The sequence below is a fragment of the Amycolatopsis vancoresmycina genome (genome assembly GCF_000716785.1).
Lineage (GTDB): Bacteria > Actinomycetota > Actinomycetes > Mycobacteriales > Pseudonocardiaceae > Amycolatopsis > Amycolatopsis vancoresmycina.
The window spans coordinates 112777-165629 of sequence record NZ_JNYY01000019.1; the positions used below are offsets into that span (position 1 = coordinate 112777).

Below are 52853 nucleotides of genomic sequence, written 5' to 3' on the forward strand. Positions count from 1 at the left end.
AGCGCCCGCTCGGCGCGGTCGAGTTCAGCTGCCGCCACCGCGCCTTCGGTGACGGCAGCCCACGCGGAGGCGCGCGCTTTCGGATCGGTCAACCGGGCGGCTTGGTGTTCCGCCCGGTCGAAATCCCCGTGGTCGGCCATGGCCATGATCCACAGCACGGAGATCCCCTGGTCCCGCACACCGACGAGCCCGCGGGCCCGGCGGCTGCACCGGGAGCAGGGCCGCGATGCTGTGGCCGTCCGGGCTGCCGTCGCGGCCCAGGTCTTCGTCGAGGCCGTCCACGACCAGGGCGAACTGTTCCCCGCGACGGCGGCAGTCCTGCGCCACCTCGGCGAGCAGACCCCGCAGCTGGGCCTCGCGGGTCGCATCCGTCGACGGCGGGAGCGGGGTGCCGCGGACCGCGCAGAGCTGCTCGAGCACGTTGTCGACGAACGCGCGGCGATCGCTCTGGCCGGGCTGGCTCCCGGTGATGAAGAACGCGACCAGCCGGACCCCGGGCGGCGGGTTCAGCACGAACGTGGTCAGCAACGCGGACTTCCCCGACCAGGCATCGGCCTGCCACCAGGCATACGCGCCCTCGGTGTCCGGCGAAGTGCAGAACCGGGCGAGCTCCGCGAGTTCGTCCTCGCGATCGACCAGGCTCGGCGGCGCGAGGGACTCGACGCGGGTCAGGTAGTGGCTCCGCACGGGACCGGACCCGCCGGCGTGCACGTCGCCCCGTACCGTCCCGACCTGGACCACCGGCCCCGTGAAGTGGCCCGAAGCGGAGTTCGTCACCTCGCCATCATCCCGGGCCGGGGACCGCCGGGCCGCGTTGTCCGGGAACTGTCACGTCCGCCGCCGACGAGTGGTTTCGGCCGCCGTGCCGGTGGTAGCCGGGGGGGCATGGTGAGTGTCGGCTACTTCCTATCCTCCGAAGAGTTCTCCCCGCGTGAGCTGGTCCGGCAGGCCCGGCTCGCCGAGGCCGCCGGGTTCCGGCGGCTGTGGATCTCCGACCACTTCCACCCCTGGCTCGGCGAACAGGGGAACAGCCCGTTCGTGTGGTCGGTGATCGGGGCGCTCAGCGAAGTCACCTCGCTGCCGATCTCCACCGCCGTGACCTGCCCGATCATCCGGATGCACCCCGTGCTGGTCGCGCAGGCGGCCGCCACCGCCGCCGTGCAGTGCGAGGGGCGGTTCGGGCTCGGGGTCGGGACCGGGGAAGCGCTCAACGAGCACGTCACCGGGCAGCCGTGGCCGCCGCCGCAGGTGCGGCTGGAGATGCTCGAAGAGGCCGTCGACGTCATCCGCGCCCTGCACAGCGGCGAGGAGGTCAACCACCGCGGGCAGTACTACACCGTGGACCACGCCCGGCTCTACACCCTGCCGGACGAGCCCGTCCCGATCTACGTCTCCGCGTTCGGCCCCGAAGCCACCGAGCTCGCCGCCCGCACCGGCGACGGCTTCTGCACCGTGACGCCGGACGCCGGGCTGGTGCGGAAGTACCGCGAGGCGGGCGGCGGTGACCGGCCGGTGCAGGGCGGGCTGAAGGTGTGCTGGGCGAACTCCGAAGCCGAGGGCGTCCGGACCGCGCACCAGCGGTGGCGCAACGAACTCCTGCCCGGGAAGCTGCCCTCGACGCTGCCGACCCCGGCCGACTACGAGGCCGCGGCGAGCCTGGTGACCGAGGACATGGTGCGCGAGCAGTTCGCGTGCGGCCCGGACGCCGACCGGCACGTCGAAGCCGTCCGCGAGTTCGCCGACGCCGGGTTCGACGAGGTGTACGTCCAGCAGATCGGGCCGGACCAGGACGCGTTCTTCGAAGCCTGGCGCACGCAGGTGCTGCCGCGGCTGGCCTGAGGCGGATCACCCCGGCGTGGCGCGCGTCCCGGGCCGCCGCCCAGTAGCGTTTTCGATCATGGCCGAGACGCCCGAACCCCCGCCCACCTTGGCCGATTCGCGCGCCTTGCTGCTGGGCTACCTCGACCACAACGCCACCGCCGTGTTGCGCAAGCTCGACGGCCTCTCCGACCGCGACGCCCGCCGCAGCGTGGTGCCGTCGGGGTGGACGCCGCTGGGCATGGTCAAGCACCTCGCCTGCACCGAACGCTTCTGGGTGCGGTACCTGTTCACCGGCGAGGACGTCGACTTCACCTGGCCCGGGACCGCCGACCGGGAGGGGTTCGGCGCCCCGGCGGAATCCGCCGCGGACCTCACGGCCTTCTTCCGCGCCGAGCGCGAGAACTGCGCCCGGCTCGCCGCGGTGACCCCACTGGAGGGCCGGGCCGCCCGCACGGTCCGCCGCGGCGGCGCCGAAGAGCACCCCACGTTCGCGTGGATCCTGTTCCACCTGGTCCAGAACTTCGCCCGGCACGCCGGCCACATGGACGTCGGCCGCGAACTGATCGACGGCGTGACCGGCCGGTGACGTCAGGCCGGGGGCGCGACCGTCGTGTCCGGCCGGCCCGCGCGGCGCAGCGCGTCGGCGACGAACCCGCTCGCCTTCAGCTCCTCCACGAGCTCGCGCAGGAACGCGATCGTCTCCGGACGGCGATCCGGGGTGGTGCCGACCGCCTGCCGGATTTCCATGAAGCGCTCGGGGAGCACCCGGGTCGCCGGGTGGGCGGCGGTGTAGGCGGTCATCGGCTGCCGGATCCCGGCCGCGACCTCGAGCCCCTGCGCCTCGAACGCCGTGACGCCGTCCTCGCCGCGCACGATCGTCGCGTGCCGCAGGGTCCGCGTCAGGTACAGGTCGTAGGCGGACCCCTGCTTCACGCCGACCCGGACGTCCGGGCGGTCGACGTCGGCGGGTGAACCGAACGGCGAGTCCTGCGCCACGACGTACACGCCTTCGATGACGACGTACGGCGCCGTGAACGCCACCTCGGCCGCGCGGGCCGGCTCGATCGCCAGGAAGCCGAGGTCGGCCGCCCCCGAGGTCAGCGCCTCGAACGACTTGCGGGCCGCGTCGAAGCAGACCAGCTCCACCGGCACGGCCAGCCGCGCGGCCACCTCGCGCGCGAGGTCGACGGTGACCCCGCCCGGCTCCTCCGGCGTGCCGTGGGCGAGCACCGGATTGCCGAGGTTGATGGCGGCGCGCAGGGTGCCCGCGGGCGCGAGGTCGGTGGCGACGGCGGAAAGGTCTCCCATGATCGGCGAGCGTAGCGCGGGCCGCTCAGGCCGGCGGCGGCTCGTCCGCCGTGGTCAGCGCGAACACCGTCTCCTGGTGGTAGACCTCGCCCGGCCGCAGGACCGTGCCCGGGAAGTCCGGGCGGTTCGGGGCGTCCGGGAAGTGCTGCGCCTCCAGCGCGAAGCCCGCGCCGCGGTGGTAGGGACGGCCGCTGGTGCCGGTCAGGCCGGCGGTGAGGTAATTGCCCGAGTAGAACTGCAGGCCCGGTTCGGTCGTCCGGACCGTGAGCAGGCGGCCGGAGGCCGGGTCCCACGCGCGGGCGGCGAACGGCGCGCCGCCGTCGAGCACCCAGTTGTGGTCGTAGCCGTGCCCGATCGCCAGCTGCGGGTCGGGCTCGCCGAGCCGGGCGCCGATGGGCACCGGCCGGCGGAAGTCGAACGGCGTGCCCTCGACCGGGGCCGGCGCGCCGGCCGGGATGAGGTCCTCGCCGGTGGGGCAGTACCGGCTCGCGGCGAGCTGCAGCCACTGCTCGTGGACGTCGCCGGAGCCTTCGCCGGCCAGGTTCCAGTAGGTGTGGTTGGTCAGGTTGACCACCGTCGGCGCGTCCGTGGTCGCGCGGTAGGTGATGCGCAGCCGGTCGCCGGCGTCGACGCGGTAGGTGACCTCGGTCTCGAGCCGGCCGGGGTAGCCCTGGTCGCCGTCCGGGCTGACCAGGGTGAGCCGCAGCGCCACGCCGTCGTCGTCGCGGACCTCCGTGGCCGACCAGACCCGCGTGTCGAACCCGGCGGGGCCGCCGTGCAGGCTGTTCTTGCCGTTGTTGAGCGGCACCCGGTACTGGACGCCGTCGAGGGTGAAGGTGCCGCCGGCGATCCGGTTGGCGAACCGGCCGATCAGCGCGCCGAGGAAGACCCGGTCGGCGCCGGGCCGGTTGTTGGCGACGTACCCGGCGAGGTCCGGGAAGCCGAGGACGACGTTGCCCGGCCGGCCGTCGCGGTCCGGCGCGTCCAGTGACTGGATGACGCCGCCGTAGTCGAGCACGCGCACGGTCAGCCCGCCGGGGCGGCCGAGCGTGTACCGGTGGACGTCCGTGCCGCCGGCGCGGCCGAAGAACTCCCGGGTCGGTGCGGGTGCGGGCATCGGCACGTCCTCCAACCGGCTGTTAGCGCTAACAGCCTCGGGAAACCCTAGGCTCGGGTGTCCCGCGCGGTCAAGCGTGGTCGGCCGGGGTACCCAGCAGCCGGTGGGCGGTCAGCGCCAGCTGGATCTCCAGCCGTTTCGCCGGATCCGCGAGGTGGTCGCCGAACAACTCGCCCAGCTGGCTCACCCGGTAGCGGACCGTCTGCGGGTGGATCTTCAGCGCCTGGGCGATCTCCGGGGTGCTTCCGTTGTGCTCCAGCCAGCACAGCAACGTCTCGGCCAGCCGGGTCCGCTGCTTCACCGTCAGGCCCGCGAGCGGGGCGAGGACCTTCGCCGACAGCTCGTCGAGCAGGAACCGGTCGGCGAGCAGCCAGTGCGTCGCCAGGTGGTCGGCCGTGTGGGTGACCGGGTGGTCGCCGGCCAGGCCGCGGCGGACCAGGTCGAGCGTGCGGCGGGCCCACTGCAGCGACGTCGCCGCGTCGGCCGGGCGGACCCGGGGGCCGACGGCCGCGCGCCAGCCCGGCAGGCGGCCTTCGAGGCCGCGCAGGTCCCGCTCCGGGTTCGGGGTGAGCAGGCACGGCTCGGGACCTTCGAGGTCGAGCAGCACGTCGGCGGCGACCTGCGGGGTCGGCGGCGGCTGCTGCTCGGTCCGCGGATCGAGCGCGACGACCGCGACCCGGTCCGGGATGGGCCACTGCGCCGCCTTGGCCATCGTCGCCAGCGCGGCCGGGGACGACGGCGGGGTCGCGAGCAGCAGTTCGAACAACCGCCGGCGACGGCGCTCCAGCGTGCCCGTCGCCATCGCCTGCGCCAAGGTGTACCCCTCGACCGAGTACGAGGAAATCTCTTCCACGTAAGCGAATATGGCTTCGGCGCCGACGCACAGCACCGCCGCCGGGAACCGGTGGGCCTGGCCCAGTTCGGCCACGTACCGCCACGCCGCGCGGCCGCCCGCGCGGTAGGCGGCCTGCAGGGAGTTGAGGCTGCCGCCGTCGTGGTGGACGCGTTTCCCGATCTCCACGAACAACTTCGGCCAGGTGTCCGGTGTGGACACCGGATCGCCGATGCTGTCGATGCAGCTGCCCACCGCCTGCTCGATCGCCAGCACGATCATCTTGCCGAACTCGCCTTCGAGCGGCTTGGCGTATTCCGGCACGGCGTGCTGGACCTCGTCGAGGATCCGCCGGGCGAGCGGATCGGCGTGCGGCCGGAACCGCCGCGCGAGTTCCGCCGGCAGCGAGCACCACAGCTGACGCGCCCGGCCGGTGCCCCGCGGGTGCGGGATCGCCGCCTGCGTGATCGTCCCGGTCATGGCACACCCCGCAGCTCATGGGAAGTCCGCGCCGGCGTTGGCGCGACGCCATGTACTCACACGGGAACGGGATTGGCAACCGCCACCCCTGCCGCCGGATCGGGTTCTGTCACCGCAGGACCAACGGCCGCCCCGGCAATTGTCACCCGCCCGACAAAGGCCGGAACACTCATCGCGGCAAAGGTTTCCGCGATCCGATTTGTGAACCGGGACGGTATCTTCGCGCCCCTGCTGGTTGTTAGCGTGATCAACCGGCACGCAAAGGAGAACACCGATGACGGCGCTCGTTTCCTGGTGCTTCCGCCGGGCCGGCGTCGTCGCCGTGCTCTGGCTGGTGGCACTCGGCGGGCTCGCGGCCGCCGCGGTGCACACCGGCGCGGCCTTCCGCGACACGGTGGAACTGCCCGCCGCGGACAGCACCGCGGCGGCGCACCTGCTGGGGAGCACCGGATCCGCGGAACGGGTCGTCGTCCGTGCACCGGACGGGCCGGTCGACCGCGGCCCGGGCCGCGCCCGGCTCGACGCGTTCGCCGCCCGGCTGGCCGAGCTGCCGCACGTCGTCTCCGTCGCCCCGCCGCCCGGCGAAGTGTCGGCCGACCGGCGGACCGCGGTGCTCACCGTGCGGTTCGACGCGCCGGCCGCGGACCTCGGGCAGGGCACCGCCGACGCGTTCGCCGCCGTCGTCCGGGGCGCCTCGGGCCTGACCGCCGGTGCGTCCGGCGAACTCGCCGCGATGACGGCCGCCGCGCCGGACCTGGGCAACGCCGGGATCGGCCTGCTCGCCGCGGCCCTGGTGCTGCTGGTGGCCTTCGGCTCGGTGACCGGCGTCCTGCTGCCGATCGTCACCGCGTCGGTCTCGGTCGGCTGCGCCCTGGCCGCCGTGACACTGTTGTCGCACGTCATGACCATCCCGAAGATCAGCACCGAAATCGCCGCGCTGCTCGGGCTCGGCGTCGGCGTCGACTACGCGCTGTTCGTGCTCACGCGGTTCCGGCAGAGCCGCCGGGACGGCGCCGAGCCGGCCGCGGCACTGGCCGTGGCGGCGGCGACCTCCGGCCGCAGCGTCGTCTTCGCCGGTGTCACGGTGGGTGTCTCGCTGGCCGGGATGGTCACCGTCGGCCTGCCGTTCCTGGACGGGATCGCGGTGGCGGCCGCGGTTTCGGTGCTGCTGACCGCGTTCGCCGCGCTCACCCTGCTGCCCGCGCTGCTGCGGCCCGCCGCCCGCCGGATGCGCCCGGGACCGGACGGCGCGGACGGCCACTGGGCCCGGACGGCGCGGGCGGTGACCGCGCGGCCCGGCCCGTACACCCTCGCCGCGCTGCTGGTCGTGGCCGTCCTCGCGCTGCCCGCGACCGGCCTGCGGCTCGGCGTCCCGGACGCCGCGCTCGACCCGCCCGGCAGCGTCACGCGGACCGCCGCCACCTTGCTGGCGGAGGGGTTCGGGCCGGGCGCGGACGCGCCCTTGCTGGTGACGGGAACCGACGGCGCCTCGGTGGGCATGCTGCGGGAAGCGCTGCTCGCGAGCGCCGACGCCGGCCCGCCCACCCCGCTGCCCGGCGGCGGCTGGCTGCTCACGGTCGTCCCGCGGACAGCACCGGACGACCCGGCCACCGGCGCGCTGCTGGCTTCGACGCGGGTGATGGCCGACGTCATCGCCGGGCCGGGCACGCACGTCGGCGGCGCCGTCGCGGCCCGCGCGGACTTTTCCGCGGCCATCACCGGGCGGCTGCCGCTGTTCCTCGCCTCGGTCGTCGGGATTTCGGTGCTCCTGCTGGCCTGGGTTTTCCGCAGCGTGCTGATCCCGCTGACGGCGGCGGTGATGAACCTGCTGACCGCGGCCGCGACGACCGGCGCGGTGGTGTTCGCCTTCGGCGCCCCGATCGAGCCGTACCTGCCGGTGTTCCTGTTCGCCGGGCTGTTCGGGCTGTCGATGGACTACGAGGTCTTCCTCATCGCCCGCATCCAGGAAGCGTGGCGCCGCCACGGCGACACGCGGGCGAGCTGTAACAGCCGGGGCTTCGCCCCGGGCCGGGGGCTTCGCCACCCGGACCCCCTGAAAGCGGCCATCGTCGACGGCATCGCCGCGACGGGCCGGACCATCACCGCGGCCGCGTTGATCATGGCGCTCGTGTTCGTGTCGTTCGCCTTCGTGGACGCCCGGGTGGTGCGCGAGGCCGGCGTCGGGCTGACCGTCGCCGTGCTGCTGGACGCCGTCGTGGTCCGGTGCGTGCTCGTCCCGGCGGTGATGAGCCGGCTGGGCGCGGCGAACTGGTGGTTCCCGGGACGGCGGGCCGTGGCCGTCCGCGAGCCGATGGGGAGCGTGCGGTGACGCGGCGGACGTTGACCGTGCTCGCCCTGGGCGCGTTCGTGACCACGCTGGACAACACGATCGTCGCGGCGGGCGCGCCGTCGATCGCCCGCGACCTGGGCCTCGATGTCGGTGCCCTGCAATGGGTCGCGCTCGGCTACATGCTGCCGTTCGCCGGGCTGCTGCTGGTGGCGGGTGCGCTGGTGGACCGCTGGGGCCGCCGCCGCACGCTGACGGCCGCGTTGCTCGCGTTCGGCGCCGGGGCCGCCGCCGGCGGGCTCGGCGGGACGCTGTGGCTGCTGGTCGCCGCCCGCGTGCTGCAGGGTGCCGCGGCCGCCTTCCTCGTGCCGGGCCTGCTGAGCCTGCTGCGGACGAACCTCGACGCGCGCGGCCGGACGCTCGGCGCGGCGGTCTGGACCGCGTGCCTCGCGGCGGCGCTGGCCCTCGGCCCGCCGCTCGGCGGGGTGCTGAGCGAATACCTCGGCTGGAGCTGGATCTTCTTCGTCAACCTCCCGTTCGTGGCGGCGATGCTCGTGCTGCTGCCGTCGACCGCGCCGCCCGGCCGGGCCGCCGGCACCCGCGCGCCGCCGCTCGGGGCGATGGCCGCGGTGACGGCGAGCCTGGTGCTGCTCACCACCGCGCTGGCCGAACCGCGGATCGCGCAGCCCCTGGTCGCCGCGGGCGTGCTGCTCGCCGCCGGGTTCGCCGTCCGGGAACGGCGGGCGCGGGAACGGCTGATCCCGGCCGCCCTGACCGGGAACCGGGTGTTCGCGGGCTCGCTCGGGCTGCAGCTGCTGTGGGGCCTCGGCATCTCCGGGATCTTCTTCTTCACGCCGTTGCTGCACCAGGAGTTCCTGGGCCTCGGCCCGGTCGGCGCCGGGCTGCCGCTGGTGCTGGTCGCGGTCGCGGTGGCGGCCGCGACCCCGCTGGTTCCGGCGGTCACCGCCGGTGCCGGTCCACATCGGACGGTCGCGGCCGGGCTGGCGGTGGTCGGCGCCGGGCTGCTCGCCCTCGCCGCGGTGAACCACCTCCCGCAGCTGTGGCCGCGGGTGCCGGGCATGCTCCTGATCGGGGCGGGCTCGGCCTTCACCGTCCCGATGACGTCGCACGCGCTCGACGTGGTGGACCAGCGGTATTCCGGCACCGCTTCGGGACTGCTCACCGCGGCGCGGGAACTGTCGAGCGCCCTCGGTGTCGCCTTGATCGGCACGGTGCTGACGGCGGTGCGCGCGGCACGGCTGGAATCCGGCGTGCCCGCCGGGGCCGCGCTGGCCGGTGGCTACACCGCCGGGCTGCTCACCGCGGCCGGGCTGACGTTCGCCGGCGCCCTGCTCGCCGCCCGCGTGCTGCGGGACGGTTCGCCGATTATCTCGTCGCCGCATGACAAACGCGCTGTCCCGTAACCCGTTTCCCCATGAGTATCCCGGCTCGATCCGTTGACAACCGCACGGGCGCGGCTATTCACTGCGCCGGTAAACGCTCTCTGCGAGGACGCATGGAAACCTTTTCCCCGCCGGTTCCGGTCACCGGCGACGGGTCGTTCGCGACCCTGCTGGGCCACTGGGCGCACCGGCTCGGCGACCGGATCGCCGTGACCCACCTGGACCACCGCGGCGGCGGGGACGGCCGGGCGCACACGCTGACCTGGCGCGAGCTCGACGACCGGGTCGAGGCGGTCGCGGTGCGGCTGTCCGAAGTGGCCGGTCCGGGCGCGCGGGCGGCCGTGCTGGCCGGGCAGTCCGCCGACTACGTCGTCGCGTTCCTCGGTGCGCTGCGGGCCGGGCTGATCGCCGTGCCGCTGTTCGCGCCCGGCCTGCCCGGGCACGCGGGGCGGCTGGCCGCGGCGCTCGCCGACTGCGGCCCGCGCGTCGTGCTGACCACGGCCGGGGAGCGCGACGCGGTCACCCGGTTCCTCGCCGGTTCGCCGGTCGATCCGGTCGTGCTCGCCGTCGACTCCGTGCCGCCGGCCGCCGGGGCCCGCGACTGGCCGGAGCCCGATCCGGACGCCCCGGCGTACCTGCAGTACACGTCGGGGTCCACGCGCTCGCCGGCCGGGGTCGTGCTGACCCACCGCAACGTGCTCGCCAACGCACGCCAGGCGTGCGCGGCCTACGGTGCCGAGAGCGGGACGACGTCGACGGTCAGCTGGCTGCCGCTGTTCCACGACATGGGGCTGATCCTCGGCATCGGCGCGCCGATGGCCGGCGGGCTGGAGTCGGTCCTGATGGACCCCCTGGCGTTCCTCGAACGGCCGGCGCGCTGGCTGCGCGCCCTCTCCGCGAGCCCTGGCGCGATCAGCGCGGCACCCAATTTCGCCTACGCCTACTGCGCTTCCCGCGTCACCGAAGCCGAGAAGGTCTACCTGGAGCTCAGCCGGGTCGTCTCGCTGATCAACGGCAGCGAACCGGTGCTGCCGGCCACGATCGCGAAGTTCCACGACGCCTTCGGCGAATGCGGGCTGCGGCCGGAGGTGCACCGGTCGTCCTACGGCCTGGCCGAAGCGACCGTGCTGGTCTCCGTCACCGGCGCCGGGAAAGCACCGCGGCAGGTGACGTTCGACCGGGCCCGGCTGGCGGCCGGGTACGCCGTGCGGTCCGGACCCGGTGCGTCCGCGACGACGCTCGTCTCGTGCGGCAAGCCGGCCGGGCAGCGCGTGCGGATCGCCGACCCGGTGACCGGCGAGCCCGCCGGACCGGGCGAGGTCGGCGAAATCCGGGTCAGCGGCCCGAATGTCGGCCGCGGCTACTGGGGACGCGCCGAAGCGTCGGTGGCCACTTTCGGCCTGCCACCGCTCGATCCGGACACCGGGGAGGGCTGGCTGGCGACCGGCGACCTCGGCGTGCTCTTCGACGGCGAGCTGTTCGTCACCGGCCGGCTGAAGGACCTGGTCGTCGTCGACGGCCGCAACCACTACCCGCAGGACATCGAGCAGACCGTGGAAGCGCACCCGGCCGTGCGGCCGCACTCGGCGGCGGCCTTCGCCGTCGACGCCGGGGACGGCGAAGCCGCGGTCGTCGTCCTGGAACGCGCGAAGGACACCGACGCCGAGGTCGCCGAAGCGACGGCGGCGCTGCGGGCGGCAGTGTCGGCGGGGCACGGCCTGCGCCTGCACGACGTCGTCTTCCTGCCCCCGGGCGAGGTACCGCGGACCTCCAGCGGCAAGATCAGCAGGGCGCGCTGCCGGAAGTCCTACCTGGACGGTGCGCTCACCGCGCGGCGGCTCGGATGAGCGCGCCCGACGCGGCGGCGATCCGCGCCTGGCTGACCGCCCGGATCGGCGACGTCGACCCCGGACGGCCGCTGCACGAAACCGGACTGTCCTCACGGGACGCGACGACCCTGGCCGCCGACCTCGGCCGGTTCGTCGGCCGCACCCTGGCCCCGACGCTGGTGTGGCAGTACCCGACGATCACCGCGCTCGCGGACCACCTGTCCGATGTGGACCCTGCGGCGGAGTACGTGCCGCTGCCGGAGGACGGGGAACCGATCGCCGTCGTCGGCCTCGGCTGCCGCCTGCCGGGCGGGATCGACTCCCCGGAGGCGTTCTGGCGCTTCCTCGACGCGGGCGGTGACGGCATCGGCGACGTCCCCGAAGGCCGGTGGGAGACGTTCGCGCCGGCCGAAGACCTCGCCGGCGTGCCCGCGCGCGGCGGGTTCCTCGACGACGTCGCCGGGTTCGACGCGGCGTTCTTCGGCATCACCCCGGGCGAGGCCGTGGCGATGGACCCGCAGCAGCGGATCCTCCTGGAAGTCGCGTGGGCGGCGCTGGAGCACGCCGGGATCCCGCCGTCCGCCCTGCGCGGCAGCCGGACCGGGGTGTTCGTCGGGCTGTCGGCCACGGAGTACGGCTCGCTGACGATGACCGACGTCACCGGCGTCGACGTCTGGTCCGGGACGGGCGCGGCGGCGAGCATCGCCGCGAACCGGCTCTCGTACCTGCTCGACCTGCGCGGGCCCAGCCTCACCCTCGACACGGCGTGTTCGTCGTCGCTGGTCGCGGTGCACCAGGCGGTGCAGAGCCTGCGGCGCGGCGAGAGCGAGCTCGCGCTCGTGGCCGGGGTGAACGTGCTGCTGTCGCCCGGGATCACGGCCGGGTTCCAGCGCGCGGGCGTGCTCGCCGCCGACGGCCGGTGCAAGCCGTTCGACGCCGGCGCCGACGGCATCGCCCGCGGCGAAGGCTGCGGCGTGGTCGTGCTGAAGCCGCTGCGGGCGGCGCGCGGCGACCGGGTGCTGGCGGTGATCCGCGGCAGCGCGGTGAACTCCGACGGCCGCTCCAACGGCCTGACCGCCCCGAACCCGGACGCCCAGGTCGCTTTGCTGCGGGACGCCTACTCCGCGGCGGGCGTCGATCCGTCCTCTGTGGACTACGTCGAGGCGCACGGCACCGGCACGCCGCTGGGCGACCCGCTGGAGGCGGGGGCACTGGCCACGGTGCTCGGGGCCGGGCGCGAACCCGGCCGCCCGGTGCTGCTCGGGTCGGTGAAGAGCAACCTGGGCCACCTCGAAGGGGCGGCCGGGATCACCGGGCTGCTCAAGGTGGTGCTGGCGATGACCCACCGGCGGCTGCCGCCGAGCCTGCACTTCCGCGCGCCGAACCCGCACATCGACTTCACGGGTCTGCGGGTGGTCGCCGCGGGCACGGACTGGCCGCGGTATTCCGGGACGGCCCGGGCCGGGGTGTCGGCGTTCGGCTTCGGCGGCACCAACGCGCACGTCGTGCTGGAGGAGTGGCCGTCGTTCCCGCCGCGGGCCGGGGACGGCGGGCCGCAGGTGTTCGCGCTCTCGGCCCGGTCGGCGGAGGTGCTGCGGGCCCGGGCGGGCGAGCTGGCGGACTGGCTGGCGGAGGGCGACCTGCCTCTCGACGCGGTGGCGGCGACCCTGGCGCACCGGCGCGAGCACCTGCCGGTGCGCGGCGCGGTGGTCGCCGAACGCCGTGACGACGTGGTCGATGCCCTGCGGGACTTGGCGGACGGGCGGGGAATCACCGGGGACGACCCGGCCGGAGCGCCCGTCTTCGTGTTCTCCGGCTACGGCTCGCAGTGGTCCGGCATGGGCCGCGAACTGCTCGGCTCCGAGCCCGCCTTCCGCGCCGAAATCGACGCGCTCGACCCCATCTTCCGCGCTGAAGCCGGGTTCTCGTTGCGGGACGCGCTTCAGCGGGAACTCCCGGATCTCGCCGCGACCCAGCTCACCCTCTTCGGCATGCAACTCGCCCTCGCCGCCCTGTGGCGGGCGCACGGCGTCACCCCCGCCGCCGTGCTCGGGCACTCCCTGGGCGAGGTGGCTGCCGCCGTCGTGGCCGGGGCCCTCGATGTCGCCTCCGGGCTGAAGGTGATGGCCGCCCGGGCGCGGCTGCTCGCCGAAGTCGATGCCCGGGGCGGTGGGGCGATGGCCGTCGTCGAGCTGTCCGCCGCCGAACTGGCGGACTTCCCCGGCGTCACCATCGCCGTGTACGCCTCGCCGATCCAGTGCACCATCAGCGGGGCCGCCGACCGCGTCGACGCCGTCGTCGCGCACGCCGAACGCCTCGGGCGGCTCGCCCGGCGGCTGCCGGTCGGCGGGGCCGGGCACTCCGCCGCCGTCGAGCCCGTGCTCGGCCGCTTCCGGGCCGCGCTCACCGGGCTCACCGCCCGGCCGCCGGAAATCCTTTGCTACAGCAGCGTTCTGGAGGATCCGCGCGAGACGCCCGCCTTCGACGTCGAATACTGGGCGGCCAACCTGCGGCGTCCGGTGCGGTTCAGCCAGGCCGTCGCCGCCGCGGCCGGCGACGGGCACGCCGTCTTCCTCGAAATCTCACCGCACCCCGTCGCGCTCGCCGCGATCGAACAGGCCGGCGTGCTCGGCCTGCCCTCGGCGAGTCGCCGGACCGGCGAGCGGACCGCGTTCCTCACCAGCCTCGCCCGGCTGCACGTCCTCGGCCGGCCCGGCGTGCTCGCCGCCCGCCCGCAGACGCCGCCGATCGAGCTGCCCGGCCCGGTGTGGCGGCACGAACGCTTCTGGCCGCGCCGGACCGTCCGCGGCGGCGGCGCGCATCCGCTGCTCGGCGTGCACATCGAGGACCCGGGCGGCGGTCACCTGTGGCGCGGGGACGCCGGCACGGCCGGGTTGCCGTGGCTGGCCGACCACACCGTGGCCGGGAAGCCGGTGTTCCCGGCCACCGGCTTCCTCGAGCTGGCCCTCGCCGCCGGGCCGGGCCGGCACGTCCACGACCTCGAGCTGACGGAACTCCTGCCGCTCGGCGAGCACACCGAGGTCACGACGAGCCTGCGCGGGTCCGAGCTGGCCGTGCACACCAGGACCGCCGGAGGGCAGTGGGTCCGGCACGCCACCGCCCGGATCGGCACCGGCGGCACGCCGTCCGCGCCGTTCGGGGAGACCGGGGGCGAGCCGGTCGACGTCTACCGGGCGCTGGCCGACCTGGGCCAGTCCTACGGCCCGGCCTTCCGCCGCCTGCGCCGGGTCACCGCCGCGCCCGGCCGTGCGTCGGCGTCGATCGCGCAGCCGGACGCCGGCCACCCCGCCTACGTGCTGCACCCCGCGCTCGCCGACGCCTGCCTGCACGCCTTGGCCGCGGCCGTCGGCGAGGCGGACGCGCTCTACCTGCCGCTCAGTGTGGGCGAAGTCGTGGTCGCCGGTGATCCGCGCGGCGGCGTGCGGGTGGACGCCGTGCTCCGGGAGTCCGGCGAGGGCGTGCTGGGCAGCGTCCAGCTGGTCGGCGCCGACGGCGTCGTCCTGGTCGAGTTCCGCGACGTCTACTGCCGCCGGTACCGCGACGCGGCGTTGACGCGGTTGCTGTACGAGGCGGCCTGGCAGCCGGTGCCGCTGCCGGCCGCGACGCCGCGGGCGCACCGCTGGATCGTGCTGTCCGGCGACGAGCGGGCGTTCGCGGGCGACGACGTCCGGACCGCCCGGCTCGGCGACCGGGCCGAGCTGGCGAAGCTGCTGCGCGACGGCGAACCGACGGCGGTCCTCGCCCTGCTCGGCAGCGCGACCGGGCCGGATCCGGAGCGCGGCGCGCGGCTGGTCGAGACGGTGACCGGGATCGTCGCCGAACTGGCCGAACTGCCGGTGGCGCCCCGGTTGTGGCTGGCCGGTGACGGCGATCCCGGCCTGGCCGCACTCCGCGGGCTCGTGCGCGTGCTGGCGTTCGAGCACCCCGAACTGCGGGTGACCCTGGTCGAGGGCGGTGCGGACCGGCTGCCGGACGAGCTGCGCGCGGACGGGCCGGACGACGAGGTCGCCTGGCACGACGGCGTGCGGCACGCGCGGCGCCTGGTCCGCCCGGACGCGAGCGACCCGGTGCGGGCGCCGGTCCGCGACGGCGCCTACGTCATCACCGGCGGGCTCGGCGGCCTCGGCCGGGCCGCGGCGAGGTGGCTGGCCGGGCGAGGGGCGACGCGGCTGGTGCTCAACAGCAGGCACGCCGCCGATCCCGGCCTCGGCGACCTCGGCGCCGACATCCGGGTGGTGCCCGGCGACATCGCCGCGCCGGGCACGGCCGAAACCCTGGTCGCGGTGGCCGTCGAAGGGGGCGTGCCGCTGCGCGGGGTGCTGCACGCCGCCGGCGTCCTGGCCGACGGCGCCGCGATCAGCCTCGACGCCGAGGCACTCGACGCCGTCTGGCGGCCGAAGGCGCTGGGCGCCTGGCGGCTGCACGAAGCGACCGCCGGGCACGACCTCGACTGGTGGCTGGTGTATTCGTCGGCGGCCGCGCTGTTCGGGTCGCCGGGCCAGTCCGTCTACGCCACCGCGAACGCGTGGGCCGACGCACTGGTCGCGTGGCGCCGGGCCCAGGGCCTGCCCGCGGCGACGATCGGCTGGGGCGCCTGGGGCGAAACCGGCGCCGCGGCCGGCTCGGCCAACCCGGTGCTCGACCCGCTCGGCACCGGGGAAGCGTTGTCCGCCCTGGAGTTCGTGCTGGCGCGCGACCGCGCGGCGACCGGCGTCGCCCGCGTGGACTCCGCAACCGTGCTGGACCTGTTCCCGCGGCTGGGGGAGCGGCCGTTCTTCGGGCTCTTCTCGCCGGGGACCGCACAGTCCACTTGGGACGGCATGGACACGTTGCGCGGGAGCTCACCCGACGTCGCTCACGCCGCCATCGCCGACCACCTGGCCACGCTCGTCGGGGATCTCCTGGGGCTGGGCGAGGTGGACCGGACCGTGCCGCTCACCCGGCTCGGGCTCGACTCCCTGTCGGCGATGCGGGCCCGGGGCGCGGTGGAACGCGACTTCGGGCTGCCGCTGCCGATCCCGCTGCTCCTGCGCGGGGCCAGCCTGGTGGAGCTCGCCGGGCACCTCGCCGAGCAGGCGGGCTTCGGGCCCGCCGCACCGGCCGTCAGGGTCGTCACCGGGCCACGGGACCCCGCCGAACGCTGGGTCGCCCGGCACTGGCGGGCCGTGCTGGGCGGCCCGGAACCGGGCGTGCACGACGGCTTCTTCGCCGTCGGCGGCGACGCCGAGCGCGCCCGGCAGCTGGAAGCCGTGCTCGCGGACCACCTCACCGCCGTCCCCGGCGACCTCTTCGCGACACCCACGATCGCCGCGATGGCCGACCTGCTGCGCGCTGAACTCGAAGGCCACGGCGGCGGCCCGGTGCGGCTGCTGCGCGACGGCGTCGGCGAGCCGGTGTTCCTGTTCCACCCGGCGGGCGGGACGGCGAGCGTGTACCGCGAGCTCGCCCGGCTGCTGCCGGAAGGACCGCCGGTGTACGGGTTCGAGCGCCTCGACGACGAGGACACCGTCGAGGGCAAGGCGGCCCGGTACGCCGGGCTGATCCGGGACATCCGGCCGCACGGGCCGTACCGGCTGGGCGGCTGGTCGTTCGGCGGCTGCCTGGCCTACGAGACCGCACGCCTGCTGGGCGGGGCCGAGGTGGTGGTCCTCATCGACACCATCCTGCCGCTGCCCGCGCCGGGGAAACCGGCGGAAGAGCTGCTGCTGGACCGGTTCGACCGGTTCGCCGAGCACATTTCCCGGACCTACGGCGTGCCGTTCGCCATCCCGCGCGAGGAGCTCGCGGACCTCGGCGAGGACGCCCAGATCGAGTGGGTGTTCGCCAAGCTGACCGAACTGGTGCCGGACCTGGGCGCCGGTGTCCTGCGGCACCAGTACGAGTCCTATGTGGACGCCCGGGTGGCCGAACGCTACCGGCCGGCGCCCTACGACGGGCGCGTGGTGCTGCTGCGCGCGCAGGAACCGCACCCGCTCACCACGGCTTTGGACCCGCGGTACCTGCGCACCGACGACACCCTCGGCTGGGACGAACACTGCCGCGCACTCGAAGTCGTGCGCGTTCCCGGCGACCACGTGTCGATGATCGACCCGCCGCACGTGGCGGTGCTGGCCGAGCGGCTCGGGGCGGTGGTGCGCTGATGGACGAGCTGACCCCGACCACGGCGTTCCGGATCGCCGACCTCGCCGCGCGGCAGGACGAAGCCGTGCGGATCGCCGAAAAGCGGGCCGTCGACCGGCAGCACGCCAAGGGCAAGCTGACCGCGCGCGAGCGGATCGGCCTGCTGCTGGACGCCGGGTCCTTCGTGGAGCTCGACCAGTTCGCCCGGCACCGGTGCGCCGAGTTCGGGATGGACGCCAACCGGCCGTGGGGCGACGGCGTCGTCACCGGGCACGGCACCGTCGACGGACGGCAGGTCTGCGTCTTCTCCCAGGACTTCAGCGTCTTCGGTGGCAGCCTGGGCGAGGCGTCGGGCGAGAAGGTTCTCAAGCTGATGGACCTGGCGATGACGATCGGCTGCCCGGTCGTCGGTATCAACGACTCCGGCGGCGCGCGGATCCAGGAAGGCGTCGTCTCGCTGGCGTACTACGCCGAACTCGGCCGCCGCAACGCCCACGCCTCCGGCGTCATCCCGCAGATCTCGATGATCATGGGCCCGTGCGCGGGCGGGGCGGTCTACGCGCCGGCGATCACCGACTTCACCGTGATGGTCGACACGACGTCGCACATGTTCGTCACCGGCCCGGACGTCGTGCACGCCGTCACCGGCGAGCACGTCACCGCGCAGGAACTGGGCGGCGCGGCCGTGCAGAGCGAAATCGCCGGCAATGCCCACCACCGGGCCGTCGACGAGGAGGACGCCGTCGAGTGGGTGCAGACGCTGCTCGGCTACCTGCCCGCCAACAACCTCGACGCCGGGCCGGAATACGCCGACGACACCAGTCCCGTGCTCACCCCCGCCGACCTCGCGCTCGACCGGCTGGTGCCGGACTCGCCGAACCAGACCTACGACATGACCGAGCTGATCGCCGCGCTGGTCGACGACGGCGAGTACACCGAGGTGCACAGTGCCTTCGCCGCCAACATGATCTGCGCGTTCGGCCGGATCCAGGGCCGCTCGGTCGGCGTCGTGGCGAACCAGCCGCGACACCAGGCCGGCGTGCTCGACATCGACGCGTCGGAGAAGGCCGCGCGGTTCGTGCGCTTCTGCGACGCCTTCGGCATCCCGCTGCTCACCCTCGCCGACGTCCCCGGCTACCTCCCGGGCCGCGACCAGGAACGCGGCGGGATCATCCGCCGCGGCGCCAAGCTGATCTACGCCTATTCCGAGGCGACCGTGCCGAAGGTGACCGTCGTCGTGCGCAAGGCCTACGGCGGCGGCTACGCGGTGATGGGCTCCAAACACCTCGGCGCCGACGTCTCGATGGCGTGGCCCACCGCGGAAATCGCGGTGATGGGTGCCGAAGGTGCGGTGCGGGTGCTCTACCGGCGCGAACTGGCCGCCCTGCCACCGGACGAGCGGGAGGCGGCCCACCGCCGGCTCACCGAGGAGTACCGCAAGCGCCACGGCGGCCCGTACCTGGCCGCCGAACGCGGGTACGTCGACCAGGTGATCCCGCCGTCGCAGACCCGCCTGCAGGTGGCGCGGGCGCTGCGGACCCTGCGCACCAAGCGGCAGACCCTGCCGGCCAGGAAACACGGAAACATCCCCCTCTGAGGAGCTCCCATGAAGCGGATCGCCCTGCTGGTGCTGTCCGTCGTCCTGCTGGCCGCCGGGGTGACGCCCGCCCAGGCGAGCCCGGCCGTGGCCGACGACGGCGCGAAGGTCGTCCAGGAGACCTGGCTGGACGCCCGGACCGTCGACCTGCAGATCAGTTCCCCGGCGCTCGGCACGACCGGGATGGTCCGGGTGATCGTGCCGTCCGGCTGGGCCGCGCAGCCCGCGCGGACCTGGCCCGTGCTGTACCTGCTGCACGGCTGCTGCGAGCCGGTCGACTACCGCTCGTGGGACCAGTTCACCGACGTCAAGGCGTTCACCGCGGCCAAGGACGCGCTGGTCGTGATGCCGACCGACGGTCCGGCGGGGATGTACACGAAGTGGTGGAACTTCGGGCTGAAGAGCACCCCCGACTGGGACACCTTCCACACCGCCGAAGTGCGCCAGATCATCGAACGCGGGTACCGCGGCGGGACGCGCCGGGCGATCGCCGGGCTGTCGATCGGCGGGTACGGCGCCATGGCGTACGCGTTCAAGCACCCCGGGATGTTCGGCGCGGCCGCGTCCTACAGCGGTGTCCCCAACACGCTCTACCCGGGCATCCCGGTGTGGATCATCGGCATCCTGGCCAGGGCCGGCATCTTCAACTACCTGAACCTCTGGGGTGATTCGTTCGGGATGCAGCCGATCTGGCAGGCGAGCAACCCCTACGACCACGTCGACGCGCTGCGCGGCACCGCGCTCTACCTCTCCTGCGGCAACGGGCAGACCGGGCCGCTCGACCCGCCGGGGCAGGCCGACGTCCTGGAGCCCTCGGCGCTGCTGTCGTCCCGCAGTTTCACCGACCGGCTGCAGGCGGCCGGCATCCCGGCGACCGTCGACTACTACGGGCCCGGCACGCACAGCTGGCCGTACTGGCAGCGGGCCCTGCACCAGTCCTGGCCGGTCCTGGCCGGCGCGCTCGGCCTCCCGGCCTGAGCGGATCCCTTTCCCCGATGGAGGTTGTGGTGAAGCATGCCCGTTGTCGCGCCGTGCTTTCGGCGCTCCTGACCTGCTGCCTGGTGGCGCTGGGCGTCGCGGCCGCGAACCCGCCCGCCGGCGCGGCACCCCTGCTGCCCGGGCCGTTCGACGACTCCTTCTACACCCCGCCGTCCCCGCTGCCGGCCGGGAAACCGGGTGACGTCATCCGCTGGCGGCCCGCGGTGCCGCTGCTCAACGCGCTCAACGCCGACGCCTGGCAGGTCATGTACCTGTCGACGAACGCCCTCGGCAACCGGGACGCGGTGACCGGGACCATCCTCGTGCCGAAGGGCGCCGACCCGGCCAAGGCGCCGATCATCGGCTACGCCGTCGGCACGCAGGGCCCGGCGTTCAAGTGCACGGCGTCGAAGGCGATGGAACGCGGCACGCTCTACGACCAGCCCGCCATCAACGACTCGCTGGCCAGCGGCTACGCGGTCGCGGTGACCGACTACGAGGGCTACTCGCCCTCGACCGTGCCCACCTACATCACCGGGCAGTCCATGGGGCCGGCCGTGATCGACTCGGTGCGGGCGGCGCAGGACCTCCCGGCCGCGCGGCTGGCCAAGAGCGCCAAGGTGATCTTCCAGGGGTACTCGCAGGGCGGCGGCGGATCCATGTGGGCGGGGGAAAAGCAGCCCACGTACGCCCCGGAGCTGAACGTCGTCGGCGTGGTCGCGGGCGGTGTCCCGGCCGACCTGACCGAGGTCGCCAAGGGGCTCGACGGGTACATCGGGTTCGGGTTCCTGGCCTTCGCGGCGGTCGGGCTCGACGCCGCCTACCCGGACCTGAGGCTGGATTCGTTCCTCAACGACACCGGCCGCCAGCAGCTGGCCGACGCCAAGAAGAACGCGTGCACCGCGGAACTGCTGCTGAACTACTCGTTCAAGAAGATCGGCGACTTCACGACGTCGAACCCCTTGGGCACGCCCGTCTGGCAGGCCCGGCTGGCGCAGAACAAGCTGGGCGCCCACCCGCCGCGGGTGCCGGTGTTCCAGTACCACGCGAGCACCGACGAGATCGTCAACACCCCGCAGGCGGAGACGCTGCACCGGGCGTACTGCGCGGCCGGCGTGCGTGAGCAGTGGACGACTTACCTCGCCGAGCACGCCAGCGGAATCCTGGCCGGGAACGCCGACGCGCACCAATGGATCGTGAAGCGGTTCAACGGGGAAACCGCGCCGTCGAATTGCTGAGGAAACCGTGCAGGCCACCTCGGGAATTCCGGGGTGGCCTGCACGGGAGTCAGGCTTTGCCCGCGACGAAGGCCGCGGCGTCGCCGGCCTGGTTGCCGTAGCTGAGGTGGGCCAGGATGTTCAAGCCGCCCGCCTGGCAGATCGGGTCGCCGTCGGCGCAGTAGTCCTTGGTACGGCTCTGGTACGTGCCGGTGACCGAACGGCCGATCGCGCGGATCGGGTTGCCGAACAACACGATCGCCGCGATCCGGGGCGCCAGGTCCGCCGGGATGGTGGCGACGATCGGGCCGCCGACGATCGCGCCGTCGCTGCTGATGCCGATCGAGTTGTCGACGACGTTGGCGCCCTGCGAGTAGCCGGCCAGGACGAACCGCTGGGCGGGGCAGGCGGCGGCCTGCGACCGCACGTGGTCGACCAGGTCGGTGTTGCCGCGCTGCACCGACGCGGGCTCGCCGAGGTCGGCCGGGTAGTCGACGCGGTAGCCGCTCACCGACCGCGGGCGCAGCCGGTTCTGCACGGCCTGGAAGACCGGGTCGCCGACGATGATGCCGAGCGTGCCGGGTTCGCCCGTGCCGCGGGCCACTGCCACGTCGACGTCGGTGCACGCCGCGGCCGACGCCGTCGGCGCGGCCGCCACGGTGAGCCCGGCGACGGCGAAGCCGGCGGCGGCCGCGGCGGAAAGCAGGCGTTTCTGGGGAGCGCTCATCACTGATCACACCTCGTTGTGGGAAAAGGGGGTCGGCAAGCGCTTTCCGGTCAGCCGGAAAAAGGGGTCGACGCTTGCGGTGAATGCAGCGTCGCAGCGCTTGCCGAACCCGGCAAGAGGTGTTTCCGATCCGGCCCGGGAATTGTCCGGCCGGTGACAAACAGTCCCGGGTGGACGCTCAGGTGACGCACTGCCCGGCGGGCTGCGGCCGGTCGACGTGGTCCAGCAGCGCGGGGTCCAGGCCGCGCAGCGCGGCCATCACGAACCCGGTGGCCAGCTCGCCCGCGGCGATCGGGTCGAGCCCGGGGGAGTGGGAGACGTGCATCGCGGCTCGCCCGACGAGGCCCACCATCATCGCGGCGAGCAGGTCCGCGCTCGGGCCCACCGGCCGCCCGTGGGCGACCAGGTGGTCCCGGATCTGGCCGAGCACGAGCGCGGCAACGGTGTCGGCCAGCGCGCGGCGCTCGTTCGACATCTCGTCGACGGCCGAGTCGAACATCAGCCGGAAGCTCTCCGGGTGCGCGCCGGCGTAGCTGAACATGGCCATCACCGCCCGCCGGACGCGCTCTTCCAGCGGGCGCGGGTCCGCGGTTTCGTAGGCCTGGACGACCCAGCTGCGCACCGCGGCCACCTCCCGGCTGACGGTGGCGCGGAACAGCGCCGCTTTGTCGCCGAAATGCGCGTAGAGGGTCGGCTTGGTGGAGTCGGCGCGGTCCGCGATCAGCCCCATCGTGGCCTGCGCGTAGCCCCGTTCGGCGAACACCGCGCGGGCGGCGTCGAGCAGTTCGTCGTCGGTGGGCCGGGCGGCCGGGCTGCGGCGGGGGCTGGATCGATCAGGAGGGCTGGGCCGGCTCATGGAGGTGTACTGTACGGTCTCCCTGCTTTACTGTCAGGTAAAGCACGCTCCGTGATATCCGGGGCTTCGCCCCGGGCCGGGGGCTCCGCCACCCGGACCCCCGAAAGAGTTGCGATCGCCGTCCCCGGTGGAGGAACCCTGGTGTCCCGCGACAGTGCCCGGCAAAGCGTCCCGGCTCCCCCGGACGCCGGCGAGGAAGTTCTCCGGAGGAAAGAGCTGGCCGCGCTGATGCGCCCGGCGTTGCCGGGGCTGGCCGACGGGATCGTCCGCGAGGTCCTGCGGGCGGTCCCGGTCTACGCCCGGCCCGGCGACGGCGCCTACGGCCGGGTGACCCGCCACGGCGTCGAGTGCGCCGTCGAGCTCTTCGTGGACCTCGTCGAAGATCCGCAGGCTTCGCGCGAGCGGCTGTTCGAGACGTGCCGCCGCCTCGGCGCGGGCGAAGCGCGCGCAGGCCGGAGCCTCGACGACCTGCAGGCGGCCTACCGCGTGGGCACCCGGGTCGGCTGGCGCTGGATCATGCGGCTGGGCCGGCGGCACCGGCTGTCGTCGGCGATCATGGCGCAGCTGGCCGAAATGTTGTTCGGCTACGCGGACGAACTCGCCCGGATGTCGAGCCGCGGCCACCGCGAAGCCCGCGCGGAGATCGAGGGCACCCGCGCCGGCCTGCGACGGCGGCTGCTGCGGCTGCTGACCGGCCCGGGCACCGTCCCGGACGCCGTCCTGGCCGAGCTCGCGTCGGCCGCGGGCTGGCCGGTGCCCCGCGAAGCGGCGGCGGTCGCCGCCGAACGGACGGTCGGCACCGCGTGGGGGCCCGACGTCCTCGCCGACCTCGACCCGCCGCAGCCGTACCTGCTGCTGCCCGCCCCGGTGGCGGCGCGGACCCTGACCCGGCTCGGCACACGCGTCGCGGTCGGGCCCCCGGTGGGCCTCGGTGCGGCGGCGCACTCCCTGCGCTGGGCGCGCACCGCCCTGCGCCTGGTCGCGGACGGCGCGCTCCCCGACGCGCCGGTCACGTGGTGCGCGGACCACCTGACGGACCTGTGGCTGCTGTCCGACGCGCCGCTGGCCGAGCAGGTCGCCCTCCGGCAGCTGGCCCCGCTGGACCAGTTCCCGGACCGGACGCGCCGGCGGCTCGGCGAGACCCTGCTGTCGTGGCTGCAGAACGGCGGGAACTCCGAGAAGATCGCGGTGGCCCTCTCGGTGCACCCCCAGACGGTCCGCTACCGCGTGCGCCAGCTGAGACAGGCCTTCGGCGACCGCCTCGACGACCCGGAAGCGCGGTTCGCCATGCAGGCCGCGCTGCGGGCGTCCGGGTTCCGCTCGTCCGGAGCCTGACCTTCCGGCGGCCCGCCTGCTTGTCCCAAGCGAGAACATGTTCTAGTTTTGGGGCGGAAGGTGGTGTGCCGGTGAAGACCGATCTCGGGTTGGCCGGCGCCGTGGTGCTGGTCACCGGCGGCGTCCGGGGCGTGGGCAAGGGGATCACCGCGGTGTTCCTGGCCCAGGGCGCGCACGTCGTCACCTGCGCGCGGCGGGAAGCCGCGACCGAGGCGGAGTTCGTCCGGTGCGACGTGCGCGACGAAGAACAGGTTTCGGCTCTCGTCGGCGGGATCGTCGCCCGGCACGGCCGCCTGGACGTGGTGGTGAACAACGCCGGCGGGGCGCCGTACGTCTCGGCGGCGGACGCGTCGCCGCGGCTGCACGAGAAGGTCGTGCAGCTGAACCTCCTGGCACCGCTGCTGGTCGCGCAGCACGCGAACGCCGTGATGCAGCGGCAGGCGGCCGGCGGGTCGATCGTGATGATCTCCAGCGTGAGCGGGACCCGTCCGTCGCCGGGCACCGCCGCCTACGGCGCGGCGAAGGCCGGGCTGGACAGCCTCGCGGCCAGCCTCGCGGTCGAGTGGGCGCCGAAGGTCCGGGTCAACGCCCTGGACGTCGGGATGGTGCGGACCGAGCAGTCGCACCTGCACTACGGCAGCGAAGCCGCGGTCGAGGCGGTGGGCAAGACCGTGCCGCTCGGGCGGCTCGCCGAGCCCGAGGAAGTCGGGGCCTGTGCTGCGTTCCTGGCTTCCCCGCTGGCTTCCTATGTGTCGGGGGCGACGTTGCGGGTGCACGGCGGGGGAGAGGTGCCGGCCTTCCTGGCCGCGGCGGACGTCAACCATCGGGAGGATTCGTGAGCGGGTTGTGCCGGGGCCGGGTGGTCGTGGTGACCGGGGCCGGACGCGGGATCGGGCGGGCGCACGCGCTGGCGTTCGCGGCCGAGGGCGCGTCGGTGGTCGTGAACGACGTGGACGCCGGCGCGGCCGCCGAAGTCGTCGACGCCATCGGTGACGCGGCGGTGGCCAACTCCTCCGACGTCGCGGACTGGGCCGGGGCGAAGGAGCTGATCGGGACGGCGCTGGCGCGGTTCGGCCGGGTGGACGTGCTGGTCAACAACGCGGGGTTCCTGCGCGACCGGATGCTGGTCAACCTCGGGGAAGACGAGTGGGACGCGGTGGTCCGGGTGCACCTCAAGGGGCATTTCGCGCCGCTGCGCCACGCCGCGGAGCACTGGCGGGCCGAGGCGAAGGCCGGGCGCACGCCGCAGGCCCGGGTGATCAACACCAGTTCCGGTGCCGGGCTGCTGGGCAGCGTGGGTCAGGGCAACTACTCGGCCGCGAAGGCCGGGATCGCCGGGCTGACCACCGTCGCGGCCGCCGAGCTCGCGCGCTACGGGATCACCGTGAACGCGATCGCCCCGGCCGCGCGGACGCGGATGACCGAAGGGGTGTTCGCCTCGATGGCGCGGCCGGACGAAGGCTTCGACGCGATGGCGCCGGAGAACGTCTCGCCGCTGGTGGTCTGGCTGGGCAGCGAGGAGTCCGGCCACGTCACCGGCCGCGTCTTCGAGGTCGAAGGCGGGAAGGTCGCCCTGGCGCAGGGGTGGCGGCACGGCCCCGAGGTGGACAAGGGCGATCGCTGGGACCCGGCCGAGCTCGGCCCGGTCGTGAAGGAGCTGCTCGAGCGCGCGCCCGAGCCCGAACCCGTCTACGGAGCGAGCTGATGGGCATCCTGACCAAGCGCGACGGCCACATCGAGGTCGTCACCGTCGACTTCCCGCCGGTCAACGCGCTGCCCGTGCGGGGCTGGTTCGACCTGGCCGACGCGCTCACCCAGGCGGGCCGCGACCCGGACGTGCACGTGGTCGTCCTCCGCGCGGAAGGCCGCGGCTTCAACGCCGGCGTGGACATCAAGGAGATCCAGCGCACCGACGGCTACGACGCGCTGGTCGGCGCGAACCGGGGCTGTTACGCGGCTTTCGGCGCGGTCTACGACTGCGAGGTCCCCGTCGTCGCGGCGGTGCAGGGATTCTGCCTCGGGGGCGGCATCGGCCTGGTCGGCAACGCGGACGTGATCGTCGCGTCCGAAGACGCGACCTTCGGCGTCCCGGAGGTGGAACGCGGCGCGCTGGGCGCGGCGACCCACCTGGCGAGGCTGGTGCCGCAGCACCTGATGCGCACCCTGTACTTCACCGCCCGCAAGATCACCGCCGCCGAGCTGCACGCGCACGGCTCGGTCTACCGGGTCGTGCCCCGCGCGGACCTCGACGAGGCCGCCCTGGACATCGCGCGGGACATCGCGAAGAAGGACCCGCGGGTCATCCGGGCGGCCAAGGAGGCCCTCAACGGCATCGACACCCAGCAGGTGCACCGCAGCTACCGCTTCGAGCAGGGGTTCACCTTCGAGCTGAACCTGCTCGGCGCGTCCGACGAGGCCCGCGAGGAGTTCTTGAATGGCCGATAAGCGCACCGCCCTCGACGACGTGGCGGCCGAGCTGAAGGACGGCATGACCGTCGGCATCGGCGGCTGGGGGTCCCGCCGCAAGCCCATGGCCCTGGTTCGCGCGATCCTCCGCACGCCCGTCAAGGACCTCACGATCGTCTCCTACGGCGGCCCGGACGTCGGCCTGCTCTGCGCGGCCGGCAAGGTGAAGCGGGTCGTGTTCGGGTTCGTCACCCTGGATTCGATCCCGTACGACCCGTGGTTCGGCCGCGCCCGCGAGACCGGGGCGGTCGAGGTGACCGAGTACGACGAAGGCATGTTCGGCACGGCGCTGTCGGCGGCGATGCAGCGGCTGCCGTTCCTGCCGGCCCGGGCCGGGCTCGGCTCGGAGGTGCTGCGCGCCAACCCCGGCCTCCGCACGGTCCGCTCGCCCTACGACGACGGCGAGGAGCTGGTCGCGGTCCCCGCCCAGCACCTGGATGTGGCGCTGGTGCACCTCAACCGCGCCGACGCCCGCGGCAACGCCCAGTACCTCGGCCCGGACCCGTACTTCGACGAGCTGTTCGCCCTCGCCGCGGACAAGTGCTTCGTGTCGGCGGAAAGGGTCGTGGACACCGCCGAGCTGACGGCGGGCGGGCCGGTGCAGTCGCTGCTGCTGACCCGCGGGGCGGTCGACGGTGTCGTCGAGGCGCCGCGCGGCGCCCACTTCACCACCGCGGTGCCGGACTACGGGCGGGACGAGCGGTTCCAGCGGCACTACGCGGCCTGCGCGAAGGATCCCGAGGCGTGGCCGGGGTTCGCGGACCGGTTCCTGTCCGGGGACGAGCGCGGCTATCTGTCCGAAGTGGACAAGTTCGAGGCGGAGGCGGTATGAGCGCGACCCGGGCGGAGGTCGCCGTCGTGGCGGTGGCCGAGCTGTTCCGCGGTGACGGCGAGATCCTGGTCAGCCCGATGGGCCTGATCCCGCAGCTGGGCGCGAAACTCGCGCGGCTGACGTTCGAACCGGACCTGCTGATGTCCGACGGCGAAGCGCAGCTCGTGACGCCGGACGGGGTCGTCGAAGGCTGGCAGCCCTTCCGCAAGATGCTCGACACGATCGTCCCGCACGGACGGCGGCACGTCGTCATGGGCGCCAACCAGATCGACCGGTACGGCAACCAGAACATCTCCGCCATCGGCGACCACGCCCGGCCGAAGAAGCAGCTCCTCGGCGTGCGCGGCGCCCCGGGCAACACGGTCAACCACCGCACCAGTTACTGGGTGCCCCGGCATTCCACCCGGGTGTTCGTGGAGACGGTGGACGTCGTTTCGGGCGTGGGGTACGACAACGCGGCCAAAGCCGGGCCGTCGGCGCAGAAGTACCACGACGTGTACCGGGTCGTGAGCAACCTCGGGGTGTTCGACTTCACCGGCCCGGACCACGCGATGCGGGCGGTGTCGCTGCACCCGGGCGTCACCCGCGACGAGGTCGCCGCGGCGACGGCGTTCGAACTCGACTTCACCGGCACCGCGACCACCCGTGACCCGGACGCGGGAGAACTGCGGCTCCTCCGCGAGGTCGTCGACCCGAAAAGCCTGCGGGACAAGGAAGTTCCGGCGTGAAGACCGCACTCACCCGGCTGGCCGGCGTCGAGCACCCGGTCGTGCAGACCGGGATGGGCTGGGTCGCCGGGCCGCGGCTGGTCTCGGCGACCGCGGAAGCCGGCGCCCTCGGCATCCTCGCCTCGGCCACGATGACGTTCGGCGAGCTCGAATCCGCCGTCGCCGAGGTCAGGAAACGGACGGACAAGCCGTTCGGCGTCAACCTGCGCGCCGACGCCGTGGACGCCGGGGACCGGGTGGACCTGCTCATCCGCGAAGGCGTCAAGGTGGCGTCGTTCGCCCTCGCGCCGCGGAAGGAGATGATCGCGAAACTGCGGGACCACGGCGTCGTCGTGATCCCGTCGGTCGGCGCCGCCCGGCACGCCGAGAAGGTCGCCGCCTGGGGCGCGGACGCCGTCATCGTCCAGGGCGGCGAGGGCGGCGGGCACACCGGGGGCGTCGCCACCACGCTGCTGCTGCCTTCGGTGCTGGACGCCGTCGACATCCCGGTCGTCGCCGCCGGCGGGTTCTTCGACGGCCGCGGGCTCGCCGCCGCCCTCGCCTACGGCGCCGCGGGCGTGGCGATGGGCACCCGGTTCCTGCTCAGCAAGGAGAGCACGGTCCCCGACGAGGTCAAGCGACTCTACCTGGAGCAGGGGCTCACCGGGACGGTCGTCACCCGGCGCGTCGACGGCCTGCCGCACCGCGTGCTGCGCACCGAACTCGTCGACCGGCTCGAACGCACCGGCCGCGTCCGCGGCCTCGCCCAGGCCGCCCGCAACGCCCTGCGCTTCCGGAATATCACCGGCCTGTCCCCGGTTGCGATGGTGCGAGAAGGCTTTGCGATGAAGCACGGCAACGATCTGACGTGGAGCCAGCTGGTCATGGCGGCCAACACCCCGATGCTGCTGCGGGCGGGGCTGGTCGACGGCCGGACGGACGCGGGAATGCTAGCGTCGGGACAGGTGGTGGGCATGATCCACGACCTGCCCACGGTGGCGCAGATCGTCGAGGGCGCGGTGGCCGAGGCGGGTGAGATCCTGCGGCGGCTCGGCCGGCAAACGGGAGGATGAGAGAGCGGTGCTGAAGGTCGGTTACAAGGCGTCGGCGGAGCAGTTCGGGCCGCGGGACCTGGTCGAGTACGCCGTGCGCGCCGAAGAGGTGGGTCTCGACTCGGTGTGGGTGTCCGACCACTTCCTGCCGTGGCGGCACGAAGGCGGCCACGCGCCGTGGGCACTGGCCTGGATGCCGGCGGTGGCCGAGCGCACGAAGCGGGTGCAGATCGGCACCAGCGTGCTGACCCCGACGTTCCGGTACAACCCGGCGGTGATCGCCCAGGCGTTCGCGACGATGTCCCTGCTGTCGGGCGGCCGCGTCATCCTCGGTGTCGGCACCGGTGAGGCGCTGAACGAAATCGCCGTGTCCGGCCGCGAGTGGCCGGAGTTCAAGGAGCGCTTCGCCCGGCTGCGCGAGTCGATCAAGCTGATCCGCGAGCTGTGGACCAGCGACAACGTCAACTTCAAGGGCGACTACTACGAGCTGGTGGACGCCAAGATCTACGACCGGCCGGAGCAGCCGGTGCCGGTGTACGTCGCCGCCGGCGGCCCGGTGGTGGCCAAGTACGCCGGCCGCGCGGGCGACGGGTTCATCTGCACCTCGGGCAAGGGCATGGACCTCTACACCGAGAAGCTGATGCCCGCGGTGAAGGAAGGCGCGGAGGCGGCCGAGAAGACCGTCGAGGACGTCGACCGGACGATCGAGATCAAGCTGTCCTACGACCGCGACCACGAGCAGGCGCTGGAGAACACGCGGTTCTGGGCGCCGCTTTCGCTGTCGGCGGAGCAGAAGCACAGCGTCTCCTCGGCCGAGGAGATGGAACGGCTGGCCGACGAGCTGCCGATCGACCAGGTCGCCAAGCGGTGGATCGTGGCGTCGGACCCCGACGAGGCCGTGGCGCAGATCAAGCCGTACCTCGACGCGGGCCTCAACCACCTCGTCTTCCACGGCCCGGGCCACGACCAGGAGCGGTTCCTGATCCAGTTCTCCGAGGACGTCCTGCCGAAGCTGCGCGCCCTCGGCTGACCCTCGGCGCAAGTTGTCGTGAGTGGTAAGGAGCGTTCTAACCCTCCTTACCACTCACGACAGGCGTTCGATGATGGTGACGTTGGCGGTGCCGCCGCCTTCGCACATCGTCTGCAGCCCGTAACGCCCGCCGCGGCGCTCCAGCTCGTGCAGGAGCGTCGCGAGGAGCTTGGTGCCGGTGGCCCCGATCGGGTGGCCGAGGGCGATCCCGCCCCCGTTCACGTTGACCCGGCCGGGGTCGGCACCGGTTTCGTCCAGCCACGCCAGCACCACGCTCGCGAACGCCTCGTTGACCTCGAACAGGTCGATGTCTTCGACCGTGAGCCCGGCGTTGCGCAGCGCGTGCGCGGTCGCCGGGATCGGGCCGGTCAGCATCCACACCGGGTCCGCCGCGCGCACCGACAGGTGGTGGATGCGGGCCCGCGGCGTCAGGCCGTGGGCCTCGACGAACGACGAGGACGCCAGCAGGGCCGCGCTCGCGCCGTCGGAGATCTGGCTGGCCACCGCCGCCGTCAGCCGCGAACCCTCGCCCAGCGGTCTCAGGCCGCGCATCCGCTCCAGGCTGGTGTCCCGGCGCGGTCCCTCGTCGTGCCGGAACTCCTCGACCGGCACGATTTCCGCGTCGAAGCGGCCTTCGTCGATGGCGGCCACGGCCCGCTGGTGACTGCGCAGCGCGTACTCCTCCATGGCCTCGCGGCTGATGTCCCAGTGCTCGGCGATCATGTCGGCGCTGCGGAACTGCGAGACCTCGACGCTGCCGTAGCGCTCCTGCCAGCCCTTCGAGCCGGAGAACGGGTCGTCGAAGCCGTACTCGCGCCCGGCCAGCATCGCGGCGCTGATCGGGATCCGGCTCATGTTCTGCACGCCGCCGGCCAGCACCAGGTCCTGCGTGCCGGACAGCACGGCCTGCGCGGCGAAGTGCACGGCCTGCTGGCTCGACCCGCACTGCCGGTCGATCGTCACCCCCGGCACGTGGTCGGGGAAACCGGCGGCCAGCCAGGCGGTGCGGGCGATGTTCCCGGCCTGCGGGCCGAGGGTGTCCGTGCAGCCGAAGATGACGTCGTCGACGAAGTCCGGGTCGACGCGGGCGCGTTCGACGACCGCCTTGATGACGTGCGCGCCCAGGTCGGCGGAGTGCCAGCCGGACAGCGCGCCGCCGCGTCGCCCCACGGGCGTGCGGACCGCGTCGAGGAGGAAGGCTTCGGGCACGGGGGCTCCTAGGGGTGCTGGCTGCTGACGGAGACGACTTCGCCGGTGAGGTAGCTCGCGTAGTCGCTGGCGAGGAAGACCATGACGTTCGCGACCTCCCAGGGTTGCGCCGCCCGGCCGAAGGCCTCCCGCTTGGTGAGGTCTTCGAGGAGCTCGTCGCTGGTCACCTTGGCCAGGAACGGGTGCATGGCGAGGCTGGGCGCGACGGCGTTGATCCGGACGCCGTGCTCGGCGGCGTCCAGCGCGGAGCAGCGGGTCAGGGCCATGACTCCGGCTTTCGCGGCCGCGTAGTGGGCTTGCCCGGCTTGGGCGCGCCAGCCGATCACGGACGCGTTGTTCACGATCGCCCCGCCGCCGCCCTGGGCGACGAACTGCTTCAGTGCCGCGCGGGTGCAGCGGAAGGTGCCGGTGAGGGTGATGTCGAGGACCTTCGCCCACTCGTCGTCGGTCATGTCCAGCACGGACTTCGTGCCGCCGAGGCCGGCGTTGTTGATCAGCACGTCGACCCGGCCGAAGTGCTCGGCCGCGCCGTCGATCAGCGCCTGGACCTGGTCTTCCCGGGTGACGTCGCAGGGAATGGCGTGGACTTCGCCGAGTTCGGCGGCCTTCTCCTTCAGGCGGCGTTCGTGCCAGTCGCTGATGACGACGTGCGCGCCCTCTTCGAGGCAGCGTTTCGCGACGGCGGACCCGATTCCGGTGCCCGCGGCGGCGGTGACCACGACGACTTTCCCCTTGAGGAGCTCGTGGCCGGCGGGGTACTGGGGGATCACGGGCGGGCCTCCCGGGGCAGGCCGAGCACCCGCTCGGCGATGATGGTGCGCTCGATTTCGTCGGAGCCGCCGTAGATCGTGTCGGCGCGGGTGAACAGGAACAGCCGCTGCCACTCGTCCAGCTCGTCGCCGCCGGAGGTCAGGGACCGCGCGCCGCGGGCGCGCACGGCGAGCTCGCCGAGCCCGCGGTGCCACTGCGCCCACAGCAGCTTGCCGACGGCGACCTCCGGCCCGGCGGCCTGCCCGAGGGTCCGCAGGGCGTGCGCCCGCAGGACGCGCAGGCCGAGGCGGGCGCGGGTGAGGTCGGCGCGCAGCAGGGGATCGTCGTAGGTGCCGAGGCGCTGCGCTTCGGCGGTGATGTCGTCGAGTTCGCGGCGGAACCCGATCTGCTGGCCCAGCGTCGAGACCCCGCGTTCGAAACCGAGGGTGGCCATGGCGATCTTCCAGCCGTCGCCCGGCTCGCCGACGACGTGGCCGGCGGGGGTGCGGGCGTCGTCGAAGAAGACCTCGTTGAACTCCGAGGTGCCGGTGAGCTGCTGGATCGGCCGGATGGTGACACCGTCCTGGCGCAGCGGGACCAGGAGGTAGGACAGGCCGTGGTGGCGCCGGGAGCCGGGTTCGGTGCGGGCGACGACGAAGCACCAGTCGGCCACGTGGGCCAGCGACGTCCAGATCTTCTGGCCGTTGACGATCCACTCGCCGGCACGCAGCACCGCCGACGTCGAGACGGCGGCGAGGTCGGAGCCCGCGCCGGGCTCGGAGTAGCCCTGGCACCACAGCTCTTCGACGGCGGCGATCTTCGGGAGGAACCGGGCTTGCTGCTCGGGGGTGCCAAAGGCGATCAGCGTCGGGCCGAGCAGCTGCTCGCCGATGTGGTTCACCCGCGCGGGCGCGCCCGAAGCCGCGTACTCCTCGTGGAAAGCGACCTGCTCCGCCAGCGAGAGGCCGCGGCCGCCGTGCTCGACCGGCCAGCCGACGCACGTCCAGCCCGCGGCGGCCAGGTGGCGTTCCCAGGCCAGGCGCAGCTCGAACTCCTCGTGCTCCCGGCCCGGGCCGCCCAGGCCGCGCAGCCGTGCGAACTCGCCGGTCAGGTTGGCCGCGAGCCAGCCCGCGACCTCGCGGCGGAATCGCGTCGGTTCCACGCACGCCTCCTTGCTGCCCGGCCGGTCCGGCACCTAGGGTAATGAGAACACGTTCTACTTTGCCGGTCCAGAGGAGGGTGTGGTGGGACAGACCACGATCCCGGCCGTCGTCCGCGACGCCGCCGCGAAGTTCGGGTCCGCCGAGGCGCTGGTCGACGGGCCCGTGCGGCTCGGCTACGACCAGCTTCTGGAACGTGTTCGAACCGTCGCGCGGGCGTTCGCGGCGTGCGGCGTCGAGGCGGGGGACCGGGTCGCGATCGCGCTGCCGAACACCCACCACTGGGTGACGGCGGCGCTGGGTGCGCTCTACGCGGGCGCCACCCTGATCCCGGTCAACACCCGTTTCACCGCCACCGAGACCGTCGACCTGCTCGTCCGCGGCCGGGCCAGGGCCCTCGTGGTGGCCGCGGACTTCCTCGGCACCGACCGCCACGCGGCGATCCGTGCGACCGGTGCCGGGCTGCCGGACCTCGGCACCGTCGTCCGGGTGCCCCTCGACCAGCCGCACCGGCCGGTCGAGGGCACGCTGGGCTGGGACGAGTTCCTCGCCACGGCCGCCCGGGTCCCCGCGGCCGACGCCGAGGCGCGGGCCGACGCCGTCCGGCCCGGCGACGTCAGCGACATCCTGTTCACCTCGGGCACCAGCGGCCGGTCGAAGGGCGTGCTGTCGGCCCACGGCCAGGCCGTCGACGTCGCCGCGGCCTGGGCGGACTGCGGCCAGGTCACCGACGGCGACCGGTACCTGGTGATCAACCCGTTCTTCCACAGCTTCGGCTACAAGGCCGGGATCCTGGTCGGGCTGCTCACCGGCGCGACGATCGTGCCGCAGGCGGTGTTCGACGTGCGCGCGGCGCTGCGGGCCATCGAGCGGGAGCGGATCTCCGTGCTGCCGGGCGCGCCCACGGTCTTCCAGTCCCTCCTGCACGAACCGCGCAAGGGCGACCTGTCGTCGCTGCGGCTCGCGGTCACCGGCGCGGCCACGGTGCCGGCGTCGCTCGTGCGCCGGATGCAGGCCGAACTCGGGTTCGAAACCGTCCTCACCGCCTACGGCCTCACCGAAGCCGTCGTGGTGACGATGTGCCGCCCCGGCGACCCCGCGGAGCTCGTCGCCGGCACGTCCGGCCGGGCCACCGCGGGCTTCGAGGTCGCGATCCAGGGCTCGCCGGGCGAGATCGTGGTCCGCGGGCCGAACGTGATGCTCGGCTACCTCGACGACCCGGAGGCGACCGCGAAGGCCGTCGACGAAGACGGCTGGCTGCACACCGGTGACGTCGGCGAGCTCGACGCCGCCGGCAACCTCACCATCACCGGCCGGCTCAAGGACATGTACATCTGCGGCGGGTTCAACGTCTACCCGGCCGAGGTGGAACACGCCCTGATCGAACTCGGCGGCGTCCGCGACGCCGCGGTGATCGGAGTCCCGGACGAGCGGCTCGGCGAGGTCGGCAAGGCCTTCGTCGTCGGCACCGGGCTCACCGAGGAGGCGGTCCTCGCCTTCTGCCGCGAGCGGCTGGCCAACTACAAGACCCCGCGGTTCGTCGAGTTCCTGGACGAGCTGCCCCGCAACGCTTCCGGCAAGGTGCTGAAGCGGCTGCTGAGCGAGGAGAAGGCATGAGTGAACCGGTGGTCCGCTCGGAGCGGCGCGGGCCGGTCGCGGTGGTGACGATGAACCGGCCGGAGTACCGCAACGCCCAGAATTCCGCGATGACCTACGCCCTCGACGACGCCTTCACGGAGGCGGTGAACGACCCCGGGGTGAAGGTCATCGTGCTGGCGGGCGAAGGAAAGCACTTCTCGGCGGGGCACGACATCGGCACGCCGGGCCGCGACGTGGACGTCAGCTTCGACCGGCGGGCGGTGCTGTGGTGGGACCACGTCGACCGGGAGGGTGGTGACCAGCGGTTCGCCCGCGAGTCCGAGGTCTACCTCGGGATGTGCCGTCGCTGGCGGGAAATCCCGAAGCCGATGATCGCGAGCGTCCAGGGTGCGTGCATCGCCGGTGGCCTGATGCTGGCCTGGGTGTGCGACCTGATCGTGGCCTCCGACGACGCGTTCTTCGCCGATCCCGTGGTGCGCATGGGGATCCCGGGCGTCGAATACTTCGCGCACCCCTGGGTGCTCGGGCCCCGCGCGGCCAAGGAGGTGCTGTTCACCGGCGAGCGGTTCAGCGCCGCGCAGGCCAAGGAGTGGGGGATGCTCACCCGGATCGTCCCGCGCGCGGACCTCGAGCAGCACACCCTCGAACTGGCGGAGAAGATCGCCGGGATGCCGCAGTTCGGGCTGGCGCTGGCGAAGAAGGCGGTCAACCAGGCCGAGGACCTGATGGGCCTGCGGTCCGGCATGGACTCGGTGTTCGGCCTGCACCACCTCGCCCACGCTCACAACGCGGAGACCTCGGCGGACTCGCTCGGCGGGCAGTCCGCGCGGTCCATGCGTGACGCGGACAAGGGGACGTGATGGACCTCGACATCGACGAAGCCTCCGCCGCCTTCCGCGACGAGGCCCGGGAATGGCTCGCTGCCCACGTCCGCTCGCTGCCGTCGATGGACACCGCGGACGGCTTCGCGGCCCACCGCGAGTGGGAGGCCGAACTCGCCGAAGCGCGCTGGTCGGTCGTGTCGTGGCCGCGGGAGTACCACGGCCGGGACGCCTCGATGCTGCAGTGGCTGCTGTTCGAGGAGGAGTACTACGCGTCCGGGGCGCCGGGCCGGGTGTCGCAGAACGGCATCTTCATGCTCGCGCCCACGTTGTTCGCGCACGGCACGCCGGAGCAGCGCGACCGGATCCTGCCCGCGATGGCCACCGGCGAGCAGGTGTGGGCGCAGGCGTGGTCGGAACCCGAAGCGGGCAGCGACATCGCCGCGCTGCGCAGCACGGCGGTGCGCACCGGCGGCGGCTGGCTGCTGTCCGGGCAGAAGACGTGGAGTTCCCGGGCCGCCTTCGCCGACCGGGCGTTCGGGCTGTTCCGCACCGATCCCGAAGCCCAGCGCCACCACGGCCTGACCTACTTCATGGCCGACCTGCGCGCCGAGGGCGTCACCGTGCGCCCGATCCCGCAGCTGGACGGCGAGCCGGGGTTCGCCGAGATCTTCTTCGACGACGTGTTCGTCCCGGACGCCGACGTGATCGGCGAGGCCGGCCAGGGCTGGCGGGTGGCGATGACGACGGCCAACAACGAACGCGGCCTGTCGCTGCGCAGCCCCGGCCGGTTCCTCGCGGCCGCCGGCCGCCTGGTGGACCTCTGGCGGGAGAACGGCGAGTCACCGTCCACACGGGACAGAGTGGCGGACGCCTGGATCGGCGCGCGGGCGTACCAGCTCTACACGTTCGGCACCGTGAGCCGCCTGCAGGACGGCGGCGAGCTGGGGCCGGAGTCGAGCGTCAACAAGCTGTTCTGGTCGCACCTGGACGTCGAACTGCACGAAACCGCGCTGGACGTACTGGGCCCGGCCGCGGAGACCGACCGGGCGTGGGTCGACGGCTACCTGTTCTCCCTCGCCGGCCCGATCTACGGCGGCACCGACCAGATCCAGCGCAACACGATCGCCGAACGGCTGCTGAAGCTGCCGAGGGAGGCCCGCCGATGAGGTTCCAGCTCTCGCCGGAGCACCGGCAGTTCGCCGCGACGCTGCACGAACTGCTGGGCGGGGCGGACACCGCGACCGCGGCCCGTGCCTGGGCGGCGGGGGAGCACGACCGCGGCCTCAAGCTCTGGCGCGCGCTCGCCGACGTCGGGGTCTTCGCCCTGCTGGTGGACGAGGCCCACGGCGGACTCGGCGCGTCGCCGGTCGACGTCGTGGTCGCTTTCGAAGCCCTCGGCTACCACGCCGTGCCCGGCCCGCTCGCCGAGTCGGCGGCGGTCGCCCCGGCGCTGCTCACCGGGGACCGGCTCACCGCCCTGGCCGAGGGTGACCTCCTGGCCACCGTCGTCGCCCCGCCGGAAGTCCCGCTGGCCCTGGACGCCGACGTCGCCGGCGTGGTGCTGGACCTCACCGGCGCGGAGCGCACCGGGACCGAGCTGGTGCGCTCGATCGATCCGGCGCGGCGGCTGTTCCGGGTGCCCGGCGCGCGGGCGGCCGAAAGCCCCGCGTTCGACCGCGGGGTGCTGGCCGTCGCCGCCCAGCTCCTCGGGGCGGGACAATGGCTGCTGGACACCTCGGTGGCGTACGCGCGGCAACGCCGCCAGTACGGCCGGGCCATCGGCGAGTACCAGGCGGTCAAGCACCTGCTCGCCGACGTCGTCACCCGGCTCGAACTCGCCCGCCCGCTCCTGCACGGCGCCGCGGTGGCGGGGGAGACCTTCACCCGCGACGTCTCCGCGGCGAAGGTCATGGCCGCCGACGCCGCCTACCTGGCCGCGCGGACCGCGCTGCAGGTGCACGGCGCCATCGGCTACACGGCCGAACACGACCTCGGGCTCCGCCTGACGAAGGTGCGGGCGCTCGCGGGCGCCTGGGGGACCGGGACGTTCCACCGGGCGCGGGTGCTGCGATGACCGATCCGCTGGACACCGAGGAAGCCCGGGCACTGCGGGACGCGGTGCGCGCGCTGCTCACCCGCCGGTCGGGTCCCGAAGCGGTGCGGGCCGCGATGGCGTCGCCGCTGGGCTACGACGACAAGCTGTGGTCGACGCTCTGCGAGCAGATCGGCGTCGCCGCACTGGCGATCCCGGAACACTACGGCGGCGCGGGCGCCGGCCTCGCCGAGGCGTGCGTCGTGCTGGCCGAACTCGGCCGGACCCTGACCCCGGCACCGCTGCTGGGCTCGGCGGTGCTGTGCGGCGAGGCCCTCCTGCGCACGGGCAACGACGAAGCCTGCGAACGGCTGCTGCCGGGCATCGCCGCCGGCACGACCGTGGCCGCGCTGGCCTGGTCCGATGTGGACGGCCGGTGGACGCCGGCGCTGACGGCGTCGGCCACCGGCCTCGACGGCCGCGCGCACTACGTCCTGGACGGCGACACCGCCGACGTCCTCCTCGCCGTCGCCCGCACGGACGACGGCACCGGCCTGTTCGAAATCGCCGCCGGGGACGTCCGCCGGGACCGGACGCCGACCCTGGACCCGACCCGGCGCCTCGCGGTCGTCGAGTGCGCGTCGGCCCCGGCCCGGCGGCTCGACACCGGCGGGTTCACCGGGCAGCTGCGGCACCTGCGCGACACGGCGGTGATCGCCGTCGCGGCCGAGCAGACCGGCGCGGCGGCGCGAGCGCTGGAGCTGACGGTCGAATACACGCAGCAACGGCGGCAGTTCGGCCGCCCGATCGGGTCGTTCCAGGCGCTGAAGCACCGGATGGCCGACGTGCACGTCCACGTCGAAGCGGCCCGCTCGGCGCTGTACGCGGCCCTGGTGGACGGCGACCCCGAGGCCGTGATGACCGCGAAGGTGGTGTGCGGCGAAGCGTTCGCCCACGCGGCGGCGGAGATGATCCAGCTCCACGGCGGCATCGCGATCACCTGGGAGCACGACGCGCACCTGTACTTCAAGCGCGCCCACGGGACGGCCCGGCTCTTCGGGGACCCGGAGCTCAGCCGGTGAGGCGGGCCGCCGAGCCGGGCAGTTCGCGGTTGGCTTCGTCGAGGCCCCGCGCCACCGCCCGGCAGGCACGGCAGCCGGCGACGTGGTCGGCGATGACGCTCGCCCGGCGCGGCGGCAGCGCCCCGCGGACCCAGGCGCCCATGCGCCGCCGGGGTTCGCGGCAGACCGGCTCCTCCGCGTCCGGCACCTGGACCTGCAGGTAGGCCTGCCGCAGCCCTTCGCGCGCCCGCATCGCCAGCGCCGCCACGCTGTTCGGCGTCAGGCCCAGCAGCGGGGCGACCTCCGTCGGCGTGCCGCCTTCGGCCGCGGTCCGCCACAGGACGGTCCGCCAGCGGCCGGGCAGGGTGCGGTAGGCCGACCACACCAGCCGGACGTTCGACCGGTGCAGGGCCAGTTCGTCGGCCCCGCCGGTGTCGAGCCCGGCGTCGGGGACCGTGGCCCGCAGCTCGACGCGGTTGCGCTGGCTGCTCCACCGCGACACCAGGTGCCGCATGGTCACGACCAGGTACGGCCGCAGCTCCCCGTGCGGCCCGCCGCCCGCCCGCACCACGGCCAGCACCCTGGCGAACGTCTCGGCCACCAGGTCGTCGCGCTCCGCGGGCTGGCGCACCCACGCCCCGGCGGCCCGGCGCAGCGGCTCCGCGTGCCGCCGGAAGAGGCTCCCGGCGGCCTCGAGCTCGCCCTCCCGGAGCGCGGCGAGCAACACGGCGTCGGGCCGCTCGTCGTCGGCTTGGTGCATGGGCTCTCCCGGGGTTCCGGCGGTGCGTCGTCCGGGGGTACCCACTGAGCGCGCGATAGTGCCGCCGGCGGCCGGGCGACCCGATCGAGTGGTCTGCGGCGGCGGTGACCAGCGCTTTCGTCAGGCCGAAGATCGACCGGCAATGGTGCGCTTCACACCGCGAAGACCTGTGAGTCGTCGGCGAAAGCCTTGAACTCCAGGGCGTTGCCGGCCGGGTCGAGCAGGAACATCGTCCACTGCTCGCCCGGCTCGCCCGCGAACCGGACGTACGGCTCGATCACGAACTCCGTGCCCGCCGCGCGCAGGCGCTCGGCGAGGGCGTGGAACTCCGGGATCGGCAGGACCAGGCCGAAGTGCGGCACCGGGACGTCGTGGCCGTCGACCGGGTTGTGGATGCGCTTCGGGGCGGCGGGGGACAGGTGCGTGACGAACTGGTGGCCGTGCAGGTTCCAGTCGATCCACGTGTCGGCGCTGCGGCCCTGGGCGAGGCCGAGGACTTCGCCGTAGAAGCGGCGGGCGGCGGCCAAGTCGTCCACCGGCATCGCCAGGTGGAAGCGGGGGATGACGGGCATCGGGTTCCCTTCGCCGAGGTCAATGTCCAAATGTTAACATCAGGACATGAACAGAGTGGTGCCCGCCCGCCGCCGGGGGCTGGCCGACGAAGTCGCCGACCGGATCCGTGACGCCATCTTCGACGGCGGCTACGCCCTCGGCAGCCCGCTGCGCGAGGTGGAGCTGGCGGAGGCGCTGGGCGTCAGCCGCGGCCCGGTGCGGGAGGCGCTGCTCAAGCTCGAGCGTGAGGGCCTGGTCCGCAGCGAGTGGCACCGGGGCACCACCGTGACCGCACTGTCCGATGAGGACGCCGCCGAGCTCGGCAGCCTGCGGGCGGCCCTCGACGGGCTCGCCGTCGGACTGGTTGTCGACCGGGCGCCGGAGGAAGCCCTGGCCGCGATCGACGCCGTGGTGCGGCGCATGGAACGGGCCACGGGCGAGCACGAGATGGTCCGCTGCGACCTCGACTTCCACGACGCGGTCTACGCCGCCGCCGGCCACCGGCGGCTGCGCGAGGCGTGGCAGGCGATCCGCTCCCAGGTGCACCTGTTCCTGCTGACCCGGATCGGCGCCGCCACCGACGGCTACCTCGCGAGCATCCCCGCCGAACACCGGGAACTCGCGGCCGCCCTGCGCGCCCGTGACCGGGAGACGGCCCTCGCGCTCTTCGCCGAGCACCGCCGCCAGGCCTTCGACGTCCTCAGTGGACGGACGGACTAGCCACCGGCAGCACGATCGCCGAGGGGTGCGCCGGGTCGTGGTGGACCTCCTGGTCCGCCGCGCGCAGCGTGACCGCGGTGGCGTGCGGCTCGCCCGTGCCGGGATTGCGGGCGTAGCGCGGGAAAGCGCCGCTGGAGACCTGGACGCGGATCCGGTGCCCGCGCCGGAACCGGTGCGCCGTCGGCCACATCCGGACCGTGACGGCCGCGAGGTCGCCGGCTTCGCGAAGGCTGGTGAGCCCGTCGCAGACGTTCACCGAACGGCCGTCCGGGCCGACGTCGCAGAGGCGGACGAAGACGTCGGCGAACCGCAGGCTCGACCGGAACCAGATCTCCGCGTGCACGTCCCCGATGACTTCGACGTCTTCGCCGAGCACGGCCGTCGTGTAGGTGAGGACGTCCGCGCGGGCTTCGAGGACCGCGTTGCCGACCCGGCCGGCGTCGGGGGCCATGCGGACGCCGCCCGCCGCCGGGGTCGGGTCCGCCGGGTCGTAGCGGTAGCCGTCGGGCGCGGACGCACCGGGTGCGCCGGGGGCGAGCCCGCCGCCCGGCTGCAGGTGGAACCGTTGCGGCGCATAGCCTTCCGGCGGCCAGGAAGCGAAGTCGCGCCAAGCTTCCTCGCCCATCACGAACAGCCGGACCGGGGCCCGCTCCGGTGGTTGCCCGCCGCGCGCGTGCGCGAGCCCGAACTCCAGGGTTTCCCGGAGCGTCGCGCCCGTGCTGCCGAGCAGGTCGGCGCGGGCCGCGTGGGTCCACGGCCCGACCGTCAGCCGGGGACGGCGGCCCGCCTCCTGCAGCGCGCGGAAGTCGCGCAGCTGGCCGGGCAGGAAGATGTCGTACCAGCCGGCGACCGAGCTGACCGGGACGGTGACGTCCGCGACGCGGTGCCGGTGGCCGATCTCCGCCCAGCGCGGGTGGTGCTCCGGGTGGGCGAGGACGTCCTGGACGTAATCGGACCGGTGGCCGATCGCGACGACGTCGGCCTGGGCGAGCGGGAGCGTGGCGAACGCCTGCCGCAGCTTCTTCGCCTGGCTGCGCTGCCGGAACACCGCGAAGCGGCGCTCCTGGACCGCCACCTGGACGCCCCACCCGAACGGCGTCTCCAGCGAAAGGCCGTCCTCGCGCAGGAACTCCAGCGTCAGCCCGGACTCGGTGACCTGCGGGATCATCGCCTTGACCTGCGGCGGGACGCGGTCGGCCACCGCCCACTGGACGTACCCGAGGTAGCTGGCGCCGACGAGCACGATCGCGTCGCCCGCCCACGGCTGCCGCACCAGCCACTCGAGCGTCGCGAGGCCGTCTTCGCGTTCCTGCCGCAGCGGGTCGAAGACGCCGCCGGAGCCGAAGCCGCCGCGGGTGCTCTGGATCAGCACCTGGAACCCGCGCTCGGCCAGCGGCCGCGCCAGGATCGCCCCGAACGCGCCCCGGCGGCCGTACGGCGTGCGCACCAACGCCGTCGGGAGGCCCGCCGGCCCGTCGCGCGGCGCCCACCGGTCGGCGAGCAGTTCGACGCCGTCAGGCATCGGGACCCGCAGGTCGCGCTGGACGGCGAGCCGCCGGGTGGCCGGCGCGGGCAGCTTCAGCAGGTTTTGCACGAGACGGCTGATCACCGACCGGCCTCCTTCGCGATCATCGCGCTGACGACCGAGTGCATCCGCTGCAGCCGGCCGGCGAACGCCTCCGGATCGAGCGGGTCGGGCCCGTCGACGACCCACGCGTTGACGACCGCCCCGGCCCCGCCGGTCAGGAAGGTGGCCAGGTCCTCGATGCTTCCGGCGTCGACGCGGCCGCCGAGCGCGCGGCCGAGGGTGTGCCGGTTGACCGGGAGGAACAGGCCGGTCAGCGCCTTGTTCAGGGCGAACGCGGACGCGCCGGTCAGCAGCGCGCGGTAGAAGCGCCGGTACCGGGCGAAGTGCCGGCCCAGTGCCAGCAGCGACGCGTGTTCGCCGTCGGGGGAGGCGAGGCCGTCGAGCTCGCCGAGCAGTTCGCGCCGCACGAGGTCGAGCGCGGCCTCCAGCAGCAGCGCGTCGCGGTCGCCGAACTGCTGGTACAGCACCTGGCGGCTGACGTCCGCGGCCTCGGCGATTTCGGAGACCGTGACGGCCGTCGAGTCGCGTTCGGACACGAGCTCGACCGCGGCCCGCATCAGCGCGGCCCGGGACCGCCGCACCCGCCGGTCCTTGGCGGGCGCTTCGGTCGTCCAGTCGCTCTCCACAGCCCGATAATGGACAGCTGTCAAGAAAATAGCAAGTGTTCGGCAACTGCCCGCGTGCGAGGATGCGGCCATGTCTTCGACGATGCGGGCCTTCGTGCTCACCGGCCCGCGGGAGTGCTCGGTGCAGGAGGTGCCCGTCCCGCGGCCCGCCGCGGGCGAGGTCGTCGTCGACGTCGAGCGGGCCGGGGTGTGCGGCACCGACGTCGAGTTCTTCACCGGCGAAATGGCCTACCTGCACCAGGGGCACGCCGCGTACCCGATGCGGCTGGGCCACGAGTGGGCGGGCACGGTCTCGGCCGTCGGCGACGGCGTCGACCCCGCCTGGCTCGGGCGGCGGGTCATGGGCGACACCATGCTCGGCGACCGGACGTGCCGCCGCTGCCGCCGGGGGCACCAGCACACCTGCGAGAACCGGCAGGAGGTCGGGATCCGCGGCGGCCGGGCCGGCGCGCTGGCGGAGCGGCTCGCCGTGCCCGCGTGGTCGCTGCACGCGCTGCCCGGCGGGGTCGACGCCGTGCTCGGCGCCCTGGTCGAACCGGGCGGCAACGCCCTGCGCGCGGCCCGCGCGACCGGCACCGGCGGCGGCGACCGGGCGCTGGTCCTCGGGCCGGGCACGATCGGGCTGCTCACGGCGCTGTTCCTGCGGGCGGCGGGCACCGAGGTGCACGTCATGGGCGTCGACGACGGCGCGTTCGCCCGCAGCCTCGGGTTCGCGCACGTGTGGACCCGCGAGACCCTGCCGGACCTGCCGTTCGACGCGGTCGTCGACGCGACCGGCGCCCCCGGCTCGCCCGCGCTCGCGGTGGACCTGGTGGAACCCGCGGGCCGCGTCGTCTACATCGGACTGTCCGGCCGGCCCAGCGAGCTCGACACCCGCGCCCTGGTGCTGAAGGACGTCACGGCGGTCGGCGTGCTGTCCGCGTCGCCCGGGCTGGCCGACACGATCGCCGCGTACGCGAGCGGAGCCGTCGATCCGCGGCCATTGGTGGCGGCGACCGTCGGCCTCGAGCAGGCCGGCGCAGTGCTCGCCGGGGAGCGGACCGGCGGCGCGGGCCCGAAGGTCCACGTCGACCCGCGGCGCTGACCCTTCAGAGCGTCCCGAAGAACTCCAGCAGCGCCGAGTTCACCTCGTGCGGACGTTCCATCTGGACCCAGTGCCCGGCGCCCGGGACGTCGATGACGCCCCGCAGGCCGGGTGCGGCTTCGGCGATCCGGGTGCGGTCGGTGAACGCGTTGGTGAGGTCGCCGTCGCCGCAGAGGAACAACGACGGCGGCGTGATCCGCCTGCCCTGCCAGGGCGCCAGGAGTTCCCAGTTGCGGTCGATGTTGCGGTACCAGTTGAGCCCGCCGGTGAACCCGGAGCGGCCGAACGACGCCACGGCGGTGTCGACGTCCTCGTCGCTCAGCCAGGCCGGCAGCGGGTCCGGCGCGGTGAACCGGTCGAGGAAGCCTTCGCCGTCCCGGACGACGGGGTCCGCCGCGGCCCCGCCGAGCAGTTTGCGGAACGTCGTGCGCAGGTCCGCGCCGAACTCCGCTTCGGCGACGCCGGGCCGCTGGAAGTAGAGCTGGTAGAAGCCGTCGCCGAACCGCTGGCGCAGCAGGCCCAGCGGGGGTGCGGGGGCCCGGACCGCCGGCGGCACGCTGAGGCCGGCCACCCCGCGGACCAGGTCCGGGCGCAGCAGCGCGGTGTGCCACGCGACGGGGGCGCCCCAGTCGTGGCCGACCACGATCGCCTCCCGCTCGCCGAGCGCGCCGATCAGCCCGACGACGTCGCCGACGAGGTGCAGGATCGTGTACTGCCCCGGATCGGCGGGCCCGCCGGTGCCGCCGTAGCCGCGCTGGTCCGGCGCCACGACGTGGTAGCCGGCCTCGGCCAGCGGTCCGAGCTGGTGCCGCCACGAGTGCGCGGTCTCCGGCCAGCCGTGCAGCAGCAGCACGAGCGGGCCGGTGCCCTGCTCGGCCACGTGCACGCCGAGGCCGCCGACCTCGACGGTCCGGTGCGTGAGCATGCGTTTCCCCTCTTCGCCGGGCGCAGTGTCCACACCGGACCGTACGGCATCAGCCGGCGTCGGCCGGACGCGGTGAGGCGAGCGTCGTGGGGCGGTTGCGGCCGCGCAGGGTGACGTCCCCGGTCGCCGTCCAGCGGGCCGCTTCCTCCGCGGCGGCGGCTTCGACGGCCGTCCACGAGGCGAGGAGGCGGCCCGGCGCGTTCTTCGCCAGCTCGGTGAGCCGGGCGGCTTCGTTGACCGGGTCGCCGATGACCGTGTACTCGAAGCGGCGGGGGTCGCCGACGTTGCCCGCGACGGCGTCCCCGGTGGCCACGCCGATGCCGGCCGGGCCGTCCGGCACCTCGGCGGCCAGCCGCGCCGCGATCGCGCGGCCCGCGGCCAGCGCGCAGGTGGCGTGGTCTTCCAGGGGCGTGGGCGCGCCGAAGACGGCCAGCGCGGCGTCGCCGACGAACTTGTTGACCAGCCCGTGGTGCCGGTCGACCTCGTCGACCACCACCGCGAAGAACCGGTTGAGCAGGCCGACGACCTCCTCCGGCGGCCGGCTCGCGGCCAGCGCGGTCGACCCGACGAGGTCGACGAACAGGACCGACACCGTGCGGACCGTGCCGCCCAGCTCGGTGGCCGTGCGCATGGCCTCGACCGCGACGTCGTGCCCGACGTGCCTGCCGAAGAGGTCGCGCAGCCGCTCGCGTTCGGCCAGCCCGGCCGCCATCCCGTTGAACCCGGCCTGCAGGAGGCCGAGTTCGGTCCCGTCGTAGACCGGGATCCGGGCGGCGAAGTCACCGGCGCGGACGCGGTCGAGCGCGTCCCGCACCGACGAGATCGGGTTGACCACCGAGCGGGCGGTGAACACGGTGACCAGCAGCCCGAAGCACAGCACGACCAGCCCGAGCGCGATGACCGACACCGCGAGCCTCGTCGGGGAGACGTCGCCGCGGACCCAGGCCAGCACCGCGGTGACCACCAGCCCGGCCACCGGCACCCCGGTGCCCAGGCACCAGAACAGCAGCATCCGCACGTTGACGCCGCCGGTGGCCGGGCGCGGCGGGGTGGTGCCCGCCAGCGCCAGCGCCGCGTACGGCCGCAGGGCGAATTCGCCGAAGAGGTAGGCGATCGCGCAGACGACGACGGCGGCGAAGGCGACGACGAGGAACTCGGTGAGCACCACCTTCGGCTGCACGAGCGCCGCGAGCCCGCCGAAGAGCAGCGTCGCGATCCCCCAGAGCACGGCCTGGACGTAGGTCAGGCGCAGCGGGACGCGCAGGCTCGCGGCGCGCTCGGCGTCGGTCGGGCGGCGCCCTTCGGCGGCCCAGCGCAGCGTGCGGAGGGCGCCGCGGGTGCCCCACAGCGTCCCGGCGATGACCGCCGAAACGACGTACACGGGTACTGCGACCGCGGTGACGCGGACGAGGTCGCCGGACATCCCGGGGGTCGGCATGAGCAGTGCCGCGAGGCCGGCGACGACCAGCGCGCCGATCACGTTGGTGGCGATCAGAGCGGCGGTGAGCAGGCGCTGGACGCGCCGGCGCAGCACCGCGGCGTCCTGGTCCAGCGGGCCGAGCAGGCCGGAACCGAACGGTACCGCTGAGGAGTCACCGGAGGTCACGGATTGAGTGTACAGTTGTTCACCGAACTCCCCGCAGACGGCCGCCGAAGTATGTGTTACGGTTGGTAACAGTGAACTTCGGTAACACCTGACGAGGAGGTCGGTCATGACGAGCACCAGCGAACCCGGCGTGTCGGACCGGGAGACCGTGGCGCGGCGGCTGCTCGACTCGTCGGAGCAGCTGTCCTACGACCCGGTCACGGAGGTCGACTGGGAAACGCCGCTGGACACGGACTACCACGGCGCCAGCCCGGAGTGGAGCACGCTCTACGGCACCTCCTACTGGGCGGACATGACGCCCGGGCAGCAGCGCGAGCTGACCCGCCAGGAGGCGGCGTCGGTCGCGAGCACCGGGATCTGGTTCGAAATGATCCTGCAGCAGATGGTGCTGCGCGACTTCTACGCCAAGGACCCGACCGACCCGGCGTTCCAGTGGGCGCTGACCGAGATCGCCGACGAGTGCCGCCACTCGATCATGTTCGCCCGCGGCGCGGCGAAGCTGCGCGCGCCCGCGTACCGGCCGCGCCGGTTCGTCGTCGAGCTGGGCCGGGTCTTCAAGGCCACCGCGACCGGCGAAGCGGCGTACGCGGCGATCCTCGTCGCCGAAGAGGTCCTCGACGTCATGCAGCGCGACTGGATGCGCGACGAGCGGGTGGTCCCGTTCGTGCGCACCATCAACAACATCCACGTCGTGGAGGAGTCGCGGCACATGAAGTTCGCCCGCGAGGAGACCCGCGAGCGGCTGCGCGGCGCCGGGTGGCTGCGGCGGCAGATCAACGCCTTCGTCGTCGCGGTCGCGTCGTACTTCATCGTCACGAGCATGGTGAACGCCAAGGTGTACGAGAACGCGGGCCTGGACGGCAAGCGGGCGCGGCGCGAGGCGGCGGCGAACGAGCACCACAAGTCGATGCTGCGGTCGAGCTGTTCCGGGCTGATGGAGTTCCTGCACTCGGCCGGCCTGCTCACCAAGCCGTCCCTGTGGTTCTACAAGCGCGCGAACCTGATCTGACATGGCGTTCGCGATCACCCAGACCTGCTGCGCCGACGCGACCTGCGTGTCGGTCTGCCCGGTCAACTGCATCCACCCGACACCGGACGAGCCGGACTTCGGGCGCACGGACATGCTCTACATCGACCCGGCCACCTGCATCGACTGCGGCGCGTGCGCCGACGCCTGCCCGGTCGACGCGATCTTCCCGGCGGGCGACCTGACCGGGCCGCTGCGGGTGTACGAGGAGCTCAACGCGGAGTACTACGCGGGCCGGGACGTGCTGGCGGAGGTGTCGGCCGCGCCGAACTTCCACCGCTGGGCCCCGCCGGCGTTCGAGCGGGTGCTGCCGAGCGACTTCGCGCCGCTGGACGTCGCCGTCGTCGGCACCGGACCGGCGGGGATGTACGCGGTGGAGGACCTGCTGCTGCACACGAACGCCCGGGTGACGCTGGTCGATCGCCTGCCGGTGGCCGGCGGCCTGATCCGCTACGGCGTCGCGCCGGACCACCCGTCGACGAAGAAGATCGGCGAGACGTTCGCCCGGTTCCACGACCACCCGCGGCTGCGCCTGCGCCTCGGCGTGACGGCGGGCGCGGAGCTGGCCGGCCGGCACGACGCGGTGATCTTCGCGGTCGGGGCCACCGAGGCCCGGCCCCTGGGCGTCCCGGGCGAGGACCTGCCCGGCAGCGTCCCGGCCGCGACGGTCGTCGGCTGGTACAACGGCCACCCGGACGTCGAGCCGGACGCGGTGGACCTGTCGGCCGAGCGGGTGGTCGTGGTCGGCACCGGCAACGTGGCCCTCGACATCGCCCGCATCCTGACGGCGGACCCGGAACAGCTGGCGGGCACGTCGATCGCACCGGAAGCGCTGGCCCGCCTGCGGTCGTCGAAGGTGCGCGAGGTGGTGGTGCTGGCCCGCCGCGGCCCGGAGACGGCGGCGTACACGCGCTCGGAGCTGCTGGCGTTGGCGGCCCGCGGCGACCTGGTAGTGGACACACACGACCCGCGCATCGCCGCGGCGATCGACACCGCGGAAGGCAAGGCGGCGTGGCTGCGGGGCGTGCGGCGCGAGCAGGTGGACTGGTCGGTCCCCCCGCCGGACGGCCGCCGGATCGTGCTCCGGTTCCATTCGGCGCCGGTGGCGTTCCGCGGAGACACGGAGGTCCGCGCGGTGCTCACTTCGGGTGAGGTGGAGATCCCGGCGGGCCGGGTGATCCGGGCGGCGGGCTTCCGCGGGACGGCGGTACCGGGGTTGCCGTTCGACGAGGAGTCGGGCACGGTGCCGAACACGGCGGGGCGGGTCGCGGGGCTGCCGGGGGTGTACGTGGCGGGCTGGATCAAGCGCGGGCCGTCGGGCGGCATCGGGGCGAACAAGGCGTGCGCACGGGAGACGATAGGGGCGCTGCTGGAGGACGCGGTGGCCGGGCGGCTCCCGGTGCGGCGCCGGGGAGTGGGGGCGAGGCTGCGCGGCCGCGCTTGAGCGGCAGAGGGTTTGCGGAATGTGGCGCGCGCTTCTCTGCGAGTGCGGCGCCGGGGGCGAGGTTGTGCGGCCGCGCTTGAGCCGCAGCGTTTTGGAACTCGGCGAGGTCCGGCATTCCCCGGCGAGTGCGGTGTCGAGGGGTCGAGGCTGCGCTTGAGCGGCAGGGGGTTTGTGCATCGCAGCGAGGCGCGGCCCTTCCTGGCGAAGCTGCGCGGTCGCGCCTGAGCCGCAGCGTTTCGCGGAACGCGGCGAGGCCCGGCACTTCCCTGCGAAGTGCCGGGCCTGCCGCCATCCCCGCGGGCAGCCATCGCCCGCGGGGACAACCGGCCGCGGGGGAAGGGCGCGGCCGGCTTTCTCAGGCGAGCACCGGTGTGGTGACGGCGAACGCGTCCGCGGCCGCCAGGTCGAACTCGCCGTGGTCGCTGCCCAGGCCCTGCGCCACCAGGCCCGCCGCCGCGCAGCCGAGCACCGCGGCGTTCCGCAGGGACCTTCCCAAGCCCACCCCGCGGAGGAATCCGGCGGAAAACGCGTCGCCGCAGCCGGTCGTGTCGATCACCGGGACCGCGAACGCCGGCACGGCGATCGTCTCCGCCGCCGTGACCACCAGGGCGCCGCGCGCCTCCCGCGTGACCGCGACGCAGCCGACTCCGCGGGCGAGCAGGGCCCGGGCGCCGTCCTCGAGGGTGGCCGCGCCGGTCAGGCCGAGCACCTGCTCCTCGTTGGGCAGCAGGTAGTCCACTGAGGACAGTGCCGGTGCCAGCCAGGCGAGCACCCCGGGATCGCCGGGGGCGAGCAGGTCGGCGGAGGTGACCACGCCGGCCGCGCGGGCCGGCGCGAGGATCTCCGCCGCCTTCTCGCCGCCCATCAGCTCGGGGCCGCCCAGGTGCAGGTGGGTCGCGCGGGCGAGCTCCGCGTGCGGGGCGTCCGACGGCTCGTAGGTCAGGTTCGCCCCCGGCACGTGGAAGGCGGGCCGGCTGCCGTCGGAGCGGATCGGCAGCACCGACGCCGACGTCTGGACCCCCTCGCGGCGCAGCACCAGCGACGTGTCGACGCCGTGGCGGGCGAGCATCGCCAGCAGCAGGTCGCCGACCGGGTCGGTGCCGACGGCCCCCGCGGTGCGGACCGCCGCGCCCAGCTTGGCCAGCGTGACCGCGGTGCCGGCGGCCGTGCCCGCCGGCCCGAAGCGGATCTGCTCCACCAGCGCCGCGCCCTGGCCGTCCGGGATCGCGTCGACCGGCCGGACCTGCACGTCGAACACGTGCGCCCCCAGCGTGACCACCGTCTGCGTCATCGCCCGTACCCCCGGCGCACGGCCGCGGCGACGACGGCGTCCTGCTGCTCGGGATCCAAGCCCCGCGGTGCGCCGAGCGCCGCGGCCCGCACGTACAGCCCGCACGCCCACTCCAGCAGCAGCGCGTTGTCGACCGCGGCTTCGAGGGTCGGGCCGTGGGTGACCGCGCCGTGGTTGGCCAGCAGCGCGGCGGCCTTGCCGTCGAGCGCGGTGAGGGTTTCCGCGGCCAGTTCCGCGGACCCGAAGACGGCGAACGGCGCGACCCGGATCGCGCCGCCGAGCGCGAGCTGCTGGTAGTGCACGCACGGCAGCTCGTCGAGCACCAGCGACACCGCGGTCGCCTGCGGCGAGTGGGTGTGCACCACCGCGCCCGCGCCGTAGCGCCGGTAGACCCCCAGGTGCAGCTCCAGTTCCGAGGTCGGGCGCCGGTCGCCGGCGACGACCGTGCCGTCCGGGGCGACGACGACCACGTCGTCGGCCGTGGCCCGGCCCAGCACGACCCCGGTCGCGGTCACCGCCACGTGCTCGCCCACCCGGACGCTCACGTTCCCCGCGCTGCCGATGAGCAGGCCCTCGCCCGCGAGCCCGTGGCAGGCCCGCGCCACCGACCGCCGCGCCTCGTCGAGCGCCGAACTCGCCATTGCCATGCGCCGAGGCTAGAATAAACCCGAAACAAAGTCACGTTCAGGTTTGGGGACCGGATGACCGAGGGCCGGTTGCGCCGCGTGCCGCGCCAGGCGCGTTCGCGGGAGAAGCTGGCCAGGGTGCTCGCGGCCGCCGACCGCGTACTCGCCGAAGCCGGCGTCGAAGCGCTGACGACGACCCGGGTCGCCGCCGAGGCCGGCGTCTCGGTCGGCGCCCTGTACCAGTACCTGCCGGACCGCGACGCGATCACCGAAGCCCTCGCCGAGCTCTACCTCGGCCGCCTGGAAACCCTGATGGACTCGTTCGCCGAGCAGGCGGCGGGGGAGACCTGGGCCGATCCCGTCGGCCTGCTCGTCGACGCCTTCGCCGGGCTGTACCGCGCCGAACCCGGGTTCCGCGCGCTGTGGTTCGGCCGCGGCCTCACCGACGGCACCCGGGAAGCCGACCGCGCGCACAAGCGCGTGATGGCCGCCGGGGTGCACCGCGTGCTCGTCGCGCAGTACCTCCTGCGCGACGACTACGAGGCCGCGGTGGCCTGCCGGACGGCGTTCCTCGCCGCCGACGCGGTGATCCAGGAGGTGTTCCGCGGCGACGGCGCCCCCGAGCTCCTGGAACCGGTCAAGACGATGCTGCGGGCCTACCTCGGGCACCTGCCCCGGCCGTAGCGACGAGGAACTCCTCGCCGGGGACCACGCGGAGCCCGTCGGCCCGGTCCGCGAAGTAGCGCTCGTTCAGCTCGGCCCCCGGCACGTGCACGGCGTCGCGGAACCCGGCTTCCCGGGCCATCGCCAGGATTTCTTCCGGGGCGAAGGTGCTGACGAACGGCGTGCCCGCCGCCCGGGCCCGGTCCGCCGTGGCGCGGTGCCGCGCGCGTTCGTCCTCGTCGAGCAGTCCGGGCGGCAGCAGGAACGTCATGGCCACAGTGGACCCCGGGGCGAACCCGGCGATCCGGCGCAGGGTCGCCGCGTTGGCCTCCTTCGTGAGGTACATGCTGACGCCGGTGGAGGCGACGACCGACGGCTCGTCCGGCGCGAACCCCGCGTCCGCGAGCCGCTCCCACCACGACGTCGTCTCGAAGTCGACCGGCACCAGGTGCAGCCAGTCCGGGACACCGAGGCCGAGTTCGGCCAGGCGCGCGCGTTTCCACTCCTGCGGTCCCGGCCGGTCGACCTCGAACACGCGCAGCCGGGCCGCGACGTCCGGACGGCGCTGGGCGAAGGTGTCCAGCCCGGCCCCGAGGATCACGTACTGGCCGACACCGCGCGCGGCCTGCTCGGCGACCAGGTCCTCGACGAACCGGGCCCGCGCGACCATGCCGGCCCGGTAGCGGCCGGCGATCGCCGGGTCCATGTCCTCGCGCTGCCGCCAGCCGTCCCCCGGATCGGCCAGCCGCAGCCCGAGTTCGTCGGCGAACACGTGCGGCGGCGGATCGATCTCGACGTGCAGCGCCCGCCACAGGGCGGTCCGCACGGCGGTGCTGTCCGGCGCGGCCACCTCAGGCCTTCCCGGGCGCCGACAGCGTCCACGTCCGCCCGTCGGGGTCGCGGACGGTCATTTCCCTGGTCCCGTAATGGGTTTCCGTGAACGGCGTGACGACCTCGACGACGTCGTCCGGGCGGAAGGTGTCCGCGTCCGGGACCTTGAACACGACCTGGGTCCGCGGCTCCTGGCTTTCGGGGACCTCGGCGATGAACAGCCAGGGGCTGTCGCCGTTGCGCAGCTGCCCGGAGTTGTGGTCGGTCGCGAAGTCGATTTCGTAGCCCAGTGCCTGGAAGAACTTGGCCGCCTTGCCCCAGTTGTGCGTCTCCAGGTAGATCGCCTCGACGCCGTCGGTCGTCATGTCAGATGTTCCCGTCTGTTTTGCAGGCTTCACGGGGCTGGGAAGATGGGATGGGCCGCTCGGTAAGCCGGTTGGACTGTGATGCGGTGAGAGCT

The 52853-nt window shown here is 73.9% G+C and carries 46 protein-coding genes (1 of these 46 running past the window's edge); 27 read left to right on the plus strand and 19 right to left on the minus strand.

Going from position 1 to position 52853, the window contains the following annotated elements:
• Nucleotides 1-146, minus strand: partial view of a hypothetical protein gene (locus OO60_RS35525; RefSeq protein ID WP_155848854.1) — the start only. The gene continues 661 nt to the left of window position 1, outside the view; only the first 146 of its 807 coding nucleotides appear in the window; its start codon is at nt 144-146; the stop codon falls past the left edge of the window.
• Between the two features lie 739 nt (nt 147-885).
• On the opposite strand from OO60_RS35525, the gene OO60_RS35535 reads away from it, so the two are divergent.
• Nucleotides 886-1839: a TIGR03557 family F420-dependent LLM class oxidoreductase gene (locus tag OO60_RS35535; protein ID WP_003065812.1), complete on the plus strand. Its 954-nt coding sequence runs from the start codon at nt 886-888 to the stop codon at nt 1837-1839.
• A gap of 58 nt (nt 1840-1897) precedes the next feature.
• Nucleotides 1898-2407, plus strand: coding sequence for a DinB family protein (locus OO60_RS35540; protein ID WP_003065815.1), 510 nt, complete (start codon nt 1898-1900; stop codon nt 2405-2407).
• Between the two features lie 2 nt (nt 2408-2409).
• Here the strand turns inward: OO60_RS35540 and OO60_RS35545 are convergent, their stop codons facing one another.
• From OO60_RS35545 to OO60_RS35555, 3 genes are all read right to left on the minus strand, one after another.
• Nucleotides 2410-3129 carry a transporter substrate-binding domain-containing protein gene (locus OO60_RS35545; protein ID WP_033263006.1) on the minus strand — a complete coding sequence of 240 codons (720 nt, stop codon included), beginning with the start codon at nt 3127-3129 and terminating at the stop codon, nt 2410-2412.
• A 25-nt stretch (nt 3130-3154) separates the two neighbouring features.
• The gene (locus OO60_RS35550) at nt 3155-4246 is read right to left on the minus strand and encodes an aldose epimerase family protein (protein ID WP_003065820.1); all 1092 of its coding nucleotides are present in this window, start codon (nt 4244-4246) and stop codon (nt 3155-3157) included.
• 70 nt (nt 4247-4316) lie between these two features.
• Nucleotides 4317-5558, minus strand: coding sequence for a PucR family transcriptional regulator (locus OO60_RS35555; RefSeq protein WP_051767857.1), 1242 nt, complete (start codon nt 5556-5558; stop codon nt 4317-4319).
• 274 nt (nt 5559-5832) lie between these two features.
• Between OO60_RS35555 and OO60_RS35560 the strand changes: the two genes are divergently transcribed.
• The 7 genes from OO60_RS35560 to OO60_RS35590 all read left to right on the plus strand — a co-directional run bounded on the left by OO60_RS35560 (nt 5833) and on the right by OO60_RS35590 (nt 21031).
• Nucleotides 5833-7887 carry an MMPL family transporter gene (locus tag OO60_RS35560; protein WP_033263007.1) on the plus strand — a complete coding sequence of 685 codons (2055 nt, stop codon included), beginning with the start codon at nt 5833-5835 and terminating at the stop codon, nt 7885-7887.
• The gene (locus OO60_RS35565) at nt 7884-9269 is read left to right on the plus strand and encodes an MFS transporter (protein WP_033263008.1); all 1386 of its coding nucleotides are present in this window, start codon (nt 7884-7886) and stop codon (nt 9267-9269) included. The genes OO60_RS35560 and OO60_RS35565 overlap by 4 nt, the downstream gene beginning before the upstream one ends.
• 92 nt (nt 9270-9361) lie before the next feature.
• The gene (locus OO60_RS35570) at nt 9362-11095 is read left to right on the plus strand and encodes a fatty acyl-AMP ligase (RefSeq protein WP_033263009.1); all 1734 of its coding nucleotides are present in this window, start codon (nt 9362-9364) and stop codon (nt 11093-11095) included.
• Entirely contained in the window at nt 11092-17238 is a 6147-nt protein-coding gene (locus OO60_RS35575) for a type I polyketide synthase (protein WP_033263010.1), read from the plus strand. Before OO60_RS35570 ends, OO60_RS35575 begins: the two co-directional genes overlap by 4 nt.
• Nucleotides 17238-18815, plus strand: coding sequence for an acyl-CoA carboxylase subunit beta (locus OO60_RS35580; RefSeq protein ID WP_004562630.1), 1578 nt, complete (start codon nt 17238-17240; stop codon nt 18813-18815). The genes OO60_RS35575 and OO60_RS35580 overlap by 1 nt, the downstream gene beginning before the upstream one ends.
• 9 nt (nt 18816-18824) lie before the next feature.
• Entirely contained in the window at nt 18825-19793 is a 969-nt protein-coding gene (locus tag OO60_RS35585; RefSeq protein ID WP_004562629.1) for an alpha/beta hydrolase, read from the plus strand.
• A gap of 53 nt (nt 19794-19846) precedes the next feature.
• Complete coding sequence (locus OO60_RS35590) at nt 19847-21031, plus strand: lipase family protein (protein WP_209441422.1); 1185 nt, start codon at nt 19847-19849, stop codon at nt 21029-21031.
• A gap of 49 nt (nt 21032-21080) precedes the next feature.
• On the opposite strand, the gene OO60_RS35595 is transcribed toward OO60_RS35590, so the two are convergent.
• Both OO60_RS35595 and OO60_RS35600 read right to left on the minus strand, forming a co-directional pair.
• Nucleotides 21081-21737, minus strand: coding sequence for a cutinase family protein (locus tag OO60_RS35595; protein ID WP_004562628.1), 657 nt, complete (start codon nt 21735-21737; stop codon nt 21081-21083).
• A gap of 178 nt (nt 21738-21915) precedes the next feature.
• The gene (locus OO60_RS35600) at nt 21916-22593 is read right to left on the minus strand and encodes a TetR/AcrR family transcriptional regulator (protein ID WP_033263011.1); all 678 of its coding nucleotides are present in this window, start codon (nt 22591-22593) and stop codon (nt 21916-21918) included.
• Between the two features lie 141 nt (nt 22594-22734).
• Here OO60_RS35600 and OO60_RS35605 point away from each other — a divergent pair, with 141 nt between their 5' ends.
• The 8 genes from OO60_RS35605 to fgd all read left to right on the plus strand — a co-directional run bounded on the left by OO60_RS35605 (nt 22735) and on the right by fgd (nt 30015).
• Entirely contained in the window at nt 22735-23928 is a 1194-nt protein-coding gene (locus OO60_RS35605; protein ID WP_244885629.1) for a PucR family transcriptional regulator, read from the plus strand.
• A 71-nt stretch (nt 23929-23999) separates the two neighbouring features.
• Complete coding sequence (locus OO60_RS35610; RefSeq protein ID WP_033263033.1) at nt 24000-24767, plus strand: SDR family oxidoreductase; 768 nt, start codon at nt 24000-24002, stop codon at nt 24765-24767.
• Complete coding sequence (locus tag OO60_RS35615; protein ID WP_004558631.1) at nt 24764-25633, plus strand: SDR family oxidoreductase; 870 nt, start codon at nt 24764-24766, stop codon at nt 25631-25633. The genes OO60_RS35610 and OO60_RS35615 overlap by 4 nt, the downstream gene beginning before the upstream one ends.
• The gene (locus tag OO60_RS35620; protein ID WP_004558632.1) at nt 25633-26373 is read left to right on the plus strand and encodes an enoyl-CoA hydratase family protein; all 741 of its coding nucleotides are present in this window, start codon (nt 25633-25635) and stop codon (nt 26371-26373) included. The genes OO60_RS35615 and OO60_RS35620 overlap by 1 nt, the downstream gene beginning before the upstream one ends.
• Nucleotides 26363-27226 carry a CoA transferase subunit A gene (locus OO60_RS35625; protein ID WP_004558633.1) on the plus strand — a complete coding sequence of 288 codons (864 nt, stop codon included), beginning with the start codon at nt 26363-26365 and terminating at the stop codon, nt 27224-27226. Before OO60_RS35620 ends, OO60_RS35625 begins: the two co-directional genes overlap by 11 nt.
• Complete coding sequence (locus OO60_RS35630; RefSeq protein ID WP_004558634.1) at nt 27223-27954, plus strand: CoA-transferase subunit beta; 732 nt, start codon at nt 27223-27225, stop codon at nt 27952-27954. Before OO60_RS35625 ends, OO60_RS35630 begins: the two co-directional genes overlap by 4 nt.
• Nucleotides 27951-29006 (plus strand): NAD(P)H-dependent flavin oxidoreductase, encoded by a 1056-nt coding sequence (locus OO60_RS35635; protein WP_004558635.1) that lies wholly within the window; start codon nt 27951-27953, stop codon nt 29004-29006. The genes OO60_RS35630 and OO60_RS35635 overlap by 4 nt, the downstream gene beginning before the upstream one ends.
• 7 nt (nt 29007-29013) lie before the next feature.
• A complete protein-coding gene (fgd, locus tag OO60_RS35640) occupies nt 29014-30015 on the plus strand; it encodes a glucose-6-phosphate dehydrogenase (coenzyme-F420) (protein WP_004558636.1) in 1002 nt (333 codons plus the stop codon).
• 54 nt (nt 30016-30069) lie between these two features.
• Here the strand turns inward: fgd and OO60_RS35645 are convergent, their stop codons facing one another.
• The 3 genes from OO60_RS35645 to OO60_RS35655 are packed head-to-tail and all read right to left on the minus strand — an operon-like array spanning nt 30070 to nt 33136.
• Nucleotides 30070-31224 (minus strand): acetyl-CoA C-acetyltransferase, encoded by a 1155-nt coding sequence (locus OO60_RS35645; protein WP_004558637.1) that lies wholly within the window; start codon nt 31222-31224, stop codon nt 30070-30072.
• Between the two features lie 8 nt (nt 31225-31232).
• Nucleotides 31233-31994 (minus strand): SDR family oxidoreductase, encoded by a 762-nt coding sequence (locus tag OO60_RS35650; protein ID WP_004558638.1) that lies wholly within the window; start codon nt 31992-31994, stop codon nt 31233-31235.
• Nucleotides 31991-33136: an acyl-CoA dehydrogenase family protein gene (locus OO60_RS35655; protein WP_033263013.1), complete on the minus strand. Its 1146-nt coding sequence runs from the start codon at nt 33134-33136 to the stop codon at nt 31991-31993. Before OO60_RS35655 ends, OO60_RS35650 begins: the two co-directional genes overlap by 4 nt.
• Nucleotides 33137-33218: 82 nt before the next feature.
• On the opposite strand from OO60_RS35655, the gene OO60_RS35660 reads away from it, so the two are divergent.
• Genes OO60_RS35660 through OO60_RS35680 form a run of 5 tightly spaced genes read left to right on the plus strand, consistent with a single transcriptional unit; the run spans nt 33219 to nt 38671 of the window.
• Nucleotides 33219-34751: a FadD3 family acyl-CoA ligase gene (locus OO60_RS35660; protein ID WP_003068516.1), complete on the plus strand. Its 1533-nt coding sequence runs from the start codon at nt 33219-33221 to the stop codon at nt 34749-34751.
• On the plus strand, nt 34748-35593 hold the full coding sequence (locus OO60_RS35665; RefSeq protein WP_003068519.1) for an enoyl-CoA hydratase: 846 nt from the start codon (nt 34748-34750) through the stop codon (nt 35591-35593). Before OO60_RS35660 ends, OO60_RS35665 begins: the two co-directional genes overlap by 4 nt.
• Entirely contained in the window at nt 35593-36723 is a 1131-nt protein-coding gene (locus OO60_RS35670; RefSeq protein WP_003068523.1) for an acyl-CoA dehydrogenase family protein, read from the plus strand. Before OO60_RS35665 ends, OO60_RS35670 begins: the two co-directional genes overlap by 1 nt.
• On the plus strand, nt 36720-37631 hold the full coding sequence (locus tag OO60_RS35675; RefSeq protein WP_003068526.1) for an acyl-CoA dehydrogenase family protein: 912 nt from the start codon (nt 36720-36722) through the stop codon (nt 37629-37631). The genes OO60_RS35670 and OO60_RS35675 overlap by 4 nt, the downstream gene beginning before the upstream one ends.
• Nucleotides 37628-38671, plus strand: a complete 1044-nt coding sequence (locus tag OO60_RS35680; RefSeq protein WP_003068528.1) for an acyl-CoA dehydrogenase family protein — start codon at nt 37628-37630, stop codon at nt 38669-38671. Before OO60_RS35675 ends, OO60_RS35680 begins: the two co-directional genes overlap by 4 nt.
• On the opposite strand, the gene OO60_RS35685 is transcribed toward OO60_RS35680, so the two are convergent.
• Both OO60_RS35685 and OO60_RS35690 read right to left on the minus strand, forming a co-directional pair.
• The gene (locus OO60_RS35685) at nt 38661-39410 is read right to left on the minus strand and encodes a zf-HC2 domain-containing protein (RefSeq protein WP_003068531.1); all 750 of its coding nucleotides are present in this window, start codon (nt 39408-39410) and stop codon (nt 38661-38663) included. The genes OO60_RS35680 and OO60_RS35685 overlap by 11 nt on opposite strands.
• A 152-nt stretch (nt 39411-39562) precedes the next feature.
• On the minus strand, nt 39563-39982 hold the full coding sequence (locus OO60_RS35690; protein ID WP_033263014.1) for a VOC family protein: 420 nt from the start codon (nt 39980-39982) through the stop codon (nt 39563-39565).
• Nucleotides 39983-40028: 46 nt separating this feature from the next.
• Between OO60_RS35690 and OO60_RS35695 the strand changes: the two genes are divergently transcribed.
• A complete protein-coding gene (locus tag OO60_RS35695) occupies nt 40029-40682 on the plus strand; it encodes a GntR family transcriptional regulator (RefSeq protein WP_033263015.1) in 654 nt (217 codons plus the stop codon).
• On the opposite strand, the gene OO60_RS35700 is transcribed toward OO60_RS35695, so the two are convergent.
• Together OO60_RS35700 and OO60_RS35705 are read right to left on the minus strand one after the other, a co-directional pair.
• On the minus strand, nt 40663-42291 hold the full coding sequence (locus OO60_RS35700; protein ID WP_003068542.1) for a CocE/NonD family hydrolase: 1629 nt from the start codon (nt 42289-42291) through the stop codon (nt 40663-40665). The genes OO60_RS35695 and OO60_RS35700 overlap by 20 nt on opposite strands.
• Nucleotides 42288-42896, minus strand: a complete 609-nt coding sequence (locus OO60_RS35705; protein WP_003068545.1) for a TetR/AcrR family transcriptional regulator — start codon at nt 42894-42896, stop codon at nt 42288-42290. The genes OO60_RS35700 and OO60_RS35705 overlap by 4 nt, the downstream gene beginning before the upstream one ends.
• A 70-nt stretch (nt 42897-42966) precedes the next feature.
• On the opposite strand from OO60_RS35705, the gene OO60_RS35710 reads away from it, so the two are divergent.
• Nucleotides 42967-43980, plus strand: a complete 1014-nt coding sequence (locus OO60_RS35710; RefSeq protein WP_033263016.1) for a zinc-dependent alcohol dehydrogenase — start codon at nt 42967-42969, stop codon at nt 43978-43980.
• A gap of 4 nt (nt 43981-43984) precedes the next feature.
• On the opposite strand, the gene OO60_RS35715 is transcribed toward OO60_RS35710, so the two are convergent.
• Nucleotides 43985-44905, minus strand: coding sequence for an alpha/beta fold hydrolase (locus OO60_RS35715; protein ID WP_033263017.1), 921 nt, complete (start codon nt 44903-44905; stop codon nt 43985-43987).
• Between the two features lie 49 nt (nt 44906-44954).
• Nucleotides 44955-46511 carry an adenylate/guanylate cyclase domain-containing protein gene (locus OO60_RS35720; RefSeq protein ID WP_033263018.1) on the minus strand — a complete coding sequence of 519 codons (1557 nt, stop codon included), beginning with the start codon at nt 46509-46511 and terminating at the stop codon, nt 44955-44957.
• A 106-nt stretch (nt 46512-46617) separates the two neighbouring features.
• Between OO60_RS35720 and OO60_RS35725 the strand changes: the two genes are divergently transcribed.
• A complete protein-coding gene (locus tag OO60_RS35725) occupies nt 46618-47520 on the plus strand; it encodes an AurF N-oxygenase family protein (RefSeq protein WP_004559159.1) in 903 nt (300 codons plus the stop codon).
• Nucleotide 47521: 1 nt separating this feature from the next.
• A complete protein-coding gene (locus tag OO60_RS35730) occupies nt 47522-48982 on the plus strand; it encodes an FAD-dependent oxidoreductase (protein WP_004559158.1) in 1461 nt (486 codons plus the stop codon).
• A 355-nt stretch (nt 48983-49337) separates the two neighbouring features.
• On the opposite strand, the gene OO60_RS35735 is transcribed toward OO60_RS35730, so the two are convergent.
• Together OO60_RS35735 and OO60_RS35740 are read right to left on the minus strand one after the other, a co-directional pair.
• Complete coding sequence (locus OO60_RS35735) at nt 49338-50273, minus strand: carbohydrate kinase family protein (RefSeq protein WP_004559157.1); 936 nt, start codon at nt 50271-50273, stop codon at nt 49338-49340.
• Entirely contained in the window at nt 50270-50914 is a 645-nt protein-coding gene (locus OO60_RS35740) for a class II aldolase/adducin family protein (protein WP_004559156.1), read from the minus strand. Before OO60_RS35740 ends, OO60_RS35735 begins: the two co-directional genes overlap by 4 nt.
• 60 nt (nt 50915-50974) lie before the next feature.
• On the opposite strand from OO60_RS35740, the gene OO60_RS35745 reads away from it, so the two are divergent.
• Nucleotides 50975-51583, plus strand: coding sequence for a TetR/AcrR family transcriptional regulator (locus tag OO60_RS35745; RefSeq protein ID WP_004559155.1), 609 nt, complete (start codon nt 50975-50977; stop codon nt 51581-51583).
• Here the strand turns inward: OO60_RS35745 and OO60_RS35750 are convergent.
• Together OO60_RS35750 and OO60_RS35755 are read right to left on the minus strand one after the other, a co-directional pair.
• A complete protein-coding gene (locus tag OO60_RS35750; protein ID WP_033263020.1) occupies nt 51537-52412 on the minus strand; it encodes a class I SAM-dependent methyltransferase in 876 nt (291 codons plus the stop codon). The two genes, OO60_RS35745 and OO60_RS35750, sit on opposite strands and share 47 nt — an antisense overlap.
• A gap of 1 nt (nt 52413) precedes the next feature.
• Nucleotides 52414-52758 carry a VOC family protein gene (locus tag OO60_RS35755; RefSeq protein ID WP_004559153.1) on the minus strand — a complete coding sequence of 115 codons (345 nt, stop codon included), beginning with the start codon at nt 52756-52758 and terminating at the stop codon, nt 52414-52416.
• Nucleotides 52759-52853 lie beyond the last annotated feature (95 nt).

Excerpts from the sequence above, each read along its gene's own strand:
- OO60_RS35535 (WP_003065812.1), top strand. The coding sequence starts at position 886 with ATGGTGAGTGTCGGCTACTTCCTATCCTCCGAAGAGTTCTCCCCGCGT.
- OO60_RS35540 (WP_003065815.1), top strand. The coding sequence starts at position 1,898 with ATGGCCGAGACGCCCGAACCCCCGCCCACCTTGGCCGATTCGCGCGCC.
- OO60_RS35545 (WP_033263006.1), bottom strand. The coding sequence starts at position 3,129 with ATGGGAGACCTTTCCGCCGTCGCCACCGACCTCGCGCCCGCGGGCACC.
- OO60_RS35550 (WP_003065820.1), bottom strand. The coding sequence starts at position 4,246 with ATGCCCGCACCCGCACCGACCCGGGAGTTCTTCGGCCGCGCCGGCGGC.
- OO60_RS35555 (WP_051767857.1), bottom strand. The coding sequence starts at position 5,558 with ATGACCGGGACGATCACGCAGGCGGCGATCCCGCACCCGCGGGGCACC.
- OO60_RS35560 (WP_033263007.1), top strand. The coding sequence starts at position 5,833 with ATGACGGCGCTCGTTTCCTGGTGCTTCCGCCGGGCCGGCGTCGTCGCC.
- OO60_RS35570 (WP_033263009.1), top strand. The coding sequence starts at position 9,362 with ATGGAAACCTTTTCCCCGCCGGTTCCGGTCACCGGCGACGGGTCGTTC.
- OO60_RS35575 (WP_033263010.1), top strand. The coding sequence starts at position 11,092 with ATGAGCGCGCCCGACGCGGCGGCGATCCGCGCCTGGCTGACCGCCCGG.
- OO60_RS35580 (WP_004562630.1), top strand. The coding sequence starts at position 17,238 with ATGGACGAGCTGACCCCGACCACGGCGTTCCGGATCGCCGACCTCGCC.
- OO60_RS35585 (WP_004562629.1), top strand. The coding sequence starts at position 18,825 with ATGAAGCGGATCGCCCTGCTGGTGCTGTCCGTCGTCCTGCTGGCCGCC.
- OO60_RS35595 (WP_004562628.1), bottom strand. The coding sequence starts at position 21,737 with ATGAGCGCTCCCCAGAAACGCCTGCTTTCCGCCGCGGCCGCCGCCGGC.
- OO60_RS35600 (WP_033263011.1), bottom strand. The coding sequence starts at position 22,593 with ATGAGCCGGCCCAGCCCTCCTGATCGATCCAGCCCCCGCCGCAGCCCG.
- OO60_RS35620 (WP_004558632.1), top strand. The coding sequence starts at position 25,633 with ATGGGCATCCTGACCAAGCGCGACGGCCACATCGAGGTCGTCACCGTC.
- OO60_RS35625 (WP_004558633.1), top strand. The coding sequence starts at position 26,363 with ATGGCCGATAAGCGCACCGCCCTCGACGACGTGGCGGCCGAGCTGAAG.
- OO60_RS35630 (WP_004558634.1), top strand. The coding sequence starts at position 27,223 with ATGAGCGCGACCCGGGCGGAGGTCGCCGTCGTGGCGGTGGCCGAGCTG.
- OO60_RS35665 (WP_003068519.1), top strand. The coding sequence starts at position 34,748 with ATGAGTGAACCGGTGGTCCGCTCGGAGCGGCGCGGGCCGGTCGCGGTG.
- OO60_RS35670 (WP_003068523.1), top strand. The coding sequence starts at position 35,593 with ATGGACCTCGACATCGACGAAGCCTCCGCCGCCTTCCGCGACGAGGCC.
- OO60_RS35675 (WP_003068526.1), top strand. The coding sequence starts at position 36,720 with ATGAGGTTCCAGCTCTCGCCGGAGCACCGGCAGTTCGCCGCGACGCTG.
- OO60_RS35680 (WP_003068528.1), top strand. The coding sequence starts at position 37,628 with ATGACCGATCCGCTGGACACCGAGGAAGCCCGGGCACTGCGGGACGCG.
- OO60_RS35685 (WP_003068531.1), bottom strand. The coding sequence starts at position 39,410 with ATGCACCAAGCCGACGACGAGCGGCCCGACGCCGTGTTGCTCGCCGCG.
- OO60_RS35690 (WP_033263014.1), bottom strand. The coding sequence starts at position 39,982 with ATGCCCGTCATCCCCCGCTTCCACCTGGCGATGCCGGTGGACGACTTG.
- OO60_RS35695 (WP_033263015.1), top strand. The coding sequence starts at position 40,029 with ATGAACAGAGTGGTGCCCGCCCGCCGCCGGGGGCTGGCCGACGAAGTC.
- OO60_RS35710 (WP_033263016.1), top strand. The coding sequence starts at position 42,967 with ATGTCTTCGACGATGCGGGCCTTCGTGCTCACCGGCCCGCGGGAGTGC.
- OO60_RS35715 (WP_033263017.1), bottom strand. The coding sequence starts at position 44,905 with ATGCTCACGCACCGGACCGTCGAGGTCGGCGGCCTCGGCGTGCACGTG.
- OO60_RS35725 (WP_004559159.1), top strand. The coding sequence starts at position 46,618 with ATGACGAGCACCAGCGAACCCGGCGTGTCGGACCGGGAGACCGTGGCG.
- OO60_RS35730 (WP_004559158.1), top strand. The coding sequence starts at position 47,522 with ATGGCGTTCGCGATCACCCAGACCTGCTGCGCCGACGCGACCTGCGTG.
- OO60_RS35735 (WP_004559157.1), bottom strand. The coding sequence starts at position 50,273 with ATGACGCAGACGGTGGTCACGCTGGGGGCGCACGTGTTCGACGTGCAG.
- OO60_RS35740 (WP_004559156.1), bottom strand. The coding sequence starts at position 50,914 with ATGGCGAGTTCGGCGCTCGACGAGGCGCGGCGGTCGGTGGCGCGGGCC.
- OO60_RS35745 (WP_004559155.1), top strand. The coding sequence starts at position 50,975 with ATGACCGAGGGCCGGTTGCGCCGCGTGCCGCGCCAGGCGCGTTCGCGG.
- OO60_RS35755 (WP_004559153.1), bottom strand. The coding sequence starts at position 52,758 with ATGACGACCGACGGCGTCGAGGCGATCTACCTGGAGACGCACAACTGG.